At 65.7% G+C, this 55,294-nt stretch carries 60 protein-coding genes and 1 tRNA gene (1 of these 61 running past the window's edge); 2 read left to right on the top strand and 59 right to left on the bottom strand.

All coding sequences use genetic code 11. The features are described 5' to 3' along the window. The first annotated feature begins 51 nt into the window (after positions 1-51). Entirely contained in the window at positions 52-396 is a 345-nt protein-coding gene (locus OCUBac02_RS11905) for a hypothetical protein (protein ID WP_173045813.1), read from the top strand. A gap of 283 nt (positions 397-679) precedes the next feature. Here the strand turns inward: OCUBac02_RS11905 and OCUBac02_RS11900 are convergent, their stop codons facing one another. From OCUBac02_RS11900 to OCUBac02_RS11655, 50 genes are all read right to left on the bottom strand, one after another. Next, entirely contained in the window at positions 680-859 is a 180-nt protein-coding gene (locus OCUBac02_RS11900) for a hypothetical protein (RefSeq protein WP_173045811.1), read from the bottom strand. Between the two features lie 2 nt (positions 860-861). Next, positions 862-2,169 carry a replication-associated recombination protein A gene (locus OCUBac02_RS11895; protein ID WP_173045809.1) on the bottom strand — a complete coding sequence of 436 codons (1,308 nt, stop codon included), beginning with the start codon at positions 2,167-2,169 and terminating at the stop codon, positions 862-864. Then, complete coding sequence (locus OCUBac02_RS11890; protein WP_465247770.1) at positions 2,166-3,602, bottom strand: Do family serine endopeptidase; 1,437 nt, start codon at positions 3,600-3,602, stop codon at positions 2,166-2,168. The genes OCUBac02_RS11895 and OCUBac02_RS11890 overlap by 4 nt, the downstream gene beginning before the upstream one ends. 321 nt (positions 3,603-3,923) lie before the next feature. Then, positions 3,924-4,340, bottom strand: a complete 417-nt coding sequence (gene rplQ, locus OCUBac02_RS11885; RefSeq protein WP_047582390.1) for a 50S ribosomal protein L17 — start codon at positions 4,338-4,340, stop codon at positions 3,924-3,926. A gap of 114 nt (positions 4,341-4,454) precedes the next feature. Then, positions 4,455-5,471 carry a DNA-directed RNA polymerase subunit alpha gene (locus OCUBac02_RS11880; RefSeq protein WP_047582392.1) on the bottom strand — a complete coding sequence of 339 codons (1,017 nt, stop codon included), beginning with the start codon at positions 5,469-5,471 and terminating at the stop codon, positions 4,455-4,457. A gap of 94 nt (positions 5,472-5,565) precedes the next feature. After that, positions 5,566-5,955 carry a 30S ribosomal protein S11 gene (gene rpsK, locus OCUBac02_RS11875; protein WP_043237079.1) on the bottom strand — a complete coding sequence of 130 codons (390 nt, stop codon included), beginning with the start codon at positions 5,953-5,955 and terminating at the stop codon, positions 5,566-5,568. A gap of 177 nt (positions 5,956-6,132) precedes the next feature. After that, entirely contained in the window at positions 6,133-6,501 is a 369-nt protein-coding gene (gene rpsM, locus OCUBac02_RS11870; RefSeq protein ID WP_047582063.1) for a 30S ribosomal protein S13, read from the bottom strand. A 309-nt stretch (positions 6,502-6,810) separates the two neighbouring features. Beyond that, complete coding sequence (locus tag OCUBac02_RS11865; RefSeq protein ID WP_173045807.1) at positions 6,811-7,404, bottom strand: adenylate kinase; 594 nt, start codon at positions 7,402-7,404, stop codon at positions 6,811-6,813. Then, complete coding sequence (gene secY, locus OCUBac02_RS11860; protein ID WP_047582059.1) at positions 7,405-8,742, bottom strand: preprotein translocase subunit SecY; 1,338 nt, start codon at positions 8,740-8,742, stop codon at positions 7,405-7,407. It abuts the gene before it with no gap. A gap of 325 nt (positions 8,743-9,067) precedes the next feature. Beyond that, positions 9,068-9,544 carry a 50S ribosomal protein L15 gene (gene rplO / locus OCUBac02_RS11855; protein WP_047582058.1) on the bottom strand — a complete coding sequence of 159 codons (477 nt, stop codon included), beginning with the start codon at positions 9,542-9,544 and terminating at the stop codon, positions 9,068-9,070. A 12-nt stretch (positions 9,545-9,556) separates the two neighbouring features. Next, on the bottom strand, positions 9,557-9,751 hold the full coding sequence (rpmD, locus tag OCUBac02_RS11850; protein ID WP_047582056.1) for a 50S ribosomal protein L30: 195 nt from the start codon (positions 9,749-9,751) through the stop codon (positions 9,557-9,559). A 10-nt stretch (positions 9,752-9,761) separates the two neighbouring features. Further along, complete coding sequence (gene rpsE / locus OCUBac02_RS11845) at positions 9,762-10,325, bottom strand: 30S ribosomal protein S5 (protein WP_047582054.1); 564 nt, start codon at positions 10,323-10,325, stop codon at positions 9,762-9,764. A gap of 145 nt (positions 10,326-10,470) precedes the next feature. Then, the gene (rplR, locus tag OCUBac02_RS11840; RefSeq protein WP_047582052.1) at positions 10,471-10,833 is read right to left on the bottom strand and encodes a 50S ribosomal protein L18; all 363 of its coding nucleotides are present in this window, start codon (positions 10,831-10,833) and stop codon (positions 10,471-10,473) included. Between the two features lie 11 nt (positions 10,834-10,844). Continuing rightward, positions 10,845-11,378: a 50S ribosomal protein L6 gene (rplF, locus tag OCUBac02_RS11835; protein ID WP_047582050.1), complete on the bottom strand. Its 534-nt coding sequence runs from the start codon at positions 11,376-11,378 to the stop codon at positions 10,845-10,847. Between the two features lie 38 nt (positions 11,379-11,416). Further along, positions 11,417-11,815 (bottom strand): 30S ribosomal protein S8, encoded by a 399-nt coding sequence (gene rpsH, locus OCUBac02_RS11830; RefSeq protein ID WP_047582049.1) that lies wholly within the window; start codon positions 11,813-11,815, stop codon positions 11,417-11,419. Positions 11,816-11,829: 14 nt separating this feature from the next. Continuing rightward, on the bottom strand, positions 11,830-12,135 hold the full coding sequence (rpsN, locus tag OCUBac02_RS11825) for a 30S ribosomal protein S14 (protein ID WP_047582047.1): 306 nt from the start codon (positions 12,133-12,135) through the stop codon (positions 11,830-11,832). Between the two features lie 36 nt (positions 12,136-12,171). After that, a complete protein-coding gene (gene rplE / locus OCUBac02_RS11820) occupies positions 12,172-12,738 on the bottom strand; it encodes a 50S ribosomal protein L5 (RefSeq protein ID WP_047582045.1) in 567 nt (188 codons plus the stop codon). Continuing rightward, complete coding sequence (rplX, locus tag OCUBac02_RS11815; protein WP_047582043.1) at positions 12,731-13,048, bottom strand: 50S ribosomal protein L24; 318 nt, start codon at positions 13,046-13,048, stop codon at positions 12,731-12,733. Before rplX ends, rplE begins: the two co-directional genes overlap by 8 nt. Continuing rightward, positions 13,048-13,416 (bottom strand): 50S ribosomal protein L14, encoded by a 369-nt coding sequence (rplN, locus tag OCUBac02_RS11810; protein WP_047582041.1) that lies wholly within the window; start codon positions 13,414-13,416, stop codon positions 13,048-13,050. The genes rplX and rplN overlap by 1 nt, the downstream gene beginning before the upstream one ends. Positions 13,417-13,625: 209 nt before the next feature. Next, a complete protein-coding gene (gene rpsQ / locus OCUBac02_RS11805) occupies positions 13,626-13,868 on the bottom strand; it encodes a 30S ribosomal protein S17 (RefSeq protein WP_047582038.1) in 243 nt (80 codons plus the stop codon). Between the two features lie 10 nt (positions 13,869-13,878). Beyond that, positions 13,879-14,091 carry a 50S ribosomal protein L29 gene (rpmC, locus tag OCUBac02_RS11800; protein ID WP_047582036.1) on the bottom strand — a complete coding sequence of 71 codons (213 nt, stop codon included), beginning with the start codon at positions 14,089-14,091 and terminating at the stop codon, positions 13,879-13,881. An 11-nt stretch (positions 14,092-14,102) separates the two neighbouring features. Further along, entirely contained in the window at positions 14,103-14,516 is a 414-nt protein-coding gene (rplP, locus tag OCUBac02_RS11795) for a 50S ribosomal protein L16 (RefSeq protein WP_047582034.1), read from the bottom strand. Positions 14,517-14,534: 18 nt separating this feature from the next. Next, positions 14,535-15,260: a 30S ribosomal protein S3 gene (rpsC, locus tag OCUBac02_RS11790; protein WP_047582032.1), complete on the bottom strand. Its 726-nt coding sequence runs from the start codon at positions 15,258-15,260 to the stop codon at positions 14,535-14,537. 10 nt (positions 15,261-15,270) lie between these two features. Next, the gene (gene rplV, locus OCUBac02_RS11785; protein WP_047582031.1) at positions 15,271-15,654 is read right to left on the bottom strand and encodes a 50S ribosomal protein L22; all 384 of its coding nucleotides are present in this window, start codon (positions 15,652-15,654) and stop codon (positions 15,271-15,273) included. Between the two features lie 3 nt (positions 15,655-15,657). After that, positions 15,658-15,936, bottom strand: a complete 279-nt coding sequence (rpsS, locus tag OCUBac02_RS11780; RefSeq protein WP_047582029.1) for a 30S ribosomal protein S19 — start codon at positions 15,934-15,936, stop codon at positions 15,658-15,660. Between the two features lie 8 nt (positions 15,937-15,944). Continuing rightward, on the bottom strand, positions 15,945-16,787 hold the full coding sequence (gene rplB / locus OCUBac02_RS11775) for a 50S ribosomal protein L2 (protein WP_173045805.1): 843 nt from the start codon (positions 16,785-16,787) through the stop codon (positions 15,945-15,947). A 10-nt stretch (positions 16,788-16,797) separates the two neighbouring features. Beyond that, a complete protein-coding gene (locus OCUBac02_RS11770) occupies positions 16,798-17,109 on the bottom strand; it encodes a 50S ribosomal protein L23 (RefSeq protein WP_047582026.1) in 312 nt (103 codons plus the stop codon). Further along, positions 17,106-17,726 carry a 50S ribosomal protein L4 gene (gene rplD / locus OCUBac02_RS11765; protein WP_047582024.1) on the bottom strand — a complete coding sequence of 207 codons (621 nt, stop codon included), beginning with the start codon at positions 17,724-17,726 and terminating at the stop codon, positions 17,106-17,108. Before rplD ends, OCUBac02_RS11770 begins: the two co-directional genes overlap by 4 nt. Next, positions 17,726-18,454: a 50S ribosomal protein L3 gene (gene rplC, locus OCUBac02_RS11760; protein WP_173045803.1), complete on the bottom strand. Its 729-nt coding sequence runs from the start codon at positions 18,452-18,454 to the stop codon at positions 17,726-17,728. The genes rplD and rplC overlap by 1 nt, the downstream gene beginning before the upstream one ends. A gap of 71 nt (positions 18,455-18,525) precedes the next feature. Then, on the bottom strand, positions 18,526-18,834 hold the full coding sequence (rpsJ, locus tag OCUBac02_RS11755) for a 30S ribosomal protein S10 (RefSeq protein ID WP_043237115.1): 309 nt from the start codon (positions 18,832-18,834) through the stop codon (positions 18,526-18,528). A gap of 67 nt (positions 18,835-18,901) precedes the next feature. Further along, positions 18,902-20,092: an elongation factor Tu gene (tuf, locus tag OCUBac02_RS11750; RefSeq protein WP_173045801.1), complete on the bottom strand. Its 1,191-nt coding sequence runs from the start codon at positions 20,090-20,092 to the stop codon at positions 18,902-18,904. A gap of 51 nt (positions 20,093-20,143) precedes the next feature. Further along, positions 20,144-22,219: an elongation factor G gene (gene fusA, locus OCUBac02_RS11745; RefSeq protein ID WP_047577910.1), complete on the bottom strand. Its 2,076-nt coding sequence runs from the start codon at positions 22,217-22,219 to the stop codon at positions 20,144-20,146. 33 nt (positions 22,220-22,252) lie between these two features. Beyond that, positions 22,253-22,723 carry a 30S ribosomal protein S7 gene (rpsG, locus tag OCUBac02_RS11740; protein ID WP_173045799.1) on the bottom strand — a complete coding sequence of 157 codons (471 nt, stop codon included), beginning with the start codon at positions 22,721-22,723 and terminating at the stop codon, positions 22,253-22,255. 70 nt (positions 22,724-22,793) lie between these two features. Next, a complete protein-coding gene (gene rpsL, locus OCUBac02_RS11735) occupies positions 22,794-23,165 on the bottom strand; it encodes a 30S ribosomal protein S12 (RefSeq protein WP_047577906.1) in 372 nt (123 codons plus the stop codon). A gap of 435 nt (positions 23,166-23,600) precedes the next feature. Next, positions 23,601-27,785, bottom strand: coding sequence for a DNA-directed RNA polymerase subunit beta' (gene rpoC / locus OCUBac02_RS11730; protein ID WP_047577905.1), 4,185 nt, complete (start codon positions 27,783-27,785; stop codon positions 23,601-23,603). A 110-nt stretch (positions 27,786-27,895) separates the two neighbouring features. After that, positions 27,896-32,017, bottom strand: a complete 4,122-nt coding sequence (rpoB, locus tag OCUBac02_RS11725) for a DNA-directed RNA polymerase subunit beta (RefSeq protein ID WP_173045797.1) — start codon at positions 32,015-32,017, stop codon at positions 27,896-27,898. Positions 32,018-32,298: 281 nt separating this feature from the next. Further along, positions 32,299-32,679, bottom strand: a complete 381-nt coding sequence (rplL, locus tag OCUBac02_RS11720; protein WP_173045795.1) for a 50S ribosomal protein L7/L12 — start codon at positions 32,677-32,679, stop codon at positions 32,299-32,301. 49 nt (positions 32,680-32,728) lie between these two features. Beyond that, positions 32,729-33,244 (bottom strand): 50S ribosomal protein L10, encoded by a 516-nt coding sequence (gene rplJ / locus OCUBac02_RS11715; RefSeq protein WP_047577917.1) that lies wholly within the window; start codon positions 33,242-33,244, stop codon positions 32,729-32,731. Positions 33,245-33,758: 514 nt separating this feature from the next. Continuing rightward, a complete protein-coding gene (rplA, locus tag OCUBac02_RS11710) occupies positions 33,759-34,457 on the bottom strand; it encodes a 50S ribosomal protein L1 (RefSeq protein ID WP_047577919.1) in 699 nt (232 codons plus the stop codon). Between the two features lie 13 nt (positions 34,458-34,470). Next, positions 34,471-34,902, bottom strand: coding sequence for a 50S ribosomal protein L11 (rplK, locus tag OCUBac02_RS11705; RefSeq protein WP_047577922.1), 432 nt, complete (start codon positions 34,900-34,902; stop codon positions 34,471-34,473). Positions 34,903-35,112: 210 nt separating this feature from the next. Beyond that, positions 35,113-35,646 (bottom strand): transcription termination/antitermination protein NusG, encoded by a 534-nt coding sequence (nusG, locus tag OCUBac02_RS11700; RefSeq protein WP_047577926.1) that lies wholly within the window; start codon positions 35,644-35,646, stop codon positions 35,113-35,115. 14 nt (positions 35,647-35,660) lie between these two features. Continuing rightward, positions 35,661-35,855: a preprotein translocase subunit SecE gene (gene secE, locus OCUBac02_RS11695; protein WP_047577925.1), complete on the bottom strand. Its 195-nt coding sequence runs from the start codon at positions 35,853-35,855 to the stop codon at positions 35,661-35,663. A gap of 160 nt (positions 35,856-36,015) precedes the next feature. Continuing rightward, positions 36,016-36,747 carry a class I SAM-dependent methyltransferase gene (locus OCUBac02_RS11690; RefSeq protein ID WP_173045793.1) on the bottom strand — a complete coding sequence of 244 codons (732 nt, stop codon included), beginning with the start codon at positions 36,745-36,747 and terminating at the stop codon, positions 36,016-36,018. 55 nt (positions 36,748-36,802) lie between these two features. Further along, a tRNA-Trp gene (locus OCUBac02_RS11685) sits at positions 36,803-36,878 on the bottom strand. Between the two features lie 61 nt (positions 36,879-36,939). Beyond that, the gene (locus tag OCUBac02_RS11680; protein ID WP_173045792.1) at positions 36,940-37,839 is read right to left on the bottom strand and encodes a dihydrodipicolinate synthase family protein; all 900 of its coding nucleotides are present in this window, start codon (positions 37,837-37,839) and stop codon (positions 36,940-36,942) included. A 105-nt stretch (positions 37,840-37,944) separates the two neighbouring features. Further along, positions 37,945-38,226 (bottom strand): addiction module antidote protein, encoded by a 282-nt coding sequence (locus tag OCUBac02_RS11675; RefSeq protein WP_173045790.1) that lies wholly within the window; start codon positions 38,224-38,226, stop codon positions 37,945-37,947. 1 nt (position 38,227) lies between these two features. Continuing rightward, on the bottom strand, positions 38,228-38,518 hold the full coding sequence (locus tag OCUBac02_RS11670) for a type II toxin-antitoxin system RelE/ParE family toxin (RefSeq protein WP_173049516.1): 291 nt from the start codon (positions 38,516-38,518) through the stop codon (positions 38,228-38,230). Positions 38,519-38,641: 123 nt separating this feature from the next. Beyond that, positions 38,642-39,832 (bottom strand): elongation factor Tu, encoded by a 1,191-nt coding sequence (gene tuf, locus OCUBac02_RS11665; RefSeq protein ID WP_173045788.1) that lies wholly within the window; start codon positions 39,830-39,832, stop codon positions 38,642-38,644. A 99-nt stretch (positions 39,833-39,931) separates the two neighbouring features. Then, on the bottom strand, positions 39,932-41,206 hold the full coding sequence (gene pncB / locus OCUBac02_RS11660; protein ID WP_047582666.1) for a nicotinate phosphoribosyltransferase: 1,275 nt from the start codon (positions 41,204-41,206) through the stop codon (positions 39,932-39,934). Positions 41,207-41,274: 68 nt separating this feature from the next. Further along, entirely contained in the window at positions 41,275-43,131 is a 1,857-nt protein-coding gene (locus OCUBac02_RS11655) for a TRAP transporter large permease (protein ID WP_173045786.1), read from the bottom strand. 301 nt (positions 43,132-43,432) lie between these two features. Between OCUBac02_RS11655 and glpD the strand changes: the two genes are divergently transcribed. Beyond that, positions 43,433-44,977 carry a glycerol-3-phosphate dehydrogenase gene (gene glpD / locus OCUBac02_RS11650; RefSeq protein WP_173045784.1) on the top strand — a complete coding sequence of 515 codons (1,545 nt, stop codon included), beginning with the start codon at positions 43,433-43,435 and terminating at the stop codon, positions 44,975-44,977. 6 nt (positions 44,978-44,983) lie between these two features. Here glpD and OCUBac02_RS11645 read toward each other — a convergent pair whose 3' ends face one another. From OCUBac02_RS11645 to OCUBac02_RS11605, 9 genes are all read right to left on the bottom strand, one after another. Beyond that, positions 44,984-45,754, bottom strand: a complete 771-nt coding sequence (locus tag OCUBac02_RS11645) for a hypothetical protein (protein WP_173045782.1) — start codon at positions 45,752-45,754, stop codon at positions 44,984-44,986. Positions 45,755-45,791: 37 nt separating this feature from the next. After that, positions 45,792-48,521, bottom strand: a complete 2,730-nt coding sequence (tssH, locus tag OCUBac02_RS11640) for a type VI secretion system ATPase TssH (protein WP_173045780.1) — start codon at positions 48,519-48,521, stop codon at positions 45,792-45,794. A 17-nt stretch (positions 48,522-48,538) separates the two neighbouring features. Beyond that, positions 48,539-49,504, bottom strand: coding sequence for a type VI secretion system baseplate subunit TssG (tssG, locus tag OCUBac02_RS11635; RefSeq protein ID WP_173049514.1), 966 nt, complete (start codon positions 49,502-49,504; stop codon positions 48,539-48,541). 89 nt (positions 49,505-49,593) lie between these two features. Then, on the bottom strand, positions 49,594-51,555 hold the full coding sequence (gene tssF, locus OCUBac02_RS11630) for a type VI secretion system baseplate subunit TssF (RefSeq protein ID WP_173045778.1): 1,962 nt from the start codon (positions 51,553-51,555) through the stop codon (positions 49,594-49,596). Positions 51,556-51,557: 2 nt separating this feature from the next. Beyond that, positions 51,558-52,106 (bottom strand): type VI secretion system baseplate subunit TssE, encoded by a 549-nt coding sequence (locus tag OCUBac02_RS11625; RefSeq protein ID WP_244639169.1) that lies wholly within the window; start codon positions 52,104-52,106, stop codon positions 51,558-51,560. A gap of 65 nt (positions 52,107-52,171) precedes the next feature. After that, positions 52,172-52,654 carry an Hcp family type VI secretion system effector gene (locus OCUBac02_RS11620; protein ID WP_047574342.1) on the bottom strand — a complete coding sequence of 161 codons (483 nt, stop codon included), beginning with the start codon at positions 52,652-52,654 and terminating at the stop codon, positions 52,172-52,174. A 139-nt stretch (positions 52,655-52,793) separates the two neighbouring features. Further along, complete coding sequence (gene tssC, locus OCUBac02_RS11615; RefSeq protein ID WP_047574340.1) at positions 52,794-54,299, bottom strand: type VI secretion system contractile sheath large subunit; 1,506 nt, start codon at positions 54,297-54,299, stop codon at positions 52,794-52,796. A gap of 145 nt (positions 54,300-54,444) precedes the next feature. Continuing rightward, positions 54,445-54,975, bottom strand: coding sequence for a type VI secretion system contractile sheath small subunit (gene tssB, locus OCUBac02_RS11610; RefSeq protein ID WP_047574332.1), 531 nt, complete (start codon positions 54,973-54,975; stop codon positions 54,445-54,447). Between the two features lie 122 nt (positions 54,976-55,097). Beyond that, positions 55,098-55,294, bottom strand: the end of a protein-coding gene (locus tag OCUBac02_RS11605) for a type VI secretion system protein TssA (protein WP_173045776.1). The gene runs 1,273 nt beyond the window's last position; only the last 197 of its 1,470 coding nucleotides appear in the window; its start codon lies off the right edge, out of view; it ends in the stop codon at positions 55,098-55,100.

Here is a 55,294-nt window from a genome sequence, read left to right as displayed (position 1 = left end):
GAAAGCCCGGCGTCAGGAATGGGCAAGGCGGGAACGATGGGAACGACAAGGATGCGTCTTCAGCTTCGGGTCGGCGGCGCAGGGCTGCTTGCCGGCATGGTCATCCTCGGCGGCACGGCCGCCTTCGCCCAGCAGGGTGGTGGCACGGACTGGCCGACAGAGAAGTGCAACCGCTACAGGAAGGCCTACGACCAGTCGATCGCGCGGCTCGGCAGGAAGGGCCTGGGTGCGGAGTTCCTCGCCAGCCACGACGCCTTCCTCGCCGCGAACTGCCAGGCCCGCGCCGAGGTCTGCGCCCGCAGCAAGGAGGAGCTCGAACTCGCCAACCGGCTCGTGCTGATGGCGATGAACAGCGGCATGTCCGGCACGTTCCTGCCGTTCAACTGCCGGAGCTGAGCTGCTGCCTCGGGAGTCTGCTGGCTTTAAACGGAACCGCGCCGTCATTCCGGGGCGCCGCGCAGCGGCGAGCCCGGAATCCATGAACGCGACGCTTGCCGTCATGGTCGGGCTTGTCCCGACCACCCACGTCTTCAGCAATGCCAGGCGGTGTCCGAGACGTGGATGCTCGCCACAAGAGCGAGCATGACGAACTGGATTCGCCTCGCGCCATGAATTCCGGGCTCAGGCCTGCGGCCTGCCCTGGAATGACGGCGATGGCTCGACGTAAGATTAGCAGGCTCTAGGAGCCCCTGCGCCTTCTTAGCCAGGGATGCACATAGAGCTCGAAGGCGATGGTCAGCACGATGAAGACCAGCGCGATGGCGAAGGCCACGACCCAATAGGAGACGTCGTCCTTCGCGACGAACCAGCCCGCGATCACCGAGGGCACGATCAGGAACAGGCGCGCCAGCAGGAACATCCCTACTCTCCCCGCTCCTGCCGCAGCCGTTCCCAATATTCCAGACGCTTGCGGATCTCGCGCTCGAAGCCGCGCTCCGGCGGATCGTAGAAGCGCTGCCGGCCGAGCGCATCCGGCCAGTAGTTCTGGCCGGAGAAGGCATCGGGCTGGTCGTGATCATAGGCGTAGTCGGCGCCGTAGCCCTCCTCGCGCATCAGCTTGGTCGGCGCGTTGAGGATGGTCTTGGGCGGCATCAGGGATCCCCGCTCCTTCGCGACGCGCACCGCCGCCTTGTAGGCGGAATAGGCCGCGTTCGATTTCGGCGCGGTCGCCAGATAGATCACGCAATTCGCCAGCGCGAGCTCGCCCTCGGGTGTGCCGAGCTGCTCGTAGGTCTGCGCCGCGGCGCGGGCATGCATCAGCGCCTGCGGATCGGCGAGCCCGATATCCTCGACAGCCATCCGCACCAGCCGCCGTGCCAGAAAGCGCGGATCCTCGCCGGCATCGAGCATACGCGCGAAATAGTAGAGCGCCGCGTCCGGATCGGAGCCGCGGATCGTCTTGTGCAGCGCGGAGATCAGGTTGTAGTGGCCGTCCTGCGCCTTGTCATAGATCGGCGCGCGGCGCTGGATCACGTCCGAGAGGCCGTGCTCGTCGAGGATTTCGCCAGGCTTCGCCGCCCGCCAGATCTCCTCGGCCAGGGTCAGCACGGCCCGCCCGTCGCCATCGGCGAAACGCGCCAGCGCCAGTCGCGCCTCGGGCGTCAGGGGCAGTTCCCTGCCTTCCAGAACCTCGGCCCGGCCGAGCAGGAAGAGCAGCGAGCCCTCGTCCAGCGACTTGAAGGTCAGCACCCGCGCCCGCGACAGCAGAGCGGCATTGAGCGCGAAGGAGGGGTTCTCGGTCGTCGCCCCGATCAGCGTGATCGTACCGTCTTCCATGACGGGCAGGAAAGCGTCGAGCTGGGCACGGTTGAAGCGGTGGATCTCGTCGACGAAGAGCAGCGTGCCCCGCCCGCCGAGCCTTCGCCCGCGCGCCGCCTCGAACACCTTCTTGAGATCGGCGACGCCGGAGAAGATCGCGCTGATCTGCTCGAAGCCGAGATCGACCAGCCCCGCCAGCAGGCGCGCGACCGTCGTCTTGCCGGTGCCGGGAGGGCCCCAGAAGATCAGGCTTCCGACCGTGCCGGAGGCGACGAGCCGCGTCAGCGCGCCGTCCGGGCCGGTGAGATGCTCCTGCCCGGCGACCTCGGCCAGCGTCGTCGGCCGCAGGCGGTCGGCGAGCGGCCGCGGGCCGGACTTGTCCAGCCCCGAGGCTGCGAACAGGTCGCTCACCCCGGGAAGACCGAGGTGATCGTCTGGCCGCCGCGGGAGATGGTCACCTCCCAGGCGCGCCTGCGGTCCTTCAGGATCGCCTCGACCTCGCGCGAACTGGTCATGCGCTCGCCGTTCAGCGCCATGATCATGTCGCCCTTCTGGAAGCCGACATTAGCGGCGGTGCTGCCCTCCTCGACCTCGCTGACGACGACGCCCTCGTTGCCGGTCTCGATCGAGAGCTCTTCGGCCAGCGCCGGCGACATGTTCGCGACCGTCAGGCCGGCGAGCGGCGAGCGGCTGGTGAGCTTGACCATGTCGCGCGGCCGGGTCTCGGGCGCGGCGATAAGCTTGACGGGAATCGAGATGCGCTTGCCGCCGCGCAGCACGCTCAGCATCGTCGTGCCGCCGATCGGCCGGGTCGCGAAGCGGTAGCCGAAGGATTCGGGGTCGTCGACATTGACGCCGTCGACCGAGAGGATGACGTCGGAGCGCTTGAGGCCCGCTTGATCGGCCGGACCCTTCTCGACGACGCTGGCGACGACCGAGCCGGCCGGACGGTCGAGCCCGAGCCCGTCGGCGACCTCGGCCGTCAGGCTCTGCAGGCGCGCGCCGAACCAGGGGCGCTTGACCGTCTTGACGCCGGCCCTGGCGCTGTCGACGACGAGCCGCACCATCGCCGAGGGAATGGCGAAGCCGATGCCGACGCTGCCGCCGGAGCGCGAATAGATCGCGGTGTTGATGCCGACGACGCGGCCCTTCATGTCGATCAGCGCGCCGCCGGAATTGCCCGGATTGATCGCGGCATCGGTCTGGATGAAGGACTGCGCATCGCCGACGCCGATCTGGGTGCGCGCCAGCGCCGAGACGATGCCCTGCGTCACCGTCTGGCCCACGCCGAAGGGATTACCCATCGCGAGCACGATGTCGCCGACCTGGAGCTCGTCGGTATCGGCGAGTTCGATCGCGGTCAGGTTCTTCGCATCGGCGAGCTTGAGCACGGCGAGATCGGTGCGCGGATCGCGCAACAGGATCGTGGCCTCGACCTCGCGCTTGTCGGCGAAGGCGACCTTCACCTCGCTCATGTTCTCGATGACGTGATTGTTGGTCACCACGAGGCCGGCGCCGGCATCGACCACCACGCCCGAGCCCAGCGAGCGCTGCACCCGCTCGCGTGGCACGCCGAAGCCGCGATCGCCGAAGAAGCGACGGAAGAACGGATCGTCCATGAACGGGTTCTGCGGGCGCTTCTCGACGCGCGCGCCATAGACGTTCACGACCGCGGCCTGCGTCTGCTTGACCAGCGGCGCGAAGGAGAGCGTGACCTGCTCGCGCGATTCGCGAACCTGCCGCGGCTGGGCGACGACCGTACCCGGCACGGCGCCCGCCATGAAGGCGCATGCGAGCATGCCGGCTGCCAGCGCCGTCCGGTTTCCTGCAAAGCGATCACTCATGCTCATCCTCGTCGCGACGATCGGCGTCCAAGTCTATACCGCTGCGGTGCGCTTCGGTTCCTCACCGACATGTCGTGCAACGGAGCCGCCTCGGCAAGAGGCAATGAGTGAGACTGGGCACCCGCGCTTGCAAGCAAGCGTTCCGTCATTCCGGACAAGCCGCGAGGCGGCGCCGGTTCGGAATCCATCGAAGGGCGCGGCGCTTTACGATGGATCCCGGGGTCAGCCGGGGATGACGCATGGCTCGGCAAATGATCAGCGAGCCAAAAGAAAAGGGCGGCCCAAAGGCCGCCCTTTCCGAAACCTGGATTGCGAAGCCGCTCAGGCGGCTTCGTCTTCCGCCGTGAAGACCGGGCCGGAATCCTTGCCCTTGGCGTCGACGTCGCGATCGACGAACTCGATGATCGCCATCGGGGCGTTGTCGCCGAAGCGGAAGCCCGCCTTCATGATGCGGAGATAGCCGCCGTTGCGCTCCTTGTAGCGCGGGCCGAGGACCGCGAAGAGCTTGCCGACGAGCTCGACATCCTTGATCTGCGCGATCGCCTGGCGGCGGGCGTGCAGGTCGCCGCGCTTGCCGAGGGTGACGAGCTTCTCGACGACCGGGCGCAGGTCCTTGGCCTTCGGGAGAGTCGTGGTGATCTGCTCGTGCTTGATCAGGGCCTGGGCCATGTTGGCGAACATCGCCTGGCGATGCTCGGCCGAGCGGTTGAAACGACGGCCGCGGAAACCGTGACGCATGGATTGGCTCCTTCGTTGCTTACGGCCGCCGTGCCACGGTACGGCCGTTCGTTATGCTCCGGTTCTCATGAACCGGGCGGGGTTGGCGCGGGATGCCTCCCGCGCCGTTGAGGCTCAGTAGTGCTCTTCGAAGCGCTTCGCGAGCTCTTCGATGTTCTCCGGCGGCCAGCCCTGGACGTCCATGCCCAGGTGCAGGCCCATGGTGGCGAGCACTTCCTTGATCTCGTTCAGCGACTTGCGGCCGAAGTTCGGGGTGCGCAGCATCTCGCCCTCGGACTTCTGGATGAGGTCGCCGATATAGACGATGTTGTCGTTCTTGAGGCAGTTGGCCGAGCGGACCGAAAGCTCCAGCTCGTCGACCTTCTTGAGCAGCGCCGGGTTGAAGGGCAACTGCGGCGCGGTCGAGACGGCCTCTTCCTTGCGCGGCTCCTCGAAGGTGATGAACACCGCGAGCTGGTCCTGCAGGATGCGGGCGGCGAGCGCCAGCGCGTCCTCGGGGGTGACCGAGCCGTTGGTCTCGATCGCCAGCGTCAGCGAGTCCTTGTCGAGATTCTGGCCCTCGCGGGTGTTCTCGACGCGGTAGGAGACCTTCTTGACCGGCGAGTACAGGCTGTCGACCGGGATCAGGCCGATCGGCGCGTCCTCGGGGCGGTTCTGCTCGGCCGGGACATAGCCCTTGCCGGTGTTGACCGTGAACTCCATGCGGATCTCGGCCCCGTCGTCCAGCGTGCAGAGCACGAGGTCGGGGTTCAGGATCGAGACGTCGCCGATCGTGTTGATGTCGCCGGCGGTGACGGTGCCGGGGCCGGACTTGCGCAGGGTCATGCGCTTCGGACCCTCGCCCTGCATCTTGACCGCGACGGCCTTGATGTTGAGGACGATGTCGGTGACGTCCTCACGGACGCCCGGAATCGAGGAGAACTCGTGGAGGACGCCGTCGATCTGGACGGCGGTCACGGCCGCGCCCTGGAGCGACGACAGCAGCACGCGACGGAGCGCATTGCCGAGCGTCATGCCGAAGCCGCGCTCGAGCGGACGCGCGATCACGGTGGCCTGACGCTTCGGGTCGTCTCCGACCTTCACTTCGAGCTTGTTCGGCTTGGAAAGATCCTGCCAGTTCTTGCTGATCACGACCGCACTCCTGGTGCTGAATTCTTCTGGCGGCCACCGCCGCCCCGGACAGGCGCCCGCCCCTGCGGGCGCCGTGGGCTAACCAAATCAGGCGTCAGACGCGGCGGCGCTTGCGCGGACGGCAGCCATTGTGCGGGATCGGCGTCACGTCGCGGATCGAGGTCACGGTGAAACCCGCGGCCTGGAGCGCGCGAAGAGCCGACTCGCGGCCCGAACCCGGACCGGTCACCTCGACCTCGAGGGTGCGCATGCCGTGCTCGGCGGCCTTGCGGGCGGCGTCCTCGGCGGCGACCTGGGCGGCGTAGGGGGTCGACTTACGCGAGCCCTTGAAGCCCATCGTGCCGGCCGACGACCACGAGATCGTGTTGCCCTGCGCGTCGGTGATGGTGATCATGGTGTTGTTGAACGAGGCGTTCACATGCGCGACGCCGGAGACGATGTTCTTGCGTTCGCGACGACGGACGCGCTGGGCTTCCTTGGCCATATCCTGTCTTCCATCCTTCAGGCGCGCCCGTCATGCCAGGCGCTGGGGAGTATTCTCTGTCGCCGTCATGCCCGGGCTTGCCCCGGGCATCTCGGGCAGAAGAAGGCGTCGTGCAACGCCCTCTCGTAAGGAGATCCTCGGGTCAAGCCCGAGATTGACGCTCGCCTCAGGCGATCGTCACTTCTTCTTGCCGGCGATCGGCTTCGCCTTGCCCTTGCGGGTGCGGGCGTTGGTATGCGTGCGCTGGCCGCGGACCGGCAGCGAGCGACGATGGCGCAGGCCGCGATAGCAGCCGAGATCCATCAGACGCTTGATGTTCATCGAGACTTCGCGGCGCAGATCGCCCTCGACGAGATAGTCGCGGTCGATGGTCTCGCGGATCTGCAGGACCTCGGCGTCGGTGAGCTGGTTGACGCGACGTTCGTCGGCGATGCCGACCTTCTCGCAGATTTCCTTGGCCTTGGCCGCGCCGATGCCGTGGATGTACTGCAGGCCGATGACGACGCGCTTGCCGGTGGGAATGTTGACGCCCGCGATACGAGCCATGGTCTCATCTCCATGTCGGCCGAAGCACCCGATGGCACCCCGGCGGTGGGAAAAATCCCGCGTCCGGTGGAGGCCGGCTCATGCGGGACGTTGAACGGCTCCACGCGATAATGCGACGTCGTCCCTTCTCGCGAAGGCAACGGCATCGCTCCCATGAAACCGGATGGCGGCTCGTTAACGGGTTGGGCGCAACGAGTCAACCCGCCGCAACCAAGAAACATGCCAAAGTTGGCAAGGGCGGGCCGGGTTGGATATTTGCCGTCATGCTCGGGCTTGACCCGAGAATGACGGCCCTGCCGCGCTTCGGGATCAGCCCTGAGCCGCGACCGAAAGCGCGTCCGTGATCGCCTGGGAGACGCTGTCGATCGGCTGCATGCCGTCGATGGCGGTGAGCTGGCCACGCTTCTCGTAATAGGGAGCGACCACCGCGGTGTCGCGGTTATAGGCTTCGAGCCGGGTCTTAAAGACCTCCGGATCGTCATCCTTGCGCACTGGCTGCCCCGCCGCCCTCGCCTCCTCGGCGCGGCGAACGATGCGGTCGACGAGCTTGGTCTGGTCAACCCTGAGCTCGAGGACGGCGTCGAGCTTGAGCCCCTTGCCTTCGAGCATCCTGTCCAGAGCCTCGGCCTGCGCCAGCGTCCGCGGGAACCCGTCGAGGATGAAGCCCTTCTTGGCATCCGCCTCTTCGATGCGGTCAGCGACGATGCCGATGACGATCTCGTCCGAGACCAGCCCGCCCGCATCCATCACGGCCTTGGCCTTCTGGCCGACCGGCGTGCCGGCGGCCACTGCCGCGCGCAGCATGTCGCCGGTCGAGAGTTGAGGAATGCCGTGCTTCGCGACGATGCGCGCCGCCTGAGTGCCCTTGCCCGCCCCCGGCGGCCCCAGGAAAATCAACCGCATTTAGCGCCTCGCTCCTCGCAACTTGGCCTTCTTGACCAGCCCTTCGTACTGATGGGCCAGCAGGTGTCCGTGAACTTGCGCCACGGTGTCCATCGTCGTCGTCACCACGATGAGCAGCGAGGTGCCGCCCAGCAGGATGATCGGGATCTGAGCATAGGTGATCATGAACTCGGGGATAAGGCAGACGATCGTCAAATATCCTGCGCCGAGAACGGTGATGCGCGTCAGGATGCGATCGATATGCTCGGCGGTCCGCTCGCCGGGGCGGATGCCCGGCATGAAGCCGCCATGCTTCTTGAGATTGTCCGCCGTCTCGACCGGATTGAACACGATCGCGGTGTAGAAGAAGCAGAAGAAGATGATCAGCGCCGCGTAGAGGATCATGAACAGCGGCCGGCCATGGGCCAGATAGGTCGCCATCAGCGACAGGAAGCCGGTGCCGCCCGAAGCCTGCGAGAAGCTCGCGACAGTCGTCGGCAGCAGCAGCAGCGACGAGGCGAAGATCGGCGGAATGACGCCGGCGGTGTTGAGCTTCAGCGGCAGGAACGAGGTCTGGCCCTCGTACATGCGGTTGCCGACCTGGCGCTTCGGATAGTTGATCAGCAGGCGGCGCTGGGCGCGCTCCATGAACACGCAGAATGCGATGACGCAGACCGCCATCACGAGCACGCCGAGCAGCAGGCCGGTCGAGATCGCGCCCTGGCGGCCGAGTTCGAAGGTCTGGGCGAGCTGCGCCGGGAATTCGGCGATGATGCCGGCGAAGATGATCATCGACGTGCCGTTGCCGATGCCGCGGCTGGTGATCTGCTCGCCCAGCCAGAGCAGGAACATCGTGCCGCCGACCAGGGTGATCGTCGTCGAGAGCAGGAAGAACGGCCCGGGCTGCAGCACGAGATTGCCCGAGCCCTGCAGGCCGACGCCGATCGCATAGGCCTGGAACACGGCCAGCACGAGGGTCAGGTAGCGGGTATACTGGTTCAGGGTCTTGCGGCCCTGCTCGCCTTCCTTCTTCAGCGCCTCGAAGCTCGGCACGACGCTCGATAGAAGCTGCACGATGATCGATGCGGAAATGTAGGGCATGATCGCCAGTGCGAAGATCGCGAGACGCCCGACTGCGCCGCCCGAGAACATGTTGAACATGCCGAGCATGCCGGACTGGGTCTGGCGGAAGAGATCGGCCACCGCATCCGGGTTCATGCCGGGCAGCGGGATATAGGTGCCGAGCCGGTAGATGACGAGCGCGCCCAGCGTGAACCAGATTCGCTTCTTGAGTTCATCCGCCTTGGCGAAGGCCCCGAAATTGAGGTTCGCCGCAAGCTGTTCAGCCGCCGATGCCATGCGTCCGGTCCCTGGGTCTCAAACTGGTCCCAGATCATCACGCGTCCTGCCGGACGCGGTAACGATGATCTCTCTCATAGTCGGAGCATCGGTTGTTCCAAAAAGTGGCTTCCACTTTTCGGCCCGACGCTTTGGAAGCAAATGCCCCAACGCACGCGTACGTGCTGTCTGCGGATTCGTGCCTTGCGTCAAACAGTCAAACGGCGGCCAAGGCGCTAGGCCCGGCCGCCGTTCGCAAAGGTCATGTAGGCGCTGGAGCCGGATGGTTCCAGATGGCTGCGCTTCGCGCTGCCATCTGAAAGCTGAATCCGCCTCCGATCAAGCGTCACGCCTGTGAAGCGGCAGCCAGGATCTTGACCGAACCGCCGGCCTTCTCGATCGCGGCGACGGCCGACTTGGACGCGCCCGCGACTTCGAAGGCAAGCTTGGTCTTGAGCTCGCCGACGCCGAGGATCTTGACGCCGTCCTTGGCCTGACGGGTGATGACACCGGCGGCGACGAGCGCCTCGATGGTCACGGTGCCCTTGGCGTCGAGCTTTCCGGCTTCCACCGCCTGCTGGATCCGGCCGAGGTTCACCTCGTTCAGGTCCTTGGCGAAGAGGTTGTTGAAGCCGCGCTTCGGCAGGCGACGATACAGCGGCATCTGGCCGCCTTCGAAGCCCTTGATGGCGACGCCGGCGCGCGAGGTCTGACCCTTCACGCCGCGACCACCGGTCTTGCCCTTGCCGGAGCCGATGCCACGGCCGACGCGGATGCGCTGCTTCAGAGCGCCTTCGTTGTCACGGATCTCATTGAGTTTCATGTGTCGCCCTCCTCACTTCGCGTCGACGACGCGCACGAGGTGCTTGACCTTCTCGACCATGCCACGCACCGCGGGGGTGTCCTGGAGGGTCGAGCGGCGGCGGATCTTGTTCAGGCCGAGACCGATCAGGGTCTGGCGCTGGGCGGCCTCGCGGCGGATCGGCGAACCGATCTGCTCGATGGTGAAGGTCTTCTCAGCCTTTGCCATGATGTCCCCCTCACGCTTCCGCGGCCGCATCCGTGCCGGCATCGCGGCGACGGGTCTGCAGGGCCGAAACCTTGAGCGAGCGACGGGCCGCGACGGAGCGCGGGCTGTCCTCGTTCTTCAGCGCGTCGAAGGTGGCGCGCACGAGGTTGTACGGGTTGGAGGAGCCGAGCGACTTTGACACGACGTCCTGCATGCCGACCGCCTCGAAGACGGCGCGCATCGGGCCGCCGGCGATGATGCCGGTACCGGCCGGAGCCGCGCGCAGCACGACCTTGCCGGCGCCGTGGCGGCCCTGCACGTCGTGATGGAGGGTACGGCCCTCGCGCAGCGGGATGCGGACGAGGCCACGCTTGGCGGCTTCCGTCGCCTTGCGGATCGCCTCGGGAACTTCACGGGCCTTGCCGTGGCCGAAGCCGACGCGGCCCTTCTGGTCGCCGACGACGACGAGCGCGGCGAAGCCGAAGCGACGGCCACCCTTCACCACCTTGGCGACGCGGTTGATGTGGACGAGCTTGTCCACGAATTCGGAAACTTCCGTTTCCCGATCTTTACGCTCACGCGGCTCTCTAGCCATGTGTCTGTCCTCTTACTTGCGCGGACGAGGGTCGAAGCCCCGCCGCTCGCTCGAGCCTAACCCCGTGCGTCATTGCGCGGGGAAGCCTGTAAACGAGTACCGCCCGGCCGGCGCGCGAACGCCGGCCGGGCGAAACCCGATAACCTCAGAAGCTGAGGCCGCCCTCGCGGGCCGCATCGGCCAGCGCCTTGACGCGGCCATGGTACATGTACGGGCCGCGGTCGAAGACCACTTCCGTCACGCCGGCCTTGACCGCGCGCTCGGCGACGATCTTGCCGATCTGGCCGGCCGCCTCGACATTGGCGCCGGACTTGATCTGCTCGCGCACGTCCTTGTCGAGCGACGAGGCCGAGGCCAGGGTGACCCCCTTCACGTCGTCGATGACCTGGGCGTAGATCTGCTTGCCGGTGCGATGCACCGAGAGGCGCGGGCGGCCGTTGGCAACCGCCTTGATCGCGCGGCGGACGCGGGCCTTGCGGCGCGCAGTCACATCGTTCTGCTTGCTCATGGCTGGCGTCCTTACTTCTTCTTGCCTTCCTTGCGGAAGATGAATTCGCCGGCGTACTTGACGCCCTTGCCCTTGTAGGGCTCGGGGCCGCGATAGTCGCGGATTTCCGCGGCGGTCTGGCCGACGATCTGCTTGTCGATGCCGGCGACGACGATCTCCGTCGGCTTCGGGGTCGTGATCGCGACGCCGGCCGGGATTTCGTAGTCGATGTCGTGGCTGTAGCCGAGCGACAGCTTCAGCACCTTGCCGGCGACGGCGGCCTTGTAGCCGACGCCGTTGATCTCGAGGCGCTTTTCGAAGCCGGCGGTGGTGCCGATCACGAGGTTGTTGATGCGGGCGCGCGAAGTGCCCCAGAGCGCACGGGCGCGCTTCGACTGCGAACGCGGCTGAACCGCGATCGCGCCGTCCTCCATGGCGACCGAGACGTCCTCGGGAACCGTGAAGGAGAGCTCGCCCTTGGAGCCCTTGATCTTGACGAGCTGGCCGGTGACCGAGGCGGTGACGCCCGCGGGAACCGAAACCGGCTTCTTACCGATACGAGACATTTGGATCTCTCCTGAAAGTGAGCGGGGCGCCTGTAAGGTCAGAAGACCTTGCAGAGCACTTCGCCGCCCACGTTCTGCTCGCGGGCCACATGATCGGCCATCACGCCACGCGGGGTCGAGACGATCGTCACGCCAAGGCCATCGGCCACGCGCGGCATGGTCTCGACCGACGAGTAGACGCGCCGGCCGGGCTTCGAAACACGCGAGATCGACCGGATAACCGGCTGGCCCTCGTGATACTTGAGCTCGATGTCGAACTCGGTCCGGCCGTTGCCGAACTCGGTCTGGCTGTAGCCGCGGATGTAACCCTCGGACTGCAGCACGTCGAGCACACGGGCGCGCAGCTTCGAGCCCGGGGTGGAAACGCGGGACTTGCGACGCATCTGCGCATTGCGGATGCGGGTCAGCATATCGCCGAGCGGATCAATGATTGCCATTGTTCCAGTCCTCCTTACCAGCTCGACTTCACGAGGCCGGGAACCAGCCCCTTGTTACCGAGCTCACGCAGCGCGACACGCGACATCTTGAGCTTGCGATAGAACGCGCGCGGACGGCCCGTCACTTCGCAGCGGTTGCGAATGCGGATCTTCGCCGAGTTGCGCGGCAGTTCGGCCAGCTTCAGACGGGCGAGGAAACGCTCGTCCATGGGCTGGTTTTCGTCATTGGCGATCGCGAGAAGGCGAGCCCGGCGGCCGGCGAACTTCTTCACCAGCTTCCTGCGACGCTCGTTGTTCTCGACGGAGCTTTTCTTAGCCATCGATCTCTCCTGGTTTCCGCGTATGAACGCTCAGGTTCACTGCCGGAACGGGAAGTTGAAGTGCTTGAGCAGGGCGCGTGCCTCGTCGTCCGACTTCGCAGTCGTGCAGACGATCACGTCCATGCCCAGGACCTGGTCGACCTTGTCGTAGTTGATCTCGGGGAACACGATGTGCTCCTTGATCCCGAGCGCGAAATTACCGCGCCCGTCGAACGACTTGGGGTTGAGGCCCCGGAAGTCGCGCACCCGCGGAAGAGCGATGGTGACGAGCCGGTCGACGAACTCGTACATCTTGGTCTTGCGCAGGGTGACCTTGCAGCCCACCGGCATATTCTCGCGCAGCTTGAAGCCGGCGATGGCCAGGCGGGACTTGGTGATGACCGGCTTCTGGCCGGCGATCAGGGCGAGATCGCCCGCGGCGTTGTCGACCTTCTTGCGGTCCGCCGTCGCCTCGCCCACGCCCATGTTGATGACGATCTTCTCGATCGTCGGCACTTCCATGGCGTTCTTGTAGCCGAATTCCTTGATCATCGCGGGACGAACGACGTCCTCGTAATGCTTCTTCATGCGCGGCGAAAGAGCCGCCTGCTGAGCCTCAGCCATCGATCAGATCCCCCGAACGCTTGGCGAAACGAACCTTGCGGCCGTCATCGAGCACCTTGAAGCCGACCCGCGTCGCCTTGCCGTCCTTGGGATCGGCGATGGCGATGTTCGACAGGTCGATCGTCGCTTCCTTGCTGATGATGCCGCCCTCGGACTGCGGGGACTGCTTGGTGTGACGCTTCACCAGGTTGACGCCGCGAACGACGGCACGGCCGTCCTTCGGCAGGACCTGGAGAACCTCGCCCGCCTTGCCCTTGTCGCGGCCGGCGAGCACGACGACCTTGTCGCCCTTCTTGATCTTCGCAGCCATCACAGCACCTCCGGCGCCAGCGAAATGATCTTCATGTGGTTCTTGGCGCGCAGCTCGCGCGGAACCGGTCCGAAGATACGCGTGCCGACCGGCTCCTTCTGGTTGTTGATCAGCACGGCCGCATTGCGGTCGAAGCGAATCACCGAACCGTCCTGGCGCTTGACGTCCTTGGCGGTGCGAACGACGACCGCCTTCATGACGTCGCCCTTCTTCACGCGACCGCGCGGAATGGCTTCCTTGATCGAAACGACGATGATGTCGCCGACACCGGCGTACTTGCGCTTCGACCCGCCGAGAACCTTGATGCACATCACGCGACGCGCGCCGGAATTGTCGGCGACGTCGAGATTCGTCTGCACCTGGATCATGGCCTTGATCCTTCCAATCTGTGTATCAGCGCGGTTTCCCGGACCGCATCAGCGCCGCCCGGGACTACGACTGACGGGGGTCGATCGCCCCCTGGCCTCAAACAAAACACGATCCGCAAAAGTGGTTTCCACCTTTGCGGAGAAACATGTCCGGCTTCTTTCCTGTCCCGCCCTGCCCCTGATTCGGGGCCGGGCGAAGCCGTCCCGACTTACGCCTTGGGGGCGTCGTCGAGCACAACCCAGCTTTTCAGCTTGGAAATCGGCTTGGACTCCTCGATCCAAACCGTGTCGCCGACCTTGAACGAACCCGCCTCGTCATGGGCGTGATAGTTCTTCGTGCGGCGCACCGTCTTCTTGAGCAGCGGGTGCGTATAACGCCGCTCGACCTTGACCACAACAGTTTTGTTCTGCTTGTCGCTGACGACGACGCCCTGCAGTACGCGCTTAGGCATTATTCTCTCCTCACGCGCTCGCCGCGACGGTCTTCGACCGCTGCAGCGTCTTGATGCGGGCGATGTCCTTGCGCACTTCGGTGACGCGCGCGGTGTTCTCGAGCTGCCCGGTGGCCTTCTGGAAGCGCAGGTTGAACTGCTCCTTCTTGAGCTTCAGGAGCTCGTCCTGGAGCTGGTCCGTGCTCATGGCCTTCAGGTCGGACTGACGCTGTGTGATTTTCATGTCGCCCTCCCTTACTCGGCGATGCGCTGGATGAAGCGGGTCTTGATCGGCAGCTTGGCGGCGCCGAGACGCAGCGCCTCGCGGGCGATCTCCTCGGACACGCCGTCGAGCTCGAACATGATCCGGCCCGGCTTGACCTTGGCCGCCCAGAACTCGGGCGAACCCTTGCCCTTACCCATGCGGACTTCGGTCGGCTTCTTGGAAACCGGCACGTCGGGGAACACGCGGATCCAGACACGGCCGACGCGCTTCATGGCGCGGGTGATCGCGCGGCGGGCCGCCTCGATCTGCCGGGCGGTGATGCGCTCGGGCTCCTGGGCCTTCAGGCCGAACTGGCCGAAGTTGAGGTCCGTGCCGCCCTTGGCGACGCCGGAGATGCGTCCCTTGAACTGCTTGCGGAACTTGGTGCGTTTTGGTTGCAGCATGGCTCTTCTCGATCAGCCTTACGCAGCCTGCTCGCGACGATCGCGATGGTCGCGATCACGACCGCCGGAGCGGCCGCCCTCGTCGGAGAGGCGCTTGTCCTGGGCCATCGGGTCGTGTTCCAGGATCTCGCCCTTGAAGATCCAGACCTTGATGCCGCACGTCCCGTAGGTCGTGAAAGCGGTGGCGACGCCGTAATCGACGTCGGCGCGCAGCGTATGCAGCGGCACGCGGCCCTCACGATACCATTCGAGGCGGGCGATCTCGGCGCCGCCGAGGCGGCCCGAGCAGTTGATGCGGATGCCCTCGGCGCCCAGACGCATCGCCGACTGAACGGCGCGCTTCATGGCACGACGGAAGGCGACGCGGCGCTCGAGCTGCTGGGCGATCGAGTCGGCGACGAGCGTCGCGTCGATCTCGGGCTTGCGCACCTCGACGATGTTGATCGTCACGTCGGCCTTGGTGAGCTTCGAGACTTCCTTGCGGAGCTTCTCGATATCGGCACCCTTCTTGCCGATCACCACGCCCGGACGCGCCGAGTGGATGGTGACGCGGCACTTCTTGTGCGGACGCTCGATGATGATCTTCGAGACGGCGGCCTGCTTCAGCAGCTTCATGAGCGCGGCGCGGATAGCCATGTCCTCATGCAGCAGCTTGCCGTACTCGCCCTTGTTGGCGAACCAACGCGAGTCCCAGGTGCGGTTGATGCCGAGGCGAAGGCCGATCGGATTGATTTTCTGACCCATCGTTCTCTCCTCAGGCCTTCGCAGCCTGCACTTCGCGCACCACGATCGTGATGTTCGAGAACGGCTTCAGGATACGGGCGCCACGGCCGCGGGCGCGGGCATGGAAGCGCTTCATGACGAGCGCCTTGCCGACGAAGGCCTGTGCGACAACGAGATCGTCGACGTCGAGATCATGGTTGTTCTCGGCGTTGGCGATCGCGCTCTGCAGGCACTTGCGCACATCGAGCGAGATCCGCTTGCGCGAGAACTCGAGATCGGCGAGCGCGGTCGCGACCTTCTTGCCACGGATGAGCTGAGCGACGAGGTTTAGCTTCTGCGGCGAGACGCGAAGGTTGCGAGCGATCGCAGTGGCTTCGTTCTCGGGCAGCGCACGGGGGGCGGATGCTTTACCCATGGCTTACTTCCTCTTCGCCTTCTTGTCGGCGGCGTGGCCGTGGAAGGTGCGGGTCGGCGAGAACTCGCCGAACTTATGACCGACCATCTCCTCGGACACGGACACCGGCACATGCTTATGGCCGTTGTAGACGCCGAACGTCAGACCGACGAACTGCGGCAGGATCGTGGAGCGACGGCTCCAGATCTTGATAACTTCATTACGAGCCGAGGTCCTGGCGACCTCGGCCTTCTTCAGGAGGTATCCGTCGACGAACGGACCTTTCCAAAGCGAACGCGCCATGACGGACCTCAGTTCTTCTTCTTGCGGGCGTGACGGCTCGACACGATGAACGTATCGGTCCGCTTGTTCGAGCGGGTCTTCTTGCCCTTGGTCGGCAGACCCCAGGGCGTGACCGGATGACGGCCACCCGAGGTCCGGCCTTCACCACCACCATGCGGGTGGTCGACCGGGTTCATCGAGACGCCGCGGTTATGCGGACGGCGGCCGAGCCAGCGCGAGCGACCAGCCTTGCCGTCGTTCCGGTTCATGTGATCCGGGTTCGAAACGGCGCCGACGGTAGCATAGCACAAGCCCGAGATCAGGCGCTGCTCGCCCGAGTTCAGGCGGACGATGACGTAGCCCTGGTCGCGACCGACGATCTGGGCGTAGTTGCCGGCCGAACGGGCGAGCGCGCCGCCCTTGCCGATCTTCAGCTCGACATTGTGCACGATCGTGCCGATCGGCAGCGAGCCCATCGGGGCCGCGTTGCCGGGCTTCACGTCGACCGAGTCACCCGCGAGGACCGTGTCGCCGACAGCCAGGCGCTGCGGCGCCAGGATGTAGGAGAGCTCGCCGTCCTGATACTTGATCAGGGCGATGAAGGCCGTGCGGTTCGGATCGTACTCGATCCGCTCGACGGTCGCCGGAATGCCGGCCTTGCCGCGACGCTTGAAGTCGATGAGACGCAGCGTGCGCTTGTGGCCACCGCCGCGGAAGCGGACGGTGATGCGGCCGAGATTGTTGCGACCGCCCGAGGACGACTTGCCCTCGGTCAGGGTCTTGACCGGCTTGCCCTTGTAGAGCTCGCTGCGGTCGACGATCACGAGCTGGCGAAGGCTCGGCGTGATCGGCTTGAAGTTCTTCAAAGCCATGATGATTTCCTCACAGGCCCGTGGTCACGTCGATGGAGTGGCCCTCTTCGAGGGTCACGACCGCCTTCTTGACGTCCGAACGCTGGCCGGGACGGCCACGGAACATCTTGACCTTGCCCTCGGTGACGATCGTGTTGACGCTCTTGACCTTGACGTCGAAGAGCTTCTCGATCGCCGCCTTGATCTGCGGCTTCGTTGCGGTCTTGGCAACCTTGAAGACGACCTTGTTGTGCTCGGAGAGCATCGTCGCCTTCTCGGTGATGACCGGCGCCACGATCACATCGTAGTGGCGCGGGTCGAGGTTCTTGGCGGACTGGCTCATTTGAAGCGCGCCTCCAGCGCATCGACGGCCGCGCGCGTCAGGACGAGCTTGTCGCGACGCAGGATGTCGTAAACGTTGATGCCCTGGACCGGCAGCACGTCGACATTCGGGATCGAGCGAGCGGCCAGGCCGAAATTGGTATCGATCTCGGCGCCGCCGATGATCAGCGCGCTCGACAGGTCGAGCTTGCCGAAATGGCCGAGCAGCACCTTGGTCTTCGGCTCGGAGAGCTTGGCATCGTCGATCACGATGATGCCGGCATCCTTGGCCTTGGCCGAGAGCGCATGGCGCAGAGCGAGAGCGCGGACCTTCTTGGGAAGATCATGGCCGTGGTCGCGGACGACCGGGCCGAAAGCCTTGCCGCCGCCGCGGAACTGCGGAGCCGAAGCCGCGCCGTGGCGAGCGCCGCCGGTGCCCTTCTGCTTGTAGATCTTCTTGCGGGTGCGATCGACTTCCGAGCGGCCCTTGGACTTGTGGGTCCCGGCGCGGCGCTTGGCGAGCTGATAGCGGACCATGCGGGCGAGCAGATCGGCGCGCGGCTCCAGGCCGAACACCTCATCAGCTGCCTCGAGCGAGCCGGCAGATTTGCCTTCAAGAGTGACGATATCGAACTTCATCACGCGTTCTCCTCAGCCTGGGCCGCAGGAGCCTCTTCCGCCTTGCCCTCGCCGGAAACCTTGAACTTACCCGGCAGCGGCGCATCCTTCGGCAGGGCGCGCTTGACGGCGTCACGGACATGGATCCAGCCGCCGGCGACGCCGGGAACGGCGCCCTCGACGAGGATCAGGCCGCGCTCGACATCCGTCTGGACGACGCGCAGGTTCTGCGTGGTGACGCGCTCGGCGCCGAGATGGCCCGGCATCTTCTTGTTCTTGAAGGTCTTGCCCGGGTCCTGGCGGCCACCGGTCGAACCGATCGAGCGATGCGAGACCGACACGCCGTGCGTGGCGCGCAGGCCGCCGAAGTTCCAGCGCTTCATGCCGCCGGCGAAACCCTTACCCGTGGTGGTGCCGGAAACGTCGACGAACTGGCCGACGACGAAGTGGTCCGCGGTCAGCTCGGCGCCGACGGGGATCAGCGCGTCGTTGCTGACGCGGAACTCGACCACCTTGCGCTTCGGCTCGACCTTGGCGACCGCGAAATGACCGCGCTCGGCCTTCGAGACATTCTTCACCTTCGCCTGGCCGGAGCCCAGCTGCACGGCCACATAGCCGTTCTTCTCGATCGTGCGATGCGCGACGACCTGGCAGTTGTCGAGCTTCAGCACGGTGACCGGGATGTGCTCGCCGGCATCCGTGAAGATGCGGGTCATCCCGACTTTCTGTGCAATCACACCGGAACGCATCGGTGCATACCTTCCTTTGGGGTCATGTCCATCCGGGGTGAGCCGGAAACAGAGGACCCGTTAAAACTGGATCAGAGCTTGATTTCGACGTCGACGCCGGCGGCGAGATCGAGCTTCATGAGGGCGTCGACCGTCTGGGGGGTCGGGTCGACGATGTCGAGAACCCGCTTGTGGGTCCGCATCTCGAACTGCTCGCGCGACTTCTTGTCGATGTGGGGCGAGCGGTTGACGGTGAACTTCTCGATGAGCGTGGGCAGCGGAATCGGTCCGCGGACCTGGGCGCCCGTCCGCTTCGCGGTCGACACGATCTCGCGCGTGGAAGCGTCGAGGATGCGGTGGTCGAACGCCTTGAGGCGGATCCGAATGTTCTGACCGTTCATGGTCCTGGTTCTCCGTGACGTGAAAAGGCGAAGGCCCCGAAGGGCCCTCGCCCCTCACGCAAACGCGTTACGCGATGATGCTGGCGACGACGCCGGCGCCGACGGTGCGGCCGCCTTCGCGGATGGCGAAGCGCAGCTTCTCTTCCATCGCGATCGGGGCGATCAGCGTCACCTCCATCGAGATGTTGTCGCCCGGCATCACCATCTCCGTGCCTTCCGGCAGCGAGACCACGCCGGTCACGTCCGTCGTGCGGAAGTAGAACTGCGGGCGGTAGTTGGTGAAGAACGGCGTGTGACGGCCACCCTCTTCCTTCGTCAGGATGTAGGCCTCGGCCTTGAACTTCGTGTGCGGCTTCACCGAGCCCGGCTTGCACAGCACCTGGCCGCGCTCGACGTCCTCGCGCTTCGTGCCGCGCAGCAGCGCGCCGATGTTGTCGCCGGCCTGGCCCTGGTCCAGCAGCTTGCGGAACATCTCGACGCCCGTCACCGTCGTCTTCACCGTGTCCTTCAGCCCGACGATCTCGATTTCCTCGCCGACCTTCACGATGCCGCGCTCGACGCGGCCGGTCACAACCGTGCCGCGGCCCGAGATCGAGAACACGTCCTCGACCGGCATCAGGAACGGCTGGTCGATCGGGCGCTCCGGCTGCGGGATGTAGTCGTCCACCGTCTTCATCAGCGCGATCACCGCGTCATGGCCGATCTCCGGCGTGACGTTGTCCAGAGCGGCCTTCGCCGAGCCCTTGGTGATCGGGATGTCGTCGCCGGGGAAGTCGTACTTCGAGAGGAGCTCGCGGATCTCCATCTCGACGAGCTCGAGCAGCTCGGCGTCGTCGACAAGGTCAACCTTGTTCATGAACACCACCAGCGCGGGAACGCCGACCTGGCGCGCCAGCAGGATGTGCTCGCGGGTCTGCGGCATCGGGCCGTCGGCCGCCGAAACCACCAGGATCGCGCCGTCCATCTGCGCCGCGCCCGTGATCATGTTCTTCACGTAGTCGGCGTGGCCGGGGCAGTCGACATGGGCGTAGTGACGGGCCGGGGTCTCGTACTCGACATGCGCCGTCGAGATCGTGATGCCGCGCGCCTTCTCTTCCGGCGCCTTGTCGATCTGGTCATACGCCGTGAACGCGGCGCCGCCGGACTCGGCCAGCACCTTCGTGATCGCAGCCGTCAACGACGTCTTGCCATGGTCGACGTGACCAATCGTGCCAATGTTGCAGTGCGGCTTGTTGCGAGCGAATTTCTCTTTGGCCATCGTAGCCTCCGTCAAATCTTGTTCAAATGGTCAGTCGGTTCGGTGCGGGGTTCAGGCGTACTTGGCCTGGACCTCGGCGGCCACCGCCGACGGCACCTGCTCATAGTGGTCGAACTGCATCGTGTAGTTCGCGCGGCCCTGCGAGAACGAGCGAAGCTGGTTCACGTAGCCGAACATGTTCGCCAGCGGAACCATCGCGTTGATCACGACGGCGTTGCCGCGCATGTCCTGGCCCTGGATCTGGCCACGACGCGAGTTCAGGTCGCCGATGACCGAACCGGTATAGTCTTCCGGGGTCACGACCTCGACCTTCATGATCGGCTCGAGCAGCACGGAGCCGCCCTTCTGCAGACCCTCGCGCAGCGCCGCACGGGAGGCGATTTCGAAGGCCAGGGCCGACGAGTCGACTTCGTGGAACGCGCCGTCGATCAGCGAGACCTTGACGTCCACCACCGGGAAGCCGGCGAGAACGCCCGAGCTGATGACCGAGTTCAGGCCCTTCTCGACGCCGGGGATATATTCCTTCGGCACCGCGCCGCCGACGATCTTCGACTCGAACTCGAAGCCCTTGCCGGTCTCGTTCGGCTCGATGACGAGCTTGACGCGGGCGAACTGGCCCGTGCCGCCGGTCTGCTTCTTGTGGGTGTAGTCGATCTCGGCCTTCTTGGTCAGCGTCTCGCGATACGCAACCTGCGGCGCGCCGATATTGGCGTCGACCTTGTAGGTGCGCTTCAGGATGTCGACCTTGATGTCGAGATGCAGCTCGCCCATGCCCTTCAGGATGGTCTGGCCGCTCTCCTGGTCGGTCGACACGCGGAAGGACGGATCCTCGTTCGCGAGCTTCGACAGGGCGAGGCCCAGCTTCTCCTGGTCGGCCTTGGACTTCGGCTCGATCGCGATCGTGATGACCGGCTCGGGGAACTCCATGCGCTCCAGGATGACCGCCTGGTTGGGGTCGCAGAGCGTGTCGCCGGTGCGGACGTCCTTGAGGCCGGCCAGGGCGACGATGTCGCCGGCATAAGCCTCCTTGATGTCTTCACGGTTGTTCGCATGCATCAGCAGCATGCGACCGACGCGCTCCTTCTTGTCGCGGGTCGAGTTGATGACGCCCTGGCCGGCCTCGACCTTGCCCGAATAGATGCGGCAGAAGGTGATGGTGCCGACGAAGGGGTCGTCCATGATCTTGAACGCGAGCATCGCGAACGGATCGCTGTCGCTCGGATTGCGGACGGTCGGCTCTTCGGTCTTGAAGTCGATGCCTTCGACCGCGCCGCGATCGACCGGCGACGGCAGGAAGTCGACGACGGCGTCCAGCAGGGGCTGCACGCCCTTGTTCTTGAAGGCCGAGCCGCAGAGGACCGGGTGGAACGCACGGCGCTGCACGGCGGTACGCACCAGACGACGCAGCGTGTCGGCGTCCGGCTCGCTACCCTCGAGATAGGCTTCCATCGCGGCGTCGTCCATCTCGACGGCGGCCTCGACCAGCTTCGAACGGTACTCGACAGCCTTGTCGGCGAGATCGGCCGGGATGTCCTTCTCCTCGAAGGAGGCGCCGAGCGCCTCGCCGTTCCAGACGATCGCCTTCATCTTGATGAGGTCGATCACGCCGGCGAAGTTGGACTCCGAACCGATCGGGATCTGCAGGCAGACGGGCTTGCCGGCGACGCGGTCGATGATGTCCTGGACGCAGCGATAGAAATCGGCGCCGATCTTGTCCATCTTGTTGACGAACACGACGCGCGGAACGTCGTACTTGTCGGCCTGGCGCCAGACGGTTTCGGTCTGGGGCTCGACGCCCTGGTTGCCGTCGAGGACGCAGACGGCACCGTCGAGCACGCGCAACGAACGCTCGACTTCGATGGTGAAGTCGACGTGGCCGGGGGTGTCGATGATGTTCAGGCGGTTGTCGCGCCAGAAGCAGGTCGTCGCAGCCGAGGTGATCGTGATGCCACGCTCCTGCTCCTGCGTCATCCAGTCCATGGTCGCGGCGCCGTCATGGACTTCGCCGATCTTATGGGATTTGCCGGTATAGTAGAGGATACGCTCGGTCGTCGTCGTCTTGCCGGCATCGATGTGGGCCATGATGCCGAAGTTGCGATAACGCTCGATGGGATGGGAACGGGCCATGATCGTGCTCTATGTCTCGGGTCGGCGCGCCGCTTACCAGCGGTAGTGCGAGAAGGCGCGGTTGGCTTCCGCCATCCGGTGCGTGTCTTCGCGCTTCTTGACGGCGTTGCCGCGGTTGTTGGCGGCGTCCATCAGCTCGGCCGACAGGCGCTCCACCATGGTCTTGTCGTTGCGGCCGCGAGCGGCAGCGATCAGCCAGCGGATCGCGAGCGCCTGACGGCGCTCCGAGCGAACCTCGACCGGAACCTGATAGGTCGCGCCGCCGACGCGACGCGAACGGACCTCGATCGCCGGAGCGACGTTCTCGAGCGCCGACTTGAAGACGCCGAGCGGCTCGCTCTTGGTCTTCGCCTCGATGATGTCGAAGGCACCGTAGACGATCTGCTCGGCGGTCGACTTCTTGCCTTCGTACATGACCGAGTTCATGAACTTGGTCACGACGATATCGCCGAACTTCGGGTCCGGGATAACTTCGCGCTTTTCGGCACTGTGGCGGCGGGACATCGTCTAGTCTCCGTAAATCTTCAACGCGGCGGACCGGCTCAGGCGGGGCGCCCGGCCGGTCGGGCCGAAATTACTTGGGACGCTTCGCGCCGTACTTCGAACGGCGCTGCTTGCGGTTCTTGACGCCCTGCGTGTCGAGCACGCCGCGCAGGATGTGATAGCGCACGCCGGGAAGGTCCTTCACGCGGCCGCCACGGATCATGACGACGGAGTGCTCCTGGAGGTTGTGGCCCTCGCCCGGAATGTAGCCGATCACCTCGAAGCCGTTGGTCAGGCGAACCTTCGCAACCTTGCGGAGCGCCGAGTTCGGCTTCTTCGGGGTCGTCGTATAGACGCGCGTGCAAACGCCGCGCTTCTGCGGGCAATTCTCAAGCGCCGGGGCGGTGTTGCGCACCTTCACGGGCAACCGCGGCTTGCGGATGAGCTGGCTGATTGTCGGCATTCTGGCCTCTCGCCCCACTGAGCGTTTGGAAATTCCTGGTCAATCTCCCAGGCCGAGCAAAGCCATGACATAAACGAAGCCGCGCCATCGGCGCCCTTTCAGGGGCCTCAGGCGCGTTCGCCAGCAGAGGAACACGGAAAACCCGCGTTCATGCGTCCTGCCATGTCGTCAATCGACGCTGGAATTCCGACGGAGTTTCGGTCGCGAACCTCGCTCGCGAACCATGCGCAAGCGACAAACGTGTCCGACAGCCGTCGACAGTGGCGCGCTTATGACTCACGCGGAGATTCGCGTCAACCCCGAAATGGCCGAAAACGCCGGGGTTTTGTGGCGATCCGCCGAGATGGTCCGCCGCCCTCCCCTGCTTGAAACAAAAAGGCCGCCCGGGAGGGGCGGCCTTTCCGATGATTGCCGAACGCGCCTGCTGCCGACCGCTTACTCGGCAGCCGGAAGCACCGCCGCGGCTTCCGCAGCAGCCTTGGCCGCCGCATCCGCCTTCTGGCCGACGATGAGGTCGTCGCGGCGCGTGGCGACCTGCTTGATGCGGGCGACCTGGGCGCCGGTGCCGGCCGGGATGAGCGAGCCGACGATGACGTTCTCCTTGAGGCCTTCGAGCATGTCCGACTTGCCGTTGACCGCCGCCTCGGTGAGGACGCGGGTGGTCTCCTGGAAGGACGCCGCCGAGATGAAGGAGCGGGTCTGCAGCGAGGCCTTGGTGATGCCGAGCAGGACCGGAACGCCGGAGGCCGGCTTCTTGCCCTCTTCGCGCAGCTTCGCGTTGACCTCTTCCAGCTCGATCCGATCGACCTGGTCGCCGGTCAGGATGTCGCTGTCGCCGGACTCAGTGATCTCGACCTTCTGCAGCATCTGCCGGACGATGACCTCGATGTGCTTGTCGTTGATGGTCACGCCCTGGAGGCGATAGACCTCCTGGATTTCGTTGACCAGATAAGCCGCCAGCTCCTCGACGCCCTTGATCGCAAGGATATCGTGCGGGGCCGGATTGCCGTCGAGGATGTAGTCGCCGACCTCCACGACGTCGCCGTCCTGGAGATGGATGTGCTTGCCCTTCGGGATCAGGTACTCGACCCCGTCGGAACCGTCATGCGGCGTCAGCGTGACGCGACGCTTGTTCTTGTAGTCCTTGCCGAAGCCGATCACGCCCGACTTCTCGGCAATGATCGCCGCATCCTTCGGACGACGCGCCTCGAACAGCTCCGCGACGCGCGGCAGACCGCCGGTGATGTCGCGGGTCTTGGCCGAGTCGGTCGAGACACGGGCGAGCACGTCGCCGGCCTTCACGGTCGCGCCGGGCTCGACCGAGATGATGCCGTCGACCGGCAGGATGTAGCGGGCATCGCCGCCGCGGGCGAGCTTCGCAACCTTGCCGTCGGCGCTCTGGATCACCATCGCCGGCTTGAGATCGGCCGTACGGGCCGAGCCGCGCCAGTCGATGACGACGCGCTTCGAGATGCCGGTCGCCTCGTCGGTCGTCTCGGTGATCGACATGCCGTCCACGAGGTCCTCGTAGCCGACCTTGCCGTCCACCTCCGCGAGGATCGGGCGGGAATAGGGATCCCACTCGATCAGGCGCTGGCCGCGCTTGACCTTGTCGCCCTCGTCGACGCGCAGCTTGGAGCCGAACTGGACGCGATGGACCGCGCGCTCGGCGCCGTCCGGGCCGACGATCACGATGGCGATGTTGCGCGCCATGGCGATGAGGTCGCCGTCCGAGTTCCGCGCGACGTTGCGGTTGCGCATCTTGACCGTGCCTTCGAAGTTCGACTCGACGAAGGACTGGTCGGCGATGGTGGCCGCGCCGCCGATGTGGAAGGTACGCATGGTGAGCTGCGTGCCCGGCTCGCCGATCGACTGCGCCGCGATGACGCCGACGGCCTCGCCCATGTTGACGGGCGTGCCGCGAGCGAGGTCGCGACCGTAGCAGGTGGCGCAGACGCCGTTCTTGGTCTCGCAGGTGAGAACCGAGCGGATCTTCACCTCCTGGACGCCGGCGGCGTTGATCCTGGCGATGTCGCTTTCCTCGATCACGACGCCCTTGGCGACGAGGACGTTGCCGTCGCCGTCCACCACGTCCTCGGCCGCAGCGCGGCCCAGGATGCGCATGCCGAGCGAAGCCACGACCTGGCCGGCATCGACGATGGCGCGCATCTTGATGCCGTTATCCGAGCCGCAATCCGTCTCGGAGATGATCGCGTCCTGCGCCACGTCGACGAGACGGCGGGTGAGATAGCCGGAGTTGGCCGTCTTGAGCGCCGTGTCGGCGAGACCCTTGCGGGCGCCGTGGGTCGAGTTGAAGTACTCGAGAACGTCGAGGCCTTCCTTGAAGTTCGAGATGATCGGGCTCTCGATGATCTCGCCCGACGGCTTGGCCATCAGGCCGCGCATGGCGGCGAGCTGGCGCATCTGCGCCGGCGAACCACGGGCGCCCGAGTGGCTCATCATGTAGATCGAGTTGATCTGCTTGTCGCGGCCGGTCTCGTCCTTCTGGACGGTCGAGATGCGGGCCATCATCTCCTGTGCGAGCTTGTCGGAGCACTTCGCCCAGGCGTCGACGACCTTGTTGTACTTCTCGCCCTGGGTGATCAGGCCGTCCTGGTACTGCTGCTCGTAATCCTTGGCGAGCGCGCGGGTCGTGTCGACGATCTGCCACTTGTTCTCCGGCACGACCATGTCGTCCTTGCCGAAGGAGATGCCGGCCTTGAAGGCGTGCTTGAAGCCCAGCCCCATGACGCGATCGCAGAAGATCACCGATTCCTTCTGACCGCAGCCGCGATATACGGCGTCGATCATTCCGGAGATCTCCTTCTTCGTCATCAGCTTGTTGACGACGTCGAAGGACACGGCCGGGTGCTCCGGCAGCGCGGTCGAGAGGATCACGCGGCCCGGCGTGGTGTCGTAGATCTTCGTGTACGGCTTGCCGTCATGGCCGATGCCGGTCCAGCGGTATTTGATCTTCGAATGCAGCGTTACGACCTTCTCGTGCAGCGCGTATTCGAGCTCACCGAAATCGCCGAAGATCTTGCCCTGGCCCGGCTCGCCGTCCGAGACGATCGAGAGATAGTAGAGGCCGAGCACGATGTCCTGCGACGGCACGATGATCGGCATACCGTTCGCCGGGTGCAGGATGTTGTTGGTCGACATCATCAGCACGCGCGCTTCGAGCTGCGCTTCCAGCGACAGGGGCACGTGCACGGCCATCTGGTCGCCGTCGAAGTCGGCGTTGAAGGCGGCGCAGACCAGCGGATGGAGCTGGATCGCCTTGCCCTCGATCAGCACGGGCTCGAAGGCCTGGATGCCCAGGCGGTGCAGCGTCGGGGCGCGGTTCAGCATCACCGGATGCTCGCGGATGACCTCGTCCAGGATATCCCAGACCTCCGGCTTCTCCTTCTCGACGAGCTTCTTGGCCTGCTTGACCGTGGTCGAGTAGCCCTTGGCGTCGAGGCGCGCATAGATGAACGGCTTGAACAGCTCCAGCGCCATCTTCTTCGGCAGGCCGCACTGGTGCAGCTTCATCTCCGGGCCGACGACGATGACCGAGCGGCCGGAATAGTCGACGCGCTTGCCGAGCAGGTTCTGGCGGAAGCGGCCCTGCTTGCCCTTCAGCATGTCGGCGAGCGACTTCAGCGGGCGCTTGTTGGCACCCGTGATGACGCGGCCGCGGCGGCCGTTGTCGAACAGCGCGTCGACGGATTCCTGCAGCATCCGCTTCTCGTTGCGGATGATGATGTCCGGCGCGCGCAGCTCGATCAGGCGCTTCAGGCGGTTGTTGCGGTTGATGACGCGGCGATAGAGGTCGTTCAGGTCCGAGGTCGCGAAGCGGCCGCCGTCGAGCGGAACGAGCGGGCGCAGATCCGGCGGGATGACCGGGATCTGGGTCATCACCATCCATTCCGGCTTGTTGCCCGATTCCTGGAAGGCCTCGATGATCTTGAGGCGCTTCATCAGCTTCTTGGGCTTCAACTCCGACGTCGTCGTCGCGATCTCATGCTTGAGATCGGCGTTGATCTGGTCGAGGTCGAGCGCGCGCAGCATCTCGCGGATGGCTTCCGCGCCGATCATGGCGGTGAAGGTGTCCGCGCCGTACTCTTCCTGAGCCCGGACGTACTCTTCCTCCGACAGGAGCTGACGGTCCTTGAGCGGGGTCAGGCCCGGCTCGATGACGACGTAGCTTTCGAAATAGAGGATGCGCTCCAGGTCCTTGAGCGGCATATCCATCAGGAGGCCGATGCGCGAGGGCAGCGACTTCAGGAACCAGATATGCGCGACGGGCGCGGCGAGCTCGATATGGCCCATGCGCTCGCGCCGGACGCGGGCGAGCGTGACTTCGACGCCGCACTTCTCGCAGATGACGCCCTTGAACTTCATGCGCTTGTACTTGCCGCACAGGCACTCGTAGTCCTTGATCGGCCCGAAGATGCGCGCGCAGAACAGGCCGTCACGCTCCGGCTTGAACGTGCGGTAGTTGATGGTCTCCGGCTTTTTGATCTCGCCATAGGACCAGGACAGGATCTTCTCCGGGCTCGCGATCGAGATCTTGATCGCGTCGAAGGCCTGCTGGACCGGCTGCTGGCCGAAAAGGTTCATGACCTCTTGCTTCATCGCCTGTCTCCTTCCGCCGGTGGGGCTCAAGGCCGCCCTGCCCGGCTCGTCAATTCCGTCAGCCGGCGGCGTCAGTGCCGCCGGCGAATATCCAAGGTTCGTCTAGCGGCTCACTCGGCCGCTTCGGCCGGCGGCAACTCGCCCGGCTTCACCTTGTTGTTGACCAGCTCGACATTGAGGCCGAGCGAGCGCATTTCCTTGACGAGAACGTTGAAGCTCTCGGGGATGCCCGCCTCGAAATTGTCCTCGCCGCGCACGATCGACTCGTAGACCTTGGTGCGGCCCGCGACGTCGTCCGACTTCACCGTCAGCATTTCCTGCAGCGTGTAGGCGGCGCCGTAGGCTTCGAGCGCCCAGACCTCCATTTCGCCGAAGCGCTGGCCGCCGAACTGCGCCTTGCCGCCCAGCGGCTGCTGGGTGACGAGCGAGTACGGGCCGATCGAGCGGGCGTGGATCTTGTCGTCGACCAGGTGGTGCAGCTTGAGCATGTAGATGTAGCCCATCGTCACCTTGCGGTCGAAAGGCTCGCCCGTGCGGCCGTCATAGAGGGTCGACTGACCAGAGCTATGCAGGCCGGCCTGCTCCAGGAGCCGCTCGATATCGGCTTCCTTGGCGCCGTTGAACACCGGGGTCGCGACGGGGACGCCGCGGCGCAGGTTCTGGCCCATCTCGACGAGCTCGTTCTCGTTCATCGAGGCGATGATCTCGTTATCCTCGTAGACGGCGTCGAACTCGGCCTTCAGCGCCTTGAAGTCGTTGGACTTCTTGTAGGCGTCAAGAGCCTTCGAGATCTGCTTGCCGAGGCCGGCGGCAGCCCAGCCCAGATGGGTCTCCAGGATCTGACCCACGTTCATGCGCGAAGGCACGCCGAGCGGGTTCAGCACGATGTCGGCATGGGTGCCGTCCTCAAGGAACGGCATGTCCTCCACCGGCACGATGCGCGAAACCACGCCCTTGTTGCCGTGGCGGCCGGCCATCTTGTCGCCCGGCTGGATCTTGCGCTTCACAGCGACGAAGACCTTGACCATCTTCATCACGCCCGGCGGCAGCTCGTCGCCGCGCTGCAGCTTCTCGACCTTGTCGAGGAAGCGCTGCTCGAGGCGCTTCTTCGACTCGTCGTACTGCTTCCGCATCGCCTCGATCTCGGTCATCAGCGAGTCTTCGGCGGTCGCGAACAGCCACCACTGCGAACGCGGGAACTCGCTCATCACCTCGCGGGTGATGACCGTGTCCTTCTTGAAGCCCTTCGGGCCGGCAAGGCCAGTCTTGCCGGTCAGGATCTCGGCCAGACGCGCGAAGGTGTTGCGGTCCAGGATCGCCTGCTCGTCGTCACGGTCCTTGGCGAGACGCTCGATCTCCTCGCGCTCGATCGCCTGGGCGCGCTCGTCCTTGTCGACGCCATGGCGGTTGAACACGCGGACCTCGACGATCGTGCCCTGCACGCCGGGCGGAACGCGCAGCGAGGTATCGCGCACGTCCGAAGCCTTCTCGCCGAAGATGGCGCGCAGCAGCTTCTCTTCCGGGGTCATCGGGCTCTCGCCCTTCGGCGTGATCTTGCCGACGAGGATGTCGCCTGCCGCCACCTCAGCGCCGATATAGACGATGCCGGCTTCGTCGAGGTTCTTCAGCGCCTCTTCCGAGACGTTCGGAATGTCGCGCGTGATCTCCTCCGGGCCGAGCTTGGTGTCGCGGGCCATGACCTCGAACTCCTCGATATGGATCGAGGTGAAGACGTCCTGGGCCACGATGTTCTCGGAGAGAAGGATCGAGTCCTCGAAGTTGTAGCCGTTCCACGGCATGAACGCGACGAGCACGTTGCGGCCGAGCGCGAGCTCGCCGAACTCCGTCGACGGGCCGTCGGCGACGATGTCGCCCTTCTTGACGATGTCGCCGACGCGGACCAGCGGACGCTGCGTGATGCAGGTCGACTGGTTGGAGCGCTGGAACTTCTGCAGGCGATAGATGTCGACGCCCGGCTTCGTCGGATCCATCTCGTCCGAAGCGCGGATGACGATACGGGTCGCGTCGACCTGGTCGACGATACCGCCGCGGCGGGCCGCGATCGCGGCGCCCGAGTCACGGGCGACGACCGCTTCCATGCCGGTCCCGACGAAGGGCGCGTCGGCGCGAACCAGCGGCACCGCCTGGCGCTGCATGTTCGAGCCCATCAGCGCGCGGTTGGCGTCGTCGTTCTCGAGGAACGGGATCAGCGCCGCGGCGACCGAGACGAGCTGCTTCGGCGACACGTCCTGGAAGTCGACCTTGTCGACCGGAGTGACGATGACCTCGCCGGCGCGGCGGCAGACGATCAGGTCGTCCGTCAGGCGGCCCTCAGCGTCGACGGCGGCGTTCGCCTGGGCGACGTTGTACTTCGCCTCTTCCATCGCCGAGAGATAGATCACCTCGTTCGTGACCTTGCCGTCACGGATGCGGCGATACGGGCTCTCGATGAAGCCGTACTTGTTCACCCGCGCGAAGGTGGCGAGCGAGTTGATCAGACCGATATTCGGGCCTTCCGGCGTCTCGATCGGGCAGATGCGGCCATAATGCGTCGGGTGCACGTCGCGCACCTCGAAGCCGGCGCGCTCGCGGGTCAGGCCGCCCGGGCCAAGCGCCGAAAGACGGCGCTTGTGAGTGACTTCCGAGAGCGGGTTCGTCTGGTCCATGAACTGCGAGAGCTGCGACGAGCCGAAGAACTCGCGCACGGCGGCGGCGGCCGGCTTCGCATTGATCAGGTCCTGCGGCATGACCGTGTCGATATCGACCGAGGACATGCGCTCCTTGATGGCGCGCTCCATGCGGAGCAGGCCCAGGCGGTACTGGTTCTCCATGAGCTCGCCGACCGAGCGCACGCGGCGGTTGCCGAGATGGTCGATGTCGTCGATCTCGCCCTTGCCGTCGCGCAGGTCGACCAGCGCCTTGACGACCGCGAAGATGTCTTCCTTGCGCAGGATGCGCACGGTGTCCTCAGCGTCGAGGTCGAGGCGCATGTTCATCTTGACGCGGCCGACGGCCGAGAGGTCGTAGCGCTCGGCGTCGAAGAACAGCGACTGGAACATGTTCTCGGCGGTTTCGAGCGTCGGCGGCTCGCCCGGACGCATCACGCGGTAGATGTCGAACAGGGCTTCCTCGCGGCGCGAGTTCTTGTCGACGTTGAGCGTGTTGCGGATATAGGGGCCGACCGTGATGTGGTCGATGTCGAGCACCGGAATCTCGTCGAAGCCGTCATCGACGAGCTGCTTCAGCAGCTTCTCGGTGATCTCCTCGCCGGCCTCGGCATAGACCTCGCCCGTCGCCGGGTTGACCAGGTCCTCGGCGATGTACTGGGTGTACAGGTCCTCGTCCTGCGCGCGCAGGAACTTCAGGCCCTTCTCGGCGAGCTGGCGGGCGGTGCGGGCGACGAGCTTCTTGCCGGCCTCGACCACGACCTCGCCGGTATCGGCGTCGATCAGGTCCTCGGAGGCCTTGAAGCCCTTCATGCGCTCCGCGTCATAGGGAACGCGCCAGCCCTTGGCGTCCTTGGTGTAGGTGATGTGGTTGTAGAACCGGCTGAGGATCTCCTCGCCGTCCATGCCGAGCGCGAACAGCAGCGAGGTGACCGGGATCTTACGCTTCCGGTCGATGCGGGCATAGACGATGTCCTTGGCGTCGAACTCGATATCGAGCCAGGACCCGCGATAGGGGATGATGCGCGCGGCGAAGAGCAGCTTGCCCGAGGAATGGGTCTTGCCCTTGTCGTGGTCGAAGAACACGCCCGGCGAACGGTGCATCTGCGAGACGATGACGCGCTCGGTGCCGTTGACGATGAAGGTGCCGTTATCGGTCATGAGCGGCATGTCGCCCATGTAGACATCCTGCTCCTTGATGTCCTTGACCGACTTGGCCTGGGTGTCCGGATCGATATCGAACACGATCAGGCGCAGCGTCACCTTGAGCGGCGCGGAGAAGGTCATGCCGCGCTGGCGGCACTCGTCGACGTCGTATTTCGGCGGCTCGAAGGTGTACTTGACGAACTCCAGCAGCGAGGCGCCGGAGAAGTCGCCGATCGGGAAGACGGACTTGAAGACGGACTGGAGGCCCTCGTCGGCGCGGCCGCCCTTGGGCTCGTCTACCATCAGGAACTGGTCGTAGGACGCCTTCTGAACCTCGATGAGGTTCGGCATCTCCGCCACTTCCTTGAGCTTGCCGAAGAACTTGCGGACGCGCCTGCGACCCTGGAGCGAATTGACCATGTTGTTCCTCGCGTTCTTCGGGCCCGGCGGAGAACGCCATGCCCAACCTTGACACATCCGCGCAGATTCATCCGACGATGAACCGCTGTTGCAGACGGCTGACCCGGAGGTCCCGCAGAGCCGACGGCAAGGCCGCCGGGTCAGCCGTTCGAGGCAAATCACACGATCTGCCTCACCGATTCGCCGCGCCTTGCGGAAACGACGCAACAGCCCCGGAGGCGTGAGCCGCCCCGGGACTGTCGATAGTGACTACGGTCGGACCGGCATCAGCCGGCCCAAGCTCACTTGAGCTCGACCTTGGCGCCGACGGCCTCGAGCTGCTTCTTGAGCTTCTCGGCCTCGTCCTTGGCAACGCCTTCCTTGAGCGGCTTCGGAGCGCCTTCGACGAGGTCCTTGGCTTCCTTCAGGCCCAGGCCGGTGATGGCGCGGACTTCCTTGATCACCTCGATCTTCTTGTCGCCGGCGGCGGCAAGAACGACGGTGAACTCGGTCTGCTCTTCAGCAGCGGCGGCGGCAGCGCCACCGGCGGCCGGGCCAGCAGCGACGGCGACGGCGGCGGCGGCGGAAACGCCCCACTTCTCTTCGAGCATCTTGGCGAGGTCAGCGGCCTCGAGAACGGTGAGCGACGACAGTTCGTCGACGAGCTTGGCGAGATCGGCCATGTTAAACTTCCTGTCTTAAGAGGTTCGAACGATAAGGGTTTGCTGGCTATCAAGCCGCATTCTTGTCGGCGTAGGCCTGAACCACGCGAGCCAGCTTGCCGGCGGGCGCGTTCGTGAGCTGCGCAAGCTTCGTAGCCGGGGCCTGGACAAGGCCGATGAGCTTGGCGCGCAGTTCGTCGAGCGAGGGCATCGTGGCCAGGGCCTTGACACCATCGGGGTTCAGGGCGGTCGTGCCCATCGCGCCGCCCAGGATGACGAGCTTGTCGTTCTCCTTGGCGAAAGCGGTGGCGACCTTCGGCGCCGCGACCGGATCGTTTGAATAAGCGATCAGGGTGGGACCCGTCAGCAGCTTGCTGATGGACGCGACGTCGGTGCCTTCAAGAGCGATCTTGGCCAAGCGGTTCTTTGCGACCTTAACAGTGGCGCCATTCGCCTTCATCTCGCGACGAAGCTTCTGGAACTGGGCCACGGTCAAACCCGCATAGTGGGCCACGACGACGACCGACGTGTTCGCAAACACGCCGTTCAGCGACGCGACGGCATCTTTCTTTGCCGCTTTATCCACTGGGCTCTCTCCGGTAGGCGACTGGCCTTGTGGGCTGGCCGCCGGTTGCAAATGCCGCTTCCCGAAACCCCGGTTGACACCGGCGTCCCGCAAAGCGACGCTTGGTGCCCTGTCCCCGCTCCCGAACCCACGAAGGGCCGCGATCGGGCGAGATGGTTCGAACCGTCTTTCCGGACCTCGCGATCCGGGACTAAGCTCTTGCACCGTCTATGCAGGCCTCTTGGCGAAATTATGCTCCCGGACGAACCGGGAAGGCACCTGCAGTCTCAGACAGGACTGGATGATTCCGGCCTTGGAAATCGCTTTCTTCGGCCCCAATCACCCATCTTTCAGCGGAAAACCGCCGAAAAACGCGAAACAGACCCCTTCGTGCCAGGCACGCCGGAGCCCCTTCACTCATGGAAACAGGCGTGGCTATAGCGCCTTCGCCTGCTCCTGCCAAGTAGGCTCTTGACTTCACGAAATCAAGAGCGGGTGGGCGACTGGATGACCGGCCGCCCTTCCCTAAGCCTGATCAGCCGCCGATGACGGTGTTCGGCTCGATCTTGACGCCCGGGCCCATGGTCGACGACAGGGCGACGCGCTGAATGTACGTGCCCTTGGCACCGGCGGGCTTCGCCTTGGCGACCGAATCGACGAACGCCTTGATGTTCTCCGAGAGCTTCTCGGCCGAGAACGAGGCCTTGCCGACGGCGGCGTGGACGATACCGGCCTTCTCGACGCGGAATTCGACCGAACCGCCCTTCGAGGCGGCGACGGCAGCGGTCACGTCCATGGTGACGGTTCCGACGCGCGGGTTCGGCATCAGGCCGCGCGGGCCGAGCACCTTACCGAGACGGCCGACGAGACCCATCATGTCCGGGGTCGCGATGCAGCGATCGAAATTGATCTCGCCCTTCTGGACGGTCTCGACCAGCTCCTCGGCGCCGACGATGTCGGCACCCGCAGCCTTGGCCTCGTCGGCCTTGGCGCCGCGGGCGAAGACGGCGACGCGCAGCGTGCGGCCCGAGCCGTTGGGCAGGTTGCAGACGCCGCGGACCATCTGGTCGGCGTGACGGGGATCGACGCCGAGATTCATCGCGATCTCGACAGTCTCGTCGAACTTGGCGTTGGCGCGCTCCTTGATGAACGTGACAGCCTGGTCGAGCGAGTACAGCTTGGTGCGGTCAATGCCTTCACGGCCCTTGACGACGCGCTTTCCGACATGTGCCATTGGTCAGCCTCCCTCAGCCCACGACTTCCAGGCCCATCGAGCGGGCCGAGCCACGGATCATGGCCGAAGCCGATTCGACGGTGTCGCAGTTGAGATCGGCCATCTTCTTCTCGGCGATCTCGGAGATCTGCGCAGCGGTGACCTTGCCGACATTGGCGCCCTTGCCCGGGGTCTTCGAGCCCGAGGTCAGGCCGGCGGCCTTCTTCAGCCAGTACGAGACCGGCGGCTGCTTCATCTCGAAGGTGAAGGAACGATCGGCATACGCGGTGATGATCACCGGGATCGGCATGCCCTTTTCCATCTGCTGGGTCTTCGCGTTGAAGGCCTTGCAGAATTCCATGATGTTGAGGCCGCGCTGACCCAGCGCCGGACCGATCGGCGGCGACGGATTGGCCGCGCCCGCCGGAACCTGAAGCTTCACGTAGCCCGTGATCTTCTTCGCCATGATGGCTGCTCCTGCCGTCCGCTCCGCTGCCTATTCGGAACGACGACGACCCCGCCTGCCGATGCTCTTCATCGGGGCCGGGGTGGTTGCAGTGCGTGGTGCGGCGCCTGTGATCCGGCTGGCGACCGGCACGCCTCCCACGCGGTTGAGGCGCGCCCTATGACATAAGGAAGCGCCGAAGGGAAGCCCGGAAAGGCTTCCCGATCTGGATCAGAGCTTCTCGACCTGGCTGTATTCGAGTTCCACCGGCGTGGCCCGGCCGAAGATCGAGACCGCGACCTTGAGGCGGGCGCGAGCGTGGTCGACATCCTCGACGACGCCGTTGAACGAGGCGAAGGGGCCATCGGCGACCTTCACCTGCTCGCCGACCTCGAAAACGATCGTCGGCTTCGGCCGCTCGATGCCCTCGGCGACCTGGCCCTTGATCCGCATCGCCTCATGCTCGGGGATCGGCATGGGCTTGGCCTTGTCGGCACCGAGGAAGCCGGTGACCTTCGGCGTGTTCTTGATGAGGTGATAGACCTCGTCGGTCATCTCGCACTTCACCAGGACATAGCCCGGGAAGAACTTGCGCTCGGTGTCGACCTTGCGGCCGCGACGGACCTCGACGACCTTCTCGGTCGGCACCAGCACCTCGTCGAACTTATCGGCGAGGTTGCGCTGCGCGGCCTGGTCGCGGATCGACTGTGCGACCTTGTTCTCGAAGTTCGAATAGGCGTGGACGATATACCAGCGGGTGCTCACGTTCATGATTCCGTTCAACGGGCGCCGAGGACGAGGCCGAGCACCCAGCGGATGACGGTGTCGGTGAAGAGGAAGAACAGGCTGGAGAGGACCACCATGGCGAGCACGAGGCCCGTGGTGATCAGCGTCTCGCGGCGCGAAGGCCAGGTGACCTTGGACGCCTCGGAGCGCACCTCCTGCAGGAACTGGAAGGGATTGGATTTCGCCATGAACCACCTCGGGTTCCGATCCGGCCGGCATCACTGCCGCGCACCGAATCGGCCGTCCTGAAACATTCGCGGCGCGGAACCCGGGAGGGTTGCGCGCCGTCATCGCAAGCCTCTTACATCGCTTGAGGCCTTTAGCCAAGACCCTTTCGGGCAGTCCGGCTCAGGCCCGGCTCGCCGCGACCAGCAGGAAGAAGGGCCGCTCGCGCTCCTTCGCCCAGCCCGGCTCATGCGCGACCTGCTCCGGGCTCGGTGCCCATTCGACCAGCCGGTCCAGCCGGAAGCCGGCTCCCAGCAACAGGTCGAGATAGCTGCCGATCGTGCGATGGCGCTTGACCACGCCCTCTGCCAGCCAGTTGCTCACCCGCCTGCCCTCGTCGTGATAGCCGTTGACCGGCCAGGCCGCGCGGCCATCGGCATCGGCGAGCCATTCCTGCCGCGCCGGCGCCGTCATGATCGGATGCTCGACCGAGCAGACGAGGCCGCCGCCCGGCTTCAGCGCCGCATGCACCCGCTCGAACAACCCGGCGAGATCCGCGACATAATGGAAGGCGAGCGAGCTATAGGCGAGGTCGAAGGCGCCGGCCGGCGGCGCATAGGTTTCGAGATCGGCGCGCTCATAAGCGACGTGGGAATCGGCCGTCTCGCGCCGGGCCCGCTCCAGCATCTTCTCGGACACGTCGACGCCGAGCACGCCGGCAGCCCCCTCGCCCGCCGCGAAGCGGCTGAACCAGCCGAAGCCACAGCCGAGATCGAGCACATGCTTGCCGCTCAACACAAGCAGCATCGCGCGCAGCACCGGCCATTCCGGCGCTCCGTCCAGTCCATGGACCGAACGCGGCAACTGGCTGTAGCCCGCGAAGAAGGTCTCGTCGTCGTAGATGTTCTGGGTCATGGATGCCTCGCCAACCTGCTTGGGCATCCGGGCTTCAAGTCGCCAGCGGAACGACTGGCAGGGGCAGCAGGGCTCGAACCCGCGACCTGCGGTTTTGGAGACCGCCGCTCTACCAACTGAGCTATACCCCTGCAGGTGGGCGTCATGTGCCCCAAGGCGCGGATCATTTCAAGTCGAAATCGCTGATCATGCTCATTTGCTGTAGGGGCCCAGCTCGCGTGCGTAGCGCTCGACCAGCTTGAGCCCGAATTCGGTCGGCCTGAGCGCCGGGCCGCGATCATGGATCGCGATGCCGGCCCGCGCCCCGAAGATGCGCTTGCCGTAGCAAAGCAGCGTCTCGATCGACTGCATGATGAAGGTGATCGCCGGCAGCACCTCGCGATAGGCCGCGTCCGCCCCGGCCTCGTCGCCAGCCTTGTAGCGGTTATAGGCCCGCAGTGCGTAGTCGATGGTGTCCGGCGCCAGGATCATCCCGGCGCAGCCGGCGCGGAAATTGTCGATGAGTTCGAGCCCACCGCGGCCGTTGAGAATCGGCAGATGGCCCTCGGTGACGGCGATCAGCCGCTCGATCTCGACGACCGTGCCCTCGCCCTTGATCAGGCTGATATTCGGATAGCGCTGCGTCAGCTCGCGGATATCCTCCGCCGAAAGGCCGCGCCCCATATAGGCCGGCGCATTCTGGATCGCGACCGGCAGCGCGGTCGTCTCGGCGATGCGCCCGAAGAAACTGATGTATTCGGCCGCCCCGAAGCTGCCGACCATCGGCGGCTGGAGAATCACCCAGTCGGCGCCGTTCTGCTCGGCGACCTTCACCAGCGCCGCCTGCTCGGCCACCGAGGAGCCGAAGATCGTGAAGGCGAGCGGCTTCCTGCCCGCTACGTCCTCCGCCATCCATTCCATGACGGTGCAGCGCTCGCTGAAGCTCAGCTTCGAGACTTCGGTGGCAAGCCCGAGCGCCGCCATGCCCTGAACGTCGAGTTCGAGACTGATCTGCGCCTGCTTGCGCATCGCCGCCCGGTCGAGCCGCTCTTGCTCGTCGAACAGGGCGAAGACGATCGAATGGATACCCGGGAATGGCGGCTTGAACGGCATGGGCTGGCTCCTCCGCAGCGGGAGCGGCTGGCCCGCTCTCTCACAGCGATTGAGAGCATGGAACGGAGGGGCTCGCTAGAAGGCTGAGCGCGACGGGCCTATTCGTCAGGCGGCGATCCTCAGCTTAAATCCCAGGGAGTTGAGCACCCCCAGGAAGGTGGACAGACGTGGATCGCCCGTCTCGCTGAGAGCCCGGTACAGCGCTTCGCGGGTCACGCCTGCATCCCTAGCGACCTGCGTCATGCCCCGCGCCCGGGCGACATCCCCGAGCGCCTTCGCCAGGAAAGCCGGGTCATTCTCCTCAAGCGCCGCCTCGATATAGGCGGCCTGCTGTTCGAACGTCTTGAGATAGTCCTGGATGTCGAACTTGGTGGTTTCGAGAGGCATGTCACAGCTCCTTCGCCATCTGCCTTGCTTTGGCGATATCCGCCGGTTGAGTCCGCTTGTCGCCCCCGCACAACAGGATCACCAGCGTCCTGCCTTGCCGGACGAAATACAGTCGATAACCGGGCCCGTAGTCGATCCGCATTTCGCTGACGCCTTGGCCAACGGACTTCACGTCGCCAGCGTTACCTTCCTCAAGTCGCCGAATGCGCGCAGCGATCCGAAGCTGAGCGCGGACGTCGCGAAGGCCGCTGAGCCAGCAGGAAAAAGCCGTCGTTTGCCGGACTTCGAACACATGTAACTTATAAGTTACAAAGCCGCTTTCGTCAACGATGCGCGAAGCGGGGGCGGCCCCACGACCAAAGAAAAAGGGCGGTGTCGCCACCGCCCTTTCCCAAATCGCTATGCGTGCCGTCGATCAGGCGATGATCGAAGCAACAACACCTGCTCCAACCGTGCGGCCGCCTTCGCGGATGGCGAAGCGCAGCTTCTCTTCCATCGCGATCGGGGCGATCAGCGTCACCTCCATCGAGATGTTGTCGCCCGGCATCACCATCTCCGTGCCTTCCGGCAGCGAGACCACGCCGGTCACGTCCGTCGTGCGGAAGTAGAACTGCGGGCGGTAGTTGGTGAAGAACGGCGTGTGACGGCCACCCTCTTCCTTCGTCAGGATGTAGGCCTCGGCCTTGAACTTCGTGTGCGGCTTCACCGAGCCCGGCTTGCACAGCACCTGGCCGCGCTCGACGTCCTCGCGCTTCGTGCCGCGCAGCAGCGCGCCGATGTTGTCGCCGGCCTGGCCCTGGTCCAGCAGCTTGCGGAACATCTCGACGCCCGTCACCGTCGTCTTCACCGTGTCCTTCAGCCCGACGATCTCGATTTCCTCGCCGACCTTCACGATGCCGCGCTCGACGCGGCCGGTCACAACCGTGCCGCGGCCCGAGATCGAGAACACGTCCTCGACCGGCATCAGGAACGGCTGGTCGATCGGGCGCTCCGGCTGCGGGATGTAGTCGTCCACCGTCTTCATCAGCGCGATCACCGCGTCATGGCCGATCTCCGGCGTGACGTTGTCGAGAGCGGCCTTCGCCGAGCCCTTGGTGATCGGGATGTCGTCGCCGGGGAAGTCGTACTTCGAGAGAAGCTCGCGGATCTCCATCTCGACGAGCTCGAGCAGCTCGGCGTCGTCGACAAGGTCGACCTTGTTCATGAACACCACCAGCGCGGGAACGCCGACCTGGCGCGCCAGCAGGATGTGCTCGCGGGTCTGCGGCATCGGGCCGTCGGCCGCCGACACAACCAGGATCGCGCCGTCCATCTGCGCCGCGCCCGTGATCATGTTCTTCACGTAGTCGGCGTGGCCGGGGCAGTCGACATGCGCGTAGTGACGGGCCGGGGTCTCGTACTCGACATGGGCGGTCGAGATCGTGATGCCGCGCGCCTTCTCTTCCGGCGCCTTGTCGATCTGGTCATACGCCGTGAACGACGCGCCGCCGGACTCGGCCAGCACCTTCGTGATCGCAGCCGTCAACGACGTCTTGCCATGGTCGACGTGACCAATCGTCCCAATGTTGCAGTGCGGCTTGTTGCGAGCGAATTTCTCTTTGGCCATGACACCCTTGTCCTCGAAGGCGGCCCTTCGGGCCCAGAAACGCGGTCGCATTAGGGGTTTTTGAAGCGGGATGCAAGGCACCCGCGCAGGAGCCCGGAATCAGACCCCGAACACCCGCCGATAGCGCTTCACCGCTTCCGGATCGCCCGAGACCTTTTCGGGATTGTCGGAGAGCTTCACCGCCGGGCGGCCATTCGCCCTGGTGACCTTGCAGACCAGCGAGATCGGATCGAGCGCGCGCGAGCCGTCGGGCGAGCAGCCGACGAGATCGTTGGTCAGGTCGGTGCCCCAGCCGAAGGCCATGCGGACCTTGCCGTCGAAATGATGATAGACGCGCTCGATCGCGTCGACATCGAGCCCATCGGAGAAGACCAGCATCTTGTCGCGCGGATCGCGCCCGTGCTCGCGCCACCACGCCATGATCGTCTCGCCGGCCGGAATCGGCGGCGCGCTGTCGGGGCGGAAACCGGTCCAGTCGGCGACCCAGTCCGGCGCATGGCGCAGGAAGCTCTGCGTCCCGAAGGCGTCGGGCAGCGCGATCAACAGGTTGCCGCCGTAGACCTGGCGCCATTCGTCGAGCACGCGATAGGGCGCGCGCAGCAGATCCTCGTCCGAATCGGCGAGCGCCGCCAGCACCATCGGCAGTTCATGGGCATTGGTGCCGATCGCCTCCAGATCGGCATCCATCGCCAGGAGCACGTTCGACGTGCCGGTGAAGGCCGAGCCCAGACCCTCCTTCAGCGCCTCGACGCACCAGCGCTGCCAGAGATGGCCGTGGCGCCGGCGCGTGCCGAAATCCGAGAGCTTGAGGTTCGGCAGCTTCTGCAGCCGCTCGACCTTGTCCCACATCTTGGCCTTGGCGCGGGCATAGAGCACGTCGAGCGAGAAGCGCTTCTGGCCGAGCATGACCCGCCGTGCACGCAGCTCGTTGACGATCGCCAGCGCCGGCACCTCCCACATCGTGCTATGGGTCCAGGGTCCCTCGAAATGCAGTTCGTACTGGCCGTCGACCTTGCGCAGGTCGTAATCGGGCAACTGGAAATCGGCGAGCCAGGCCATGAACTCCGGCGAGAACATCTGGGTCTTGCCGTAGAAGCTGTTGCCGGCGAGCCAGATCAGTTCGTTCTTGGTGAAGCGCAATGAGCGGGCATGGTCGAGCTGCGCCCTGAGCTCGCCCTCGTCGACGATATCGGCGAGGCGGATATGCCGGGAGCGGTTGATGAGCGAGAAGGTGACCTGCACGTCCGGATGGAAGGCCCGGATCATCTGCAGCATCAGCAGCTTGTAGAAATCCGTGTCGAGCAGGCTGCGGATGATCGGGTCGAGCCGCCAACCGTGGTTATAGGTCCGCGTCGCGATATCGGTGAAGATCATATCGAAGTCCGGGCCGGCTCACGGCATAGGCGATGGAACGGCGCGGGCGCCGGGCGAAGGAACGCGCATCAGAACAGCGCCTTGAGTGCGGGCGCAAGCGCGGGCCACGCAGCCATGCCCAGCGACAGCACCATGAGCGCCGCCAGCAGGACGCAGAGCAGCGGCAGCACCGCCCGGAAAACCGCTCCAGCCGGCACCCGCATGATGCCGCTGACGACATAGACGAGGATGCCGAGCGGCGGCGTCAGCCCGTGGATCATCAGGTTGACGACGAGGACCACGCCGAACTGGATCGGATCGAGCCCCGCCGCCACGGCCACCGGCAACAGCAGCGGCGCGAGCAGCAGGATGGCCGCGCCGATATCGAGGAAAAGCCCGGCCACCAGCAGCACGAGGTTCGCGAGCAGCATCACCGCATAGGGCCCGGCGCCGAAGGCTGTGACGAGCCCGGCCATCTGCTCGGAGATACGATCGACCGCGAGCAGGAAGGCGAAGGGCGCCGAGGCGCCGATCAGCAGGCCGATCGCCGCGGCCTCCGCTGCCGATTTGCGCAGGGCGGAGAACACCCCACGCGCGTTCAGGCTGCGCAGCGCGAGGCATGCGATGACGGCATAGGCGACGGCGAGCGCAGAGGCCTCCGTCACCGTCACCACGCCGAAGCGGATGCCGACGACCACGACGATGCCGAGCCCGATCGCCGGAATGGCGCCGGTCAGCGCCCTGCCCCGCTCGGCCATGCTCGCCTTCGGCGCCGCATCGACGACGCCGCGCGCGCTGAGATGAATGCCGATCGCCAAGGCCAGCGCCAGAACGCCGCCGGCGACGAAGCCGCCGACCAGCAGCGAGCCGACCGAGAGATTGGTCGCGCTCGCCAGGATCAGGAATGCGATCGAGGGTGGGATGATGTTGTCGAGCATCGAGACGCCCGCGACGATCGCCGCCGCATTGGCCGGCGGATAGCCGCGCGCCACCAATGTGGGCGCCATCACCTTGGCGCCGAAGGCGGCATTCGCCACCGAGGAGCCCGACGCTCCGGAGAAAAGCACGCTCGCGACCAGCGCCGTCTGCGCCAGCCCCGCCCGCCAATGCCCGACCAGCGTCGCTGCGAAGCGGATCAGGCGTTCGGCGAGCCCGCCCGCCGTCAGCAATTCGCCTGCGAGCAGGAAGAAGGGGATCGCCAGCAGCAGGAACTTGCCGACGCCGCCGACCAGGGTCTGCACGATCGCCGGCTCCGGCATCAGCCCGCCGAACGGCCCCGTCAGTGAGACACCGGCAAGCAAGGCGAAAGGCAATGGCGCGCCGAGCAGCAGCCCCGCCCCCGCGACGAGCGCAGCGACGAGGCTCGGCGTCGGGAAGAGATCGAAGGAGAGCTGTGCCAGCCCATAGAAGCAGCCGCCCAGCGCAAGCGTCGCGAATGCGCCGGCCCAGCCGCGCTCGATCCCGCCTCGCAGGAACAGCATCCCAACGGTCAGCCCGCCGCCGCAGGCGAAGACGGCGAAGCGCAGGGCTTCCGGCAGGCCGAGCACGGTCGAATGTCCGCCGACGAGCGCGGCGACATTCGCCCCGCCGGCCGCCAGCACCAAAGCGCCATGGAAGGCGATGCCATCCGCCAGCACGGCGGCGAGCTGGCGCGGAATCGCCGGCAGCAAGCGGACAAGCACATCGAGCCGCATCGCCAACGTGCCGGTGACGGCGAGCGGCGCGCCGACCGCGATCAGCGCCAGATGCAGCCAGATCGCCAGCTCGTCCGACCAGACGAAGCCGCCGCCGAACAGATAGCGCTGCAGCACGGCCGCCATGACCACCAGGAACAGCGCCGCCAGGATCGTCGCACCGGCGCATTCCAGCACCATGCGGAAGGCAGCCTCGGCGCGGGCGGCACGTCCTGGCTGGTCCTCCGGCCGCTGCATCCTGTCCTGCGCCATCCTGTTCGCCCGCAAGCGTGGGCCAATCTTCAGCCCTCATCCTGAGGAGCAAGCAGAGCTTGCGTCTCGAAGGATGCTCCAGAGGTCCCCGGAGCCTCCTGAAACATCCTTCGAGACGCCGCTTCGCGGCTCCTCAGGATGAGGGCCGGCGATCTTCCAGTGTCGAGCTGGCAATGCCTCGTCAAGCCGCACGAATTGACATCACCCTTGAATTGACCACAGGAGCGGGCTTGCCGCGTCGTCCCGGCCGGGATTGGATGGCGCCTTCGCCCAGCTTTTTCCAGCCTTCCAGAAGACGCGCATGGCTTCCGAAACGACCTCGACCTTAGCCGGCTTCGGCACCGCCCCCGCCACGCCCTACGATCTCGCCGTCATCGGCGGCGGCATCAATGGCTGCGGTATCGCCCGCGACGCGGCCGGGCGCGGCGCCTCCGTCGTGCTGTTCGAGAAGGACGATCTCGCCAGCGCCACCTCGTCGCGCTCGACCAAGCTGATCCATGGCGGCCTGCGCTATCTCGAGCACTACAAGTTCCGGCTGGTGCGCGAGGCCCTGATGGAGCGCGAGCGCCTCTGGGCCATCGCGCCGCATATCATCCGCCCGCTGCGCTTCGTGCTGCCGCATCACAAGGGCCTGCGCCCGGCCTGGCTGCTCAGGCTCGGCCTGTTCCTCTACGACCATATCGGCGGCCGCAAGCTCCTGCCGGCGACGCGCACGCTCGACCTCGCCCATGATCCAGTCGGCAAGCCGCTCAAGGACGACCGGGCCAAGGCCTTCGAATATTCCGATTGCTGGGTCGAGGATGCCCGGCTCGTCGTGCTGAACGCGATGGACGCCGCCGTGCGCGGCGCCGCGATCCACACCCGCACCCGCGTCACCGCCGCCCGACGCGAGAACGGCCTCTGGCAGCTCGAGACCAACGGCCCCGAAGGCCGCCGGACGGTCTGGGCGCGCACGCTGGTCAACGCTGCCGGCCCCTGGGTCGGCGATGTCCTGAACGGCGTCATCCACACCAATGCCAGGGCCGGCGTCCGCATGGTCCAGGGCAGCCATATCGTCGTGCCCCGGCTCTACGAGCACGACCGCTGCTACATCTTCCAGAACGCCGACGGGCGCATCATCTTCGCCATCCCCTACGAGCAGGATTTCACGCTGATCGGCACGACCGACCGCGATTATCACGGCGACCCAGCCGAGGTCGTCGCGACGCCGGACGAGATCGCCTATCTCTGCGCCGCCGCGAGCGAGTATTTCCGCCAGCCCGTCATGCCGGAAGCGGTGGTCTGGACCTATTCGGGCGTGCGCCCGCTCTATGACGACGGCGCCTCGAAGGCGCAGGAAGCGACGCGCGATTATGTGCTGACGCTCGATGCGCCCCAGGGCGAGGCGCCGCTGCTCTCCGTCTTCGGCGGCAAGATCACGACCTATCGCCGCCTTGCGGAGGCCGCGATCGCCAAGCTCGCGCCGCTCGCGCCCTGGGCCGCCCGCGCCGAGTGGACGGTTTCCGGCGCCCTGCCCGGCGGCGATTTCCCGGTCGGCGGCTTCGACGCGCTCGTGAGCGGGATCGCCAGCACTTATCCCTGGCTGGAACATCGCACGGCGACGCGGCTCGCCCGCGCCTATGGCACCCGCGCCCGCGACATCCTCGGCGATGCGAAGAGCCTCGCCGATCTCGGCCGGCATTTCGGCGCGGACCTCTACGAGCGCGAGGTGCGCTACCTGATGAAGGCGGAGTGGGCGCGCCGGGCGCAGGACGTGCTCTGGCGCCGCGGCAAGCTCGGCCTGCGATTGTCGAAGGCCGAGAGCGAGACGCTGGACGAGTTCATGCAGGCGGCAGCGCCTGTCTAGGTCCGCTCAGGCAATCCAGGCCGGCGGCCGCACTACGATGACCTTGCCGGTGCCGTCGACCTGGATGTATTTGCCGCTGCCGCCGGACTTGACGCCATCCCAGCCGAGTCGACCGTGCTTCGGGCCGAAATGGCCGGAGCCGTCATTGGCGCCGTTCGAATGGGCGATCAGCAGCGCGTCCGGAATGACGTTGGTGTAGGATACCAGCGCGATATGGCCGGGCTTGCGGGTCTCGAGCATCTTGTCGGTCATCCAGACGACCATGTCGCCGGTCCTGATCTCGTCGAAATCCCAGATCAGGGCGCTGGGCAGGCCGGGTGGCTTGCCCTTCTTGGCCGCGCCGACCAAGAAGGGGCAGCTCGCGCCGCCCGAATACTTGTCGAGGCTGATCCGGCTCAGCTCGCTGTAATAGGCGACGACGAAGCCGGTGCAGTCGACTCCGAGGCTCTGGTCCGCCCAGGCCTGGATCGTGCTCTCCGTCGCCTTGCCGGTATCCAGCGCGAGGCCGAGGATATGTTCGCAATCGTCGGGGCTGACCTTGCCCATGCTGGCGCGATTGAACGCCTTCTTGTTCACGGACAGCTTGCGCCTTACCGCCTCCTGCATGACGAGGCTGCGCTTGGTCGCCCCCGCATCGGCATTGTGGATGCCGATCATGTATTTGTTGATCGATACCGTGATGTCGCCCACCGGGACATTCCAGTAGCGATCGACCCAGTCCGCGGGCGAGGGCGAGGCATTCGCGATATCGGTCGGGTTGCTCGGATCCGGGACCATAGGCGATCTCCTCGCCGGGACGTTGCGAAAGTGCGGCTCACGCCACCTGATAGGCGAACTGGCCATCCTCGACCGAGACCTTGGCCTCGGTCAGCGGCTTCTTCTCCAGTTGCAGGTTGAGGATCGCGCGCGAGAGCGCCGGCAACATCGAGTTGGTAATGATGTTGTCGATCATGCGCCCGCCCGAATCCGGGTCGTTGCACTGGCCGACGATATGCTCGACCACCGCATCGTCATAGGCGAAGGCCGCCTTGTGGTTCTCGGCCAGACGCTTGCCGATGCGCCCGAGCTGGAGCCGCACGATTCCCGCCAGCATATCCGACGACAGCGGATAATACGGGATGGTCACGAGCCGGCCGATCAGGGCCGGCGGGAAGACCTTGAGCAGCGCCGGCCGCAGGCTCACCGCCATCGCCTCCGGATCGGGCTTGGCCGCGCCGCTCATGGACATGCTCATGATCTCGTCGGTGCCGACATTCGAGGTCAGGATGATCAGCGTGTTCTTGAAATCGATGCGCCGGCCGGTGCCGTCCTCCATCTGGCCCTTGTCGAAGACCTGGAAGAACAGCTCGTGCACGTCGGGATGCGCCTTCTCGACCTCGTCGAGCAGCACCACCGAATAGGGCTTGCGCCGGACTGCCTCGGTCAGGCGCCCGCCCTCGCCATAGCCGACATAGCCGGGAGGCGCGCCCTTCAGCGTCGAGACGGTATGCGCCTCCTGGAACTCGCTCATGTTGATGGTGATGACGTTCTGCTCGCCGCCATAGAGCGATTCCGCCAGCGCCAATGCCGTCTCGGTCTTGCCGACGCCGGACGGGCCGCAGAGCATGAACACGCCGATCGGCTTGTTGGGATTGTCGAGCCGGGCGCGATTGGTCTCGATGCGCTTGGCGATCATGCCGATGCCATGGCCCTGCCCGACGACGCGCTTGTTCAGCGTCTCGGCGAGGTTGAGCACGGTCTCGATCTCGTCCTTGACCATTCGGCCGACGGGGATGCCGGTCCAGTCCGAGACGACCGAGGCAACGGATTGCTCGTCGACATGGGCGTAGATCATCCGGTTGGCCGGGTCGATCTCGCTGAGCGCCGCGAATTTGGCGTTGAGCGCGGCGCGGGATTCTTCGGGATCGGCCGCAGTCTCCGGAGCGGAAGCCTCTGTTTCGGCGGCCGCAGGCGCGACATTCTCGTTCGCTTCCGGCTCGCCGGCCTTCGCCTCCCCGCCCGGCGCCTTCTCGCCAAGCTTGTTGCGCAGCGCCTTGATCTCCTCGACGATGGCGAGTTCGCCCGCCCAGGCGCCTTCGAGGCCCGAGAGCTTCTCCTGCCGCTCTGCGATCTCGGCCTCGATCTCGCCGAGCCGCTTGGTGGCGTCGGTGCCGAGATCGGCATCCGCCGTCAGCGCCGCCTTCTCCTGTTCCAGCGACGAGATGGCGACGCGCGCATCCTCGATCGCGGCCGGGGTCGCGCTCTGGCTGATGGCGACACGGGCGCAGGCCGTGTCGAGCAGGCTCACCGCCTTGTCGGGAAGCTGGCGCGCCGGGATATAGCGATGCGACAGCGAGACGGCCGCGACGATCGCCGCATCCGAGATGCGGACCTTGTGGTGCTTCTCCATCGGACCGATCAGCCCGCGCAGCATCGTGCAGCAGCGCGCCACATCGGGCTCGTCGACCTGCACCGGCTGGAAGCGCCGGGTCAGCGCCGGGTCCTTCTCGAAATACTGGCGATACTCCGACCATGTCGTCGCGGCGATGGTGCGCAGCGTGCCGCGCGCCAGAGCAGGCTTCAACAGGTTGGCGGCATCGCCCGTGCCGGCCTGCCCGCCGGCGCCGATCAGCGTATGCGCCTCGTCGATGAACAGGATCACCGGCGTCGGCGAGGACTGCACCTCGTCGATCACCGAGCGCAGGCGCTGCTCGAACTCGCCCTTCATCGAGGCACCGGCCTGCATCAGGCCGATATCGAGCGCGCAGACACGCACGCCACGCAGCGGCGGCGGCACGTCCCCCGCCGCGACGCGCTGGGCGAAACCCTCGGCGATCGCGGTCTTGCCGACGCCGGCCTCGCCGGTGAGAATCGGGTTGTTCTGGCGCCGGCGCATCAGCACGTCGATGACCTGCCGGATCTCGTCGTCGCGGCCGAGGATCGGATCCATCGTCCCGGAGCGGGCCTTGACGGTCAGATCCTGCGAGAAGCGGTCGAGCGCGGTCGTGCCCTTCGCCCCCTCGGCCTGTTCGGCGCCGGGCGTGCCCGCCGCGCGCAGGCCCGAGCCGTCCATCGGCCGCAGGTTTTCCTCTTCCGAGCTTTCCCAGATCTTGCCGTGGCCTGCGGCCAGTTCCTCGACCGGGATCTTGGAGAATTCCTTGGAGAGCCCCGTCAGCACGCGGCGCAGTTCGGTGGATTTCAGTGCCGCGACCAGGAGATGGCCGGTCCTGATCTGCGTCTCCCCGAAGAACAGCGTCGCGTAATGCCAGCCACGGTCGAGGATATCGACGATGTGGTTGGCGATGCCTGGCATCTCCGTCTCGTTGCGGCGGAAGCCCTCGACCACGCCGCCGAGCTCCATCAGCATCTTGGCGCGGTCGAGCTTGTAATGATCGGCGGTCAGGGTCAGGTCGTTCGACGTGCCCTGCAGGACCTGCAGCAGCCAGTGCGCCAATTCGACATTGCGGTTCCCCGCGCCTTTCGCCTGCCTGAGCGCCTGCAGGAAGGTGTCGTAGCCGACCCGGTTGAGCTTGCCCGTGACGGCTTCGAGGCTGATATCGGCCATGGTCGTCCCCTTCGATGTCAGATGGCCGCAGCGCGGCTTCGTTTCAGGCGCAGGCTTTCGGCGGGATGGAAGCGGGCGTCGCGGCGCAGCGCGCCTTCCTCGACGTTCCAGTTCGGCGCCATCCAGCTCGTCCAGCCGAGGTGGCCGGACTGGCCGAGCCGGACCGGCTTGACCGCACCGACCGGCAAGGCGAGCTCGACATCCCATTCGAACTGCTCGCCGAGATGGAAGAACACCGCATCCGCCAGGGGCTCGCAGCGATCTCCGCTTGGCAGGAAGCGCTCGAACTGTTCCAGATCCCGGGCGACGATCTTCACGCGGAACTTGTCCTCGACGCTGTAGACGCTGCCGCCGAGCAGCGCGTCGCCTCCCAGCGTGCAATGCGCACCGCCCAGCCGCGTCCGATCGCCCGCATCGAAGGCCAACCACATGCCGGCAAACTGCTCGATCTCGATCTCGGCCTTGAACAGCCCTGCGAGGAAACGCTGCAGGCGCGAGGCCGATTTCGCCTGCGCGCCGATCAGCCCGGCATGGGCGAGCTTCTCGGCGTCGGGCACCGAGTCGCGCTTGAGATAGGGCTTCGAGCCCACCCCGATCATGCTGCCGATATAGGCGGCGAAACGATCGAGATCGGGCCTATCATGCTGGGCGACCGGTCGCGAATCCGCCCAGGCGCGATAGAAAAGCTGCAGGAAGCGATGGTTGAAGATGTCGAGGAAGCGCGGGAAGGCGTCGTCGCGCGCAATCGTCCACTGGTAGCTCTCCTCGGTCGTCGCCAGGGGCAACGGTCCCTGCGGGCCGAGCAGGCCGAGGAACTTGACGAAGAGCCGCAGGCGCCCCTGCCCGTCGCGATCGGCCTCGGCGAGGCTTGATGCGGGGAAGTCGAGATAGGGCTGCTCGCCCAGCGCGACATATTCGTCGCGCCGCGAAGCGACGTCGCCGACCCGCGGGCGGTCCGGGAAGCTGCGCTCCAGCCGGCGCATCACCGCATAGAAGTCGAAGCGCCAGGGCTCGTCCTCGAGTTGCGCCTGATAGTTCGGCGCCTTCTCCAGCGGGATGGCGGCGTCCTCGTTCACAGGATGCGCCTCGCACCGGCGCGCGGCGGAAAGCGCATGACTTCGCCGCGCTCGACGGTGCGGATCACCGTCTGGGTGAAATGGTTCATCGCAGCGTATTCCGCGAAGAAACGGTCGAGCACGGCGCCAAGCAGGAAGACGCCGGAGCCCTCGAACGCCTTCTCGTCGAGCAGGACGGTGATTTCGAGCCCGCGTGCCGCGCCCGTCCCAGCCCGCTGCGGAAAGCGGCGCACGACGGCGCGGCTGTCGACGCTCTTGATCCCGCGGATGCGCCGCTCGGTGGCGCTGTCGGCGAGATCGGCGAAGAGCGAGAGCAGTTCGCGCAAGGCCTCGCCGTTCTCGCCGGCGCCGCGCTGGACGAGGCCGAGATGGTTGAGGCTGATCAGGTTGACCAGCCGCCAGGTCACGACGCCGGTGCTCGCGGTCTCCGCGCGCAGCTTGAGCTGGGAGACGACCGGCTCGCGCGGCGGCGTCGGCCCGGCCAGGCAGGCGATGTCGAGCGAGACGTTGTCGATCAACCGGAAGTCGGCGCCGCCCTGCCCCGTCGGCAGATGCTCGGTGAGGTGCCGGTTGGAGCAGAGCGCCCGCACGCTCAGTTCCGCGACCGAGGCCGCATCGGAGACGCCGGCCGGCTCGACCAGCGAAATGAACATCTCCGTCCCCGTATAGTCCGAGGCCTTGCCCTGCCTGCGCTCGGCCGAGGAGCGGCGGCGCGGCAGGCGGCGCTGGGTATAGTGCAGCCCCTGCGTCGGCGAGGCCCCCTCCGGCGAGGAATAGAGCGGGTGGACCGGCTGCTTCTCGCGCCCGCCGACATAATGCGCGTGAACGGACAGGATGCTGTGCGGCTCGTAGTCGAGCGCGCGACTCCGGTCCGGCACGACATGGAACTCGTGCTGGTTCGTCTTCACCGGGATGCGGTCGGTCGTCTTCTCGAACAGGTTGATCGCCGGTGCCGCATAGAGCGCGAACATCTCCTTGCGCACGGCGCCGGGCAGCCGCGTATTCACCTCGTCGAAGACGAAGATGATGTCGATCGACTTGGCTTTGAGCTTCGGCATGACACGGCCGAGCCCATCCAGCCGGAAGCCGAGGAACTTGCGCGGGAACCAGAACAGTTCGCGCAGCAGTTCGAAGCCGCGGAAGACGCGGGTATCGGCCGGCAGCAGCGCCTCGTCCCCGTCGAAACCGATCTGTTCGATGCTGCAACCGTCGCCCGGCGTCACCACGGGGTCGCCGAATTCGTCGAGATGACGGAAATGGATGCCGATGCAGTTGGCGAAGAGCTGTTCGTAGAGCGCGACCGCGTCGGCCTCGCCGCCCAGCAGATGGAAGGGCAGTTCGCGGGTGCGGCAGCCGGCGAACCAGCTTGCCGGGTTCTTCAGCGCCTGAGCGGCGGACGGTTCCTGCTCGCGATCGGCCATCATCCGATGGGTCAGGGACAGGCGCAGGCCTGCCAGCGCCCGCGGCCCCGTGCGCAGGCCCAGAGCCTGGAGCGGGCCCGGCGCCGGAATGTACTCGGCCGCGGAGATCTCGAACGGCCAGAGGGTGACGTCGCCGCCGAGGCGATAGCGGCAGGCGACGCGGCGCTCGCGCTCGAGATAGGTCGCGTCGATATAGGAGCCGCGCGGAATGCGCATGCCCTCGCGCAACGCCGGATCGGAATAGATCGGCATCACGCCCGCCAGCAGGGCCGAAGGGGTCGGCGCCAGATAGTTCGGCAGCAACTGCTCGATCAGGTTGTTGGTGAACTCCGGAAACTCGTGCCTGAGCTTGAGCTGGACCCGTGCGGCGAGAAAGGCCGCGCCCTCCAGCAGGCCGCCGACCATCGGGTCCATGCGCTCGCCGGCAAGCCCGCCGAGGCGCTCGGCGATGCCCGGATATTCCTCCGCGAACTCCTTGCTGTGCTCCATGAAGAGCCGGAGTTCCTGGTTGTAGAGGTCGAGAAACTCCTGGTTCATCGTCATCGGCCCTTGATGGCGATCTTGCCGGTGTCGAGCTCTAGATCGGCGACGAATTGGACCGGAATATTCAGCGGCTCGCAATTCAGATCGGCGCGAACGAGGAAGCGGATCTTCAGCTCGGCCGGATCGAGGCTGTCGTCGCGCTCGACCGCGACCGACTTGCGGATCAGGCGCGGCTCGTAGCCGACCAGAACATCGGCAAGGTCGTCGCGGATGGCGTCGACGCGATGCTCGTCGATCGACAATCGGGTCAGGTCCGGGAAGCCGTGGTTGAGCACCGAGCGGCGCACATGCTCCAGCGACGAAAGATCGATGCAGGAGCCGAGATTGATGGTGTTGACGAGGGCATCGAGGTCGAGCGCGATCTCGCGGCGCAGCTTCTGTTCGGTGATGGCGGCCCGCGGCGCGGCACGGCGCGGCGCGATCACGCGTTCGCCGCCCTCGTCCCTCAGGTCGAGCGCGGTCCTCGCATCCTTCTCCAGATGCGCCTCTCGGAATGCGAACATCAGGGGCGGCCGCAGCCGCTTCTTGGAGACGGGATCGATCATGGTCTATCGGACGCCAGGCAGGCAGGGCGCCGGCTCCGGCAATACCGGAGCCGGCGTGTTTCAGCTCACTTCTTGTTGGCCTTGATGTCCCAGGTCATCGTGATCGGCGCCTCGAGCGTGCCGTCCTGCTTCTGGGCCTTGTACTCGTACTTGATCTTGGCATAGTTGAGCGAGAACTGGTCGGTCGGGATGCTCGAACCGCCGGCCGCGTCGCCGGACTGGTAGCTCGACACCAGCAGGTCCTCCAGCGTCAGCACATAGTAGTCCTGCTGGTTCTCGCCCTGCTTGCGGACGTAGAGAACGGCCTTCTTGATGTGCTTGCCGTTGGCGCAGGACAGGGCCAGGTTGGCCGAGGCCTTGCCGACCGAGGACGTGAAGTGGATGTCCTGGAAGCTCGCCTTGCCCGCGCCGCCGCCGGCGTTGGACGCATGCGAGCCCGCATTGCTGACGCCCCAGGAAAAGGAATCGACCTCGATCGTATCCTTGTGCTTGGAATCCTTGCTTTCGCCCTTGATGCCGTCGATCTCGAGCAGGAAGTCGCTAGCCATTTTTACCTCCAGGGTAGGGATTGCTGTGGGCGCGCGGATGCGGGCCCGCTGTGGACGCACTTCTCCTGTCGCGCCGCCCTCAAGCGGCCGGCGCGCCGAAGATCCTCGTTGTCGCCGTCACCTGCGGGTCAGGTGACGGTCACTGCTTGGGAGCTGGCAGTCGCGAGACCAGGCTCAGGCCGATATCCATGCCTTCGAGCTGGAAGTGCGGCCGCAGATAGAACTTGGCCGAGTAGTAGCCAGGGTTCTCCTCGTCCTCGAAGACGTCGATGCGCGCATCGGAGAGCGGGCGCCGTGCCTTCGTCTCTTCGCTGGAATTGACCGGATCGCCGTCGACATAGTCGGTGATCCACTCCTGCAGCCAGCGGCGCAGCGGCTCCTTTTCCTTGTAGGAGCCGATCTTGTCGCGAACCATGCACTTCAGGTAATGCGCGAAGCGCGAGACCGCGAACATGTAGGGCAGCCGCGACGACAGGTTGTCGGATGCGGTGGCTGCCACGCCGTCCGGCCCCGAGAAGGCCTTGGGCTTGTAGAGCGACTGGGCGCCGATGAAGGCCGCCTTGTCGGTGTTCTTACGATGGATCAGCGGAATCAGGCCGGATTTCGCCAGTTCTGCCTCGCGCCGGTCGCTGATCGCGATCTCGGTCGGGCATTTCAGGTCGACGCCGCCATCGTCCGTCGGGAAGGTATGGGTCGGCAGGTTCAGAACCTCGCCGCCCGACTGGACGCCGCGGATGCGCGTGCACCAGCCATATTCCTTAAAGGCGCGGTTGATATTGACCGCCATCGCGTAGGCCGCGTTCATCCAGGCGTATTTCTCGCCCCGGTGCCCGTCGGTATCCTCCTCGAAGGCGAATTCCTCGACCGGTTCGGACTTGGCGCCGTAGGGCACCCGCGACAGCACCCGCGGCAGGCACAGGCCGACATAGCGGGAGTCGGCGGCGTCGCGCAGCCCCTTCCAGGCCGCATAGTCCGGCGTGTCGAAGACCTTGCCGAGATCGCGCGGATTCGACAGCTCCGTCCAGGTATCCATGCCCATCAGCGTCGGATCGGCTCCGGCGAAGAAGGGCGCATGCGCCGCCGCCGCCACCTTCGACAGGTCGCGCAGGAGCTGCACGTCGGTCGGCACATGGCTGAAATGATAGTCGCCGATCAGGCAGCCGAAGGGCTGGCCGCCGAGCTGGCCGAATTCCTGTTCGTAGACCTGCTTGAACAGCGGGCTCTGGTCCCAGCGCGCACCGGGATAGGTCTTGAGATTGCGGTAGAGCTCGCCCTTGGAGACGTTCATCACCTTGATCTTCAACTGCGCATCCGTCTCCGAATTGAAGACGAGATAGTTGAGACCGCGCCAGGCGCTTTCGATCTTCTGGTATTCGGGCGCGTGCAGCACCTCGTTCATCTGCTCGGTCAGCTTGGCGTCGAGCCGGGCGATCATCTCCTCGATCGTGTCGATGACGTCGCCCTTGATCAGACTCTGGTCCGCAAGCGCCTGGTTGACCAGGGTCGCGACCGCGTTCTCGACCTCGGTCGCCGCGCGTTCGGTCTTGGGCTTGAAACTCTGCTTCAGGATCGACGAGAAATCGTCGATCTCGCGCGTCTCGACTGCTGCCCCGCCGGGCTGTTGGGTTTGTGCTTCCGCTGCCATTGCCGCCTCGCTCGCTTTACCGCCTGCAGGCCCTGCCCCGCCCCCGTGGACGGGATCGCTTCGGATCATCCGGAGCCTTCCTTCCGCGAAAGCCGGTTTCCGGCTTTCGCGCGGAGCGCCCCGGGGCCAGGCCCGCGCCCTGCCCTCAGTTCGCCGTCTTGTCCTCGGAGGTCTCGCCCTTGCCGAGCTTGTCCTTCAGCGCCGCCATCAACTGGGGATCGGCCAGCAGCGCCTTGATCTGGTCGCTCGCGGCCATCTTGCCGTCCATGTAGCGCAGCAGGTTGGCGAGCTGCTCGCGCGCCTCCAGGAGCTTCGCCGTCGCCGGGATCTGGCGGGCGATGGCGGCCGGGTTGAAATCCTCGAACTTCGTGAACTTCAGCGCCACCGAGAGCTTCTCGTTGCTGTCCTCGCCGAGCTTGTTGGGCACGTTGAAGGACACGGCCGGCTCGATCGCGGCCATGCGCTGATCGAAATTGTCCATGTCGAAATCGAGGAACTTGCGCTGCGAGATCTCGGGCTTCTCGACCGCCGAGGCATTGCCCGACAGATCGGCCATCACGCCCATGACGAAGGGCAGCTCGACCTTCTGCTCCGCGTTATACGGGTCCTCATAGGTGATATGGACCCGAGGTGGCCTGTTGCGGCGGATGAACTTCTGTCCAGAATCCCCGGCCATTTGACGTGCCCCTCTGCATTCGTGCCACGCCGACGTAACGTGACATCCTATCCGTTTTCACCCGTCATCGATATAGTCTCGCGACTGTGACGGGAGGTTCAAGCCGATGACGAAAAACTTCCCTAGCTGTCGGTCTCCGGAACCGGCACGACATCTGGCAGGATGTTGCCGAGAAGCGACATGAAGTCATGCTGCGCCAGAGCACAGGCCTTGTCCATCAGAAGCGGCGTCGGATGCGACGGTTCGACCTGGCGATAGAAGGCGGCGACCGCCTTCATCGCGCCGACCGCATCCGCGCGGCTGCCGATCACGATCGCGG

This window comes from Bosea sp. ANAM02 (assembly GCF_011764485.1).
Classification (GTDB): Bacteria; Pseudomonadota; Alphaproteobacteria; order Rhizobiales; family Beijerinckiaceae; genus Allobosea.
Note: the sequence above shows the minus strand (reverse complement) of the source record. Positions and strands in the feature narration are given on the sequence as shown.

Coding starts and splice junctions, on each gene's coding strand:
- OCUBac02_RS11905 (WP_173045813.1), top strand. CDS start 52: ATGCGTCTTCAGCTTCGGGTCGGCGGCGCAGGGCTGCTTGCCGGCATG.
- OCUBac02_RS11900 (WP_173045811.1), bottom strand. CDS start 859: ATGTTCCTGCTGGCGCGCCTGTTCCTGATCGTGCCCTCGGTGATCGCG.
- OCUBac02_RS11890 (WP_465247770.1), bottom strand. CDS start 3,602: ATGAGTGATCGCTTTGCAGGAAACCGGACGGCGCTGGCAGCCGGCATG.
- rplQ (WP_047582390.1), bottom strand. CDS start 4,340: ATGCGTCACGGTTTCCGCGGCCGTCGTTTCAACCGCTCGGCCGAGCAT.
- rpsK (WP_043237079.1), bottom strand. CDS start 5,955: ATGGCCAAGGAAGCCCAGCGCGTCCGTCGTCGCGAACGCAAGAACATC.
- rpsM (WP_047582063.1), bottom strand. CDS start 6,501: ATGGCTCGTATCGCGGGCGTCAACATTCCCACCGGCAAGCGCGTCGTC.
- OCUBac02_RS11865 (WP_173045807.1), bottom strand. CDS start 7,404: ATGCGGTTGATTTTCCTGGGGCCGCCGGGGGCGGGCAAGGGCACTCAG.
- secY (WP_047582059.1), bottom strand. CDS start 8,742: ATGGCATCGGCGGCTGAACAGCTTGCGGCGAACCTCAATTTCGGGGCC.
- rplO (WP_047582058.1), bottom strand. CDS start 9,544: ATGAAACTCAATGAGATCCGTGACAACGAAGGCGCTCTGAAGCAGCGC.
- rpmD (WP_047582056.1), bottom strand. CDS start 9,751: ATGGCAAAGGCTGAGAAGACCTTCACCATCGAGCAGATCGGTTCGCCG.
- rpsE (WP_047582054.1), bottom strand. CDS start 10,325: ATGGCTAGAGAGCCGCGTGAGCGTAAAGATCGGGAAACGGAAGTTTCC.
- rplR (WP_047582052.1), bottom strand. CDS start 10,833: ATGAGCAAGCAGAACGATGTGACTGCGCGCCGCAAGGCCCGCGTCCGC.
- rplF (WP_047582050.1), bottom strand. CDS start 11,378: ATGTCTCGTATCGGTAAGAAGCCGGTTTCGGTTCCCGCGGGCGTCACC.
- rpsH (WP_047582049.1), bottom strand. CDS start 11,815: ATGGCAATCATTGATCCGCTCGGCGATATGCTGACCCGCATCCGCAAT.
- rpsN (WP_047582047.1), bottom strand. CDS start 12,135: ATGGCTAAGAAAAGCTCCGTCGAGAACAACGAGCGTCGCAGGAAGCTG.
- rplE (WP_047582045.1), bottom strand. CDS start 12,738: ATGGCTGAGGCTCAGCAGGCGGCTCTTTCGCCGCGCATGAAGAAGCAT.
- rplX (WP_047582043.1), bottom strand. CDS start 13,048: ATGGCTGCGAAGATCAAGAAGGGCGACAAGGTCGTCGTGCTCGCCGGC.
- rplN (WP_047582041.1), bottom strand. CDS start 13,416: ATGATCCAGGTGCAGACGAATCTCGACGTCGCCGACAATTCCGGCGCG.
- rpsQ (WP_047582038.1), bottom strand. CDS start 13,868: ATGCCTAAGCGCGTACTGCAGGGCGTCGTCGTCAGCGACAAGCAGAAC.
- rpmC (WP_047582036.1), bottom strand. CDS start 14,091: ATGAAAATCACACAGCGTCAGTCCGACCTGAAGGCCATGAGCACGGAC.
- rplP (WP_047582034.1), bottom strand. CDS start 14,516: ATGCTGCAACCAAAACGCACCAAGTTCCGCAAGCAGTTCAAGGGACGC.
- rpsC (WP_047582032.1), bottom strand. CDS start 15,260: ATGGGTCAGAAAATCAATCCGATCGGCCTTCGCCTCGGCATCAACCGC.
- rplV (WP_047582031.1), bottom strand. CDS start 15,654: ATGGGTAAAGCATCCGCCCCCCGTGCGCTGCCCGAGAACGAAGCCACT.
- rpsS (WP_047582029.1), bottom strand. CDS start 15,936: ATGGCGCGTTCGCTTTGGAAAGGTCCGTTCGTCGACGGATACCTCCTG.
- rplB (WP_173045805.1), bottom strand. CDS start 16,787: ATGGCTTTGAAGAACTTCAAGCCGATCACGCCGAGCCTTCGCCAGCTC.
- OCUBac02_RS11770 (WP_047582026.1), bottom strand. CDS start 17,109: ATGAGCCAGTCCGCCAAGAACCTCGACCCGCGCCACTACGATGTGATC.
- rplD (WP_047582024.1), bottom strand. CDS start 17,726: ATGAAGTTCGATATCGTCACTCTTGAAGGCAAATCTGCCGGCTCGCTC.
- rplC (WP_173045803.1), bottom strand. CDS start 18,454: ATGCGTTCCGGTGTGATTGCACAGAAAGTCGGGATGACCCGCATCTTC.
- rpsJ (WP_043237115.1), bottom strand. CDS start 18,834: ATGAACGGTCAGAACATTCGGATCCGCCTCAAGGCGTTCGACCACCGC.
- tuf (WP_173045801.1), bottom strand. CDS start 20,092: ATGGCCAAAGAGAAATTCGCTCGCAACAAGCCGCACTGCAACATTGGC.
- fusA (WP_047577910.1), bottom strand. CDS start 22,219: ATGGCCCGTTCCCATCCCATCGAGCGTTATCGCAACTTCGGCATCATG.
- rpsG (WP_173045799.1), bottom strand. CDS start 22,723: ATGTCCCGCCGCCACAGTGCCGAAAAGCGCGAAGTTATCCCGGACCCG.
- rpsL (WP_047577906.1), bottom strand. CDS start 23,165: ATGCCGACAATCAGCCAGCTCATCCGCAAGCCGCGGTTGCCCGTGAAG.
- rpoC (WP_047577905.1), bottom strand. CDS start 27,785: ATGAAGCAAGAGGTCATGAACCTTTTCGGCCAGCAGCCGGTCCAGCAG.
- rpoB (WP_173045797.1), bottom strand. CDS start 32,017: ATGGTCAATTCGCTCCAGGGTCGCAGGCGCGTCCGCAAGTTCTTCGGC.
- rplL (WP_173045795.1), bottom strand. CDS start 32,679: ATGGCCGATCTCGCCAAGCTCGTCGACGAACTGTCGTCGCTCACCGTT.
- rplA (WP_047577919.1), bottom strand. CDS start 34,457: ATGGCACATGTCGGAAAGCGCGTCGTCAAGGGCCGTGAAGGCATTGAC.
- rplK (WP_047577922.1), bottom strand. CDS start 34,902: ATGGCGAAGAAGATCACGGGCTACGTGAAGCTTCAGGTTCCGGCGGGC.
- secE (WP_047577925.1), bottom strand. CDS start 35,855: ATGGCGAAATCCAATCCCTTCCAGTTCCTGCAGGAGGTGCGCTCCGAG.
- OCUBac02_RS11690 (WP_173045793.1), bottom strand. CDS start 36,747: ATGACCCAGAACATCTACGACGACGAGACCTTCTTCGCGGGCTACAGC.
- OCUBac02_RS11680 (WP_173045792.1), bottom strand. CDS start 37,839: ATGCCGTTCAAGCCGCCATTCCCGGGTATCCATTCGATCGTCTTCGCC.
- OCUBac02_RS11675 (WP_173045790.1), bottom strand. CDS start 38,226: ATGCCTCTCGAAACCACCAAGTTCGACATCCAGGACTATCTCAAGACG.
- tuf (WP_173045788.1), bottom strand. CDS start 39,832: ATGGCCAAAGAGAAATTCGCTCGCAACAAGCCGCACTGCAACATTGGG.
- pncB (WP_047582666.1), bottom strand. CDS start 41,206: ATGATCTTCACCGATATCGCGACGCGGACCTATAACCACGGTTGGCGG.
- OCUBac02_RS11655 (WP_173045786.1), bottom strand. CDS start 43,131: ATGGCGCAGGACAGGATGCAGCGGCCGGAGGACCAGCCAGGACGTGCC.
- glpD (WP_173045784.1), top strand. CDS start 43,433: ATGGCTTCCGAAACGACCTCGACCTTAGCCGGCTTCGGCACCGCCCCC.
- OCUBac02_RS11645 (WP_173045782.1), bottom strand. CDS start 45,754: ATGGTCCCGGATCCGAGCAACCCGACCGATATCGCGAATGCCTCGCCC.
- tssH (WP_173045780.1), bottom strand. CDS start 48,521: ATGGCCGATATCAGCCTCGAAGCCGTCACGGGCAAGCTCAACCGGGTC.
- tssG (WP_173049514.1), bottom strand. CDS start 49,504: ATGCGCCGGCTGGAGCGCAGCTTCCCGGACCGCCCGCGGGTCGGCGAC.
- tssF (WP_173045778.1), bottom strand. CDS start 51,555: ATGAACCAGGAGTTTCTCGACCTCTACAACCAGGAACTCCGGCTCTTC.
- OCUBac02_RS11625 (WP_244639169.1), bottom strand. CDS start 52,106: ATGATCGATCCCGTCTCCAAGAAGCGGCTGCGGCCGCCCCTGATGTTC.
- OCUBac02_RS11620 (WP_047574342.1), bottom strand. CDS start 52,654: ATGGCTAGCGACTTCCTGCTCGAGATCGACGGCATCAAGGGCGAAAGC.
- tssC (WP_047574340.1), bottom strand. CDS start 54,299: ATGGCAGCGGAAGCACAAACCCAACAGCCCGGCGGGGCAGCAGTCGAG.
- tssB (WP_047574332.1), bottom strand. CDS start 54,975: ATGGCCGGGGATTCTGGACAGAAGTTCATCCGCCGCAACAGGCCACCT.